Annotated in this window: 43 protein-coding genes and 2 tRNA genes (1 of these 45 cut by a window edge); 32 read left to right on the top strand and 13 right to left on the bottom strand. The window is 71.5% G+C overall.

The annotated features are described in order from the left end of the window. The 3 genes from OCT49_RS10300 to OCT49_RS10290 all read right to left on the bottom strand — a co-directional run. A protein-coding gene (locus tag OCT49_RS10300; RefSeq protein ID WP_283851580.1) for an FGGY-family carbohydrate kinase crosses the window boundary here: on the bottom strand, positions 1–1,012 show its 5' portion. Its footprint begins 407 nt before the window's first position; only the first 1,012 of its 1,419 coding nucleotides appear in the window; its start codon is at positions 1,010–1,012; the stop codon falls past the left edge of the window. A gap of 14 nt (positions 1,013–1,026) precedes the next feature. Then, complete coding sequence (locus OCT49_RS10295) at positions 1,027–2,079, bottom strand: 2-hydroxyacid dehydrogenase (protein ID WP_283851579.1); 1,053 nt, start codon at positions 2,077–2,079, stop codon at positions 1,027–1,029. Positions 2,080–2,340: 261 nt separating this feature from the next. Then, a complete protein-coding gene (locus OCT49_RS10290) occupies positions 2,341–3,114 on the bottom strand; it encodes a DeoR/GlpR family DNA-binding transcription regulator (protein ID WP_283855743.1) in 774 nt (257 codons plus the stop codon). A 372-nt stretch (positions 3,115–3,486) separates the two neighbouring features. Between OCT49_RS10290 and OCT49_RS10285 the strand changes: the two genes are divergently transcribed. Next, positions 3,487–4,914, top strand: coding sequence for an FGGY-family carbohydrate kinase (locus tag OCT49_RS10285; protein WP_283851578.1), 1,428 nt, complete (start codon positions 3,487–3,489; stop codon positions 4,912–4,914). After that, positions 4,911–5,546, top strand: a complete 636-nt coding sequence (locus OCT49_RS10280) for a histidine phosphatase family protein (protein WP_283851577.1) — start codon at positions 4,911–4,913, stop codon at positions 5,544–5,546. Before OCT49_RS10285 ends, OCT49_RS10280 begins: the two co-directional genes overlap by 4 nt. 31 nt (positions 5,547–5,577) lie before the next feature. On the opposite strand, the gene OCT49_RS10275 is transcribed toward OCT49_RS10280, so the two are convergent. Then, on the bottom strand, positions 5,578–7,083 hold the full coding sequence (locus tag OCT49_RS10275; protein ID WP_283851576.1) for an amino acid permease: 1,506 nt from the start codon (positions 7,081–7,083) through the stop codon (positions 5,578–5,580). A gap of 476 nt (positions 7,084–7,559) precedes the next feature. On the opposite strand from OCT49_RS10275, the gene OCT49_RS10270 reads away from it, so the two are divergent. Then, positions 7,560–8,153, top strand: coding sequence for a biotin transporter BioY (locus OCT49_RS10270; protein ID WP_283851575.1), 594 nt, complete (start codon positions 7,560–7,562; stop codon positions 8,151–8,153). Positions 8,154–8,284: 131 nt separating this feature from the next. Here the strand turns inward: OCT49_RS10270 and OCT49_RS10265 are convergent, their stop codons facing one another. After that, positions 8,285–9,802, bottom strand: a complete 1,518-nt coding sequence (locus OCT49_RS10265; protein WP_283851574.1) for an amino acid permease — start codon at positions 9,800–9,802, stop codon at positions 8,285–8,287. Between the two features lie 273 nt (positions 9,803–10,075). Between OCT49_RS10265 and OCT49_RS10260 the strand changes: the two genes are divergently transcribed. Together OCT49_RS10260 and OCT49_RS10255 are read left to right on the top strand one after the other, a co-directional pair. Continuing rightward, positions 10,076–10,564: a ribose-5-phosphate isomerase gene (locus tag OCT49_RS10260; RefSeq protein WP_148835186.1), complete on the top strand. Its 489-nt coding sequence runs from the start codon at positions 10,076–10,078 to the stop codon at positions 10,562–10,564. A gap of 199 nt (positions 10,565–10,763) precedes the next feature. Further along, on the top strand, positions 10,764–11,573 hold the full coding sequence (locus tag OCT49_RS10255; protein WP_283851573.1) for an Fpg/Nei family DNA glycosylase: 810 nt from the start codon (positions 10,764–10,766) through the stop codon (positions 11,571–11,573). 67 nt (positions 11,574–11,640) lie between these two features. Here the strand turns inward: OCT49_RS10255 and OCT49_RS10250 are convergent, their stop codons facing one another. Continuing rightward, positions 11,641–12,873 (bottom strand): GNAT family N-acetyltransferase, encoded by a 1,233-nt coding sequence (locus tag OCT49_RS10250; protein ID WP_283851572.1) that lies wholly within the window; start codon positions 12,871–12,873, stop codon positions 11,641–11,643. A 104-nt stretch (positions 12,874–12,977) separates the two neighbouring features. Here OCT49_RS10250 and OCT49_RS10245 point away from each other — a divergent pair, with 104 nt between their 5' ends. Then, a complete protein-coding gene (locus OCT49_RS10245; RefSeq protein ID WP_283851571.1) occupies positions 12,978–14,123 on the top strand; it encodes a PP2C family protein-serine/threonine phosphatase in 1,146 nt (381 codons plus the stop codon). Positions 14,124–14,428: 305 nt separating this feature from the next. Here OCT49_RS10245 and OCT49_RS10240 read toward each other — a convergent pair whose 3' ends face one another. Further along, the gene (locus OCT49_RS10240) at positions 14,429–15,631 is read right to left on the bottom strand and encodes a cation:proton antiporter (protein WP_283851570.1); all 1,203 of its coding nucleotides are present in this window, start codon (positions 15,629–15,631) and stop codon (positions 14,429–14,431) included. Positions 15,632–16,021: 390 nt separating this feature from the next. Here OCT49_RS10240 and OCT49_RS10235 point away from each other — a divergent pair, with 390 nt between their 5' ends. Genes OCT49_RS10235 through OCT49_RS10225 form a run of 3 tightly spaced genes read left to right on the top strand, consistent with a single transcriptional unit; the run spans position 16,022 to position 19,821 of the window. Next, positions 16,022–16,873, top strand: a complete 852-nt coding sequence (locus OCT49_RS10235) for an ABC transporter ATP-binding protein (protein ID WP_283851569.1) — start codon at positions 16,022–16,024, stop codon at positions 16,871–16,873. Next, the gene (locus OCT49_RS10230) at positions 16,873–19,347 is read left to right on the top strand and encodes an ABC transporter permease (protein ID WP_283851568.1); all 2,475 of its coding nucleotides are present in this window, start codon (positions 16,873–16,875) and stop codon (positions 19,345–19,347) included. The genes OCT49_RS10235 and OCT49_RS10230 overlap by 1 nt, the downstream gene beginning before the upstream one ends. Before the next feature lie 9 nt (positions 19,348–19,356). After that, entirely contained in the window at positions 19,357–19,821 is a 465-nt protein-coding gene (locus OCT49_RS10225) for an HD domain-containing protein (protein ID WP_283851567.1), read from the top strand. A gap of 111 nt (positions 19,822–19,932) precedes the next feature. On the opposite strand, the gene OCT49_RS10220 is transcribed toward OCT49_RS10225, so the two are convergent. After that, positions 19,933–21,084, bottom strand: coding sequence for an acyltransferase family protein (locus OCT49_RS10220; protein ID WP_283851566.1), 1,152 nt, complete (start codon positions 21,082–21,084; stop codon positions 19,933–19,935). A gap of 478 nt (positions 21,085–21,562) precedes the next feature. Between OCT49_RS10220 and OCT49_RS10215 the strand changes: the two genes are divergently transcribed. After that, on the top strand, positions 21,563–21,757 hold the full coding sequence (locus OCT49_RS10215) for a hypothetical protein (RefSeq protein WP_148835170.1): 195 nt from the start codon (positions 21,563–21,565) through the stop codon (positions 21,755–21,757). A gap of 299 nt (positions 21,758–22,056) precedes the next feature. On the opposite strand, the gene OCT49_RS10210 is transcribed toward OCT49_RS10215, so the two are convergent. Then, a tRNA-Gly gene (locus tag OCT49_RS10210) sits at positions 22,057–22,127 on the bottom strand. Positions 22,128–22,295: 168 nt separating this feature from the next. Here OCT49_RS10210 and OCT49_RS10205 point away from each other — a divergent pair. From OCT49_RS10205 to clpX, 5 genes are all read left to right on the top strand, one after another. Then, positions 22,296–22,372, top strand: a tRNA-Pro gene (locus OCT49_RS10205). 210 nt (positions 22,373–22,582) lie between these two features. After that, on the top strand, positions 22,583–23,974 hold the full coding sequence (tig, locus tag OCT49_RS10200) for a trigger factor (protein ID WP_283851565.1): 1,392 nt from the start codon (positions 22,583–22,585) through the stop codon (positions 23,972–23,974). Between the two features lie 265 nt (positions 23,975–24,239). Next, entirely contained in the window at positions 24,240–24,845 is a 606-nt protein-coding gene (locus OCT49_RS10195; RefSeq protein WP_187438547.1) for an ATP-dependent Clp protease proteolytic subunit, read from the top strand. A 79-nt stretch (positions 24,846–24,924) separates the two neighbouring features. After that, the gene (locus OCT49_RS10190) at positions 24,925–25,605 is read left to right on the top strand and encodes an ATP-dependent Clp protease proteolytic subunit (RefSeq protein ID WP_283851564.1); all 681 of its coding nucleotides are present in this window, start codon (positions 24,925–24,927) and stop codon (positions 25,603–25,605) included. Between the two features lie 157 nt (positions 25,606–25,762). Further along, entirely contained in the window at positions 25,763–27,061 is a 1,299-nt protein-coding gene (gene clpX, locus OCT49_RS10185; RefSeq protein WP_148835162.1) for an ATP-dependent Clp protease ATP-binding subunit ClpX, read from the top strand. 65 nt (positions 27,062–27,126) lie between these two features. Here the strand turns inward: clpX and OCT49_RS10180 are convergent, their stop codons facing one another. Then, positions 27,127–28,095: a hypothetical protein gene (locus OCT49_RS10180; protein WP_283851563.1), complete on the bottom strand. Its 969-nt coding sequence runs from the start codon at positions 28,093–28,095 to the stop codon at positions 27,127–27,129. 150 nt (positions 28,096–28,245) lie between these two features. On the opposite strand from OCT49_RS10180, the gene OCT49_RS10175 reads away from it, so the two are divergent. After that, positions 28,246–30,867: a valine--tRNA ligase gene (locus OCT49_RS10175; RefSeq protein WP_283851562.1), complete on the top strand. Its 2,622-nt coding sequence runs from the start codon at positions 28,246–28,248 to the stop codon at positions 30,865–30,867. 83 nt (positions 30,868–30,950) lie between these two features. Here the strand turns inward: OCT49_RS10175 and OCT49_RS10170 are convergent, their stop codons facing one another. The 3 genes from OCT49_RS10170 to OCT49_RS10160 form a co-directional block, all read right to left on the bottom strand. Beyond that, positions 30,951–32,321 (bottom strand): XrtP-associated glycosyltransferase, encoded by a 1,371-nt coding sequence (locus OCT49_RS10170; RefSeq protein ID WP_283851561.1) that lies wholly within the window; start codon positions 32,319–32,321, stop codon positions 30,951–30,953. 64 nt (positions 32,322–32,385) lie between these two features. Continuing rightward, on the bottom strand, positions 32,386–33,552 hold the full coding sequence (wecB, locus tag OCT49_RS10165) for a non-hydrolyzing UDP-N-acetylglucosamine 2-epimerase (protein WP_283851560.1): 1,167 nt from the start codon (positions 33,550–33,552) through the stop codon (positions 32,386–32,388). Positions 33,553–33,753: 201 nt separating this feature from the next. Further along, positions 33,754–34,488, bottom strand: coding sequence for a response regulator transcription factor (locus OCT49_RS10160; RefSeq protein WP_283851559.1), 735 nt, complete (start codon positions 34,486–34,488; stop codon positions 33,754–33,756). Between the two features lie 117 nt (positions 34,489–34,605). On the opposite strand from OCT49_RS10160, the gene folC reads away from it, so the two are divergent. The 16 genes from folC to OCT49_RS10080 all read left to right on the top strand — a co-directional run bounded on the left by folC (position 34,606) and on the right by OCT49_RS10080 (position 57,562). Beyond that, positions 34,606–36,129, top strand: a complete 1,524-nt coding sequence (gene folC / locus OCT49_RS10155) for a bifunctional tetrahydrofolate synthase/dihydrofolate synthase (RefSeq protein WP_283851558.1) — start codon at positions 34,606–34,608, stop codon at positions 36,127–36,129. Positions 36,130–36,132: 3 nt separating this feature from the next. Next, the gene (locus OCT49_RS10150; RefSeq protein WP_283851557.1) at positions 36,133–36,492 is read left to right on the top strand and encodes a DUF4233 domain-containing protein; all 360 of its coding nucleotides are present in this window, start codon (positions 36,133–36,135) and stop codon (positions 36,490–36,492) included. 96 nt (positions 36,493–36,588) lie between these two features. Then, a complete protein-coding gene (gene ndk / locus OCT49_RS10145) occupies positions 36,589–37,002 on the top strand; it encodes a nucleoside-diphosphate kinase (RefSeq protein ID WP_283851556.1) in 414 nt (137 codons plus the stop codon). Positions 37,003–37,291: 289 nt separating this feature from the next. Next, positions 37,292–38,311 carry a rod shape-determining protein gene (locus tag OCT49_RS10140; protein WP_283851555.1) on the top strand — a complete coding sequence of 340 codons (1,020 nt, stop codon included), beginning with the start codon at positions 37,292–37,294 and terminating at the stop codon, positions 38,309–38,311. 126 nt (positions 38,312–38,437) lie between these two features. Then, positions 38,438–39,490, top strand: a complete 1,053-nt coding sequence (gene mreC, locus OCT49_RS10135) for a rod shape-determining protein MreC (protein WP_283851554.1) — start codon at positions 38,438–38,440, stop codon at positions 39,488–39,490. A gap of 11 nt (positions 39,491–39,501) precedes the next feature. After that, positions 39,502–40,164 carry a rod shape-determining protein MreD gene (gene mreD, locus OCT49_RS10130; protein ID WP_283851553.1) on the top strand — a complete coding sequence of 221 codons (663 nt, stop codon included), beginning with the start codon at positions 39,502–39,504 and terminating at the stop codon, positions 40,162–40,164. A 61-nt stretch (positions 40,165–40,225) separates the two neighbouring features. After that, on the top strand, positions 40,226–42,391 hold the full coding sequence (gene mrdA / locus OCT49_RS10125; RefSeq protein ID WP_283851552.1) for a penicillin-binding protein 2: 2,166 nt from the start codon (positions 40,226–40,228) through the stop codon (positions 42,389–42,391). Further along, positions 42,391–43,581 carry a rod shape-determining protein RodA gene (gene rodA / locus OCT49_RS10120; RefSeq protein WP_283851551.1) on the top strand — a complete coding sequence of 397 codons (1,191 nt, stop codon included), beginning with the start codon at positions 42,391–42,393 and terminating at the stop codon, positions 43,579–43,581. Before mrdA ends, rodA begins: the two co-directional genes overlap by 1 nt. Before the next feature lie 51 nt (positions 43,582–43,632). Beyond that, the gene (locus OCT49_RS10115; protein ID WP_283851550.1) at positions 43,633–45,294 is read left to right on the top strand and encodes a CYTH and CHAD domain-containing protein; all 1,662 of its coding nucleotides are present in this window, start codon (positions 43,633–43,635) and stop codon (positions 45,292–45,294) included. A 50-nt stretch (positions 45,295–45,344) separates the two neighbouring features. Beyond that, the gene (locus tag OCT49_RS10110; protein ID WP_283851549.1) at positions 45,345–47,270 is read left to right on the top strand and encodes a TIGR03960 family B12-binding radical SAM protein; all 1,926 of its coding nucleotides are present in this window, start codon (positions 45,345–45,347) and stop codon (positions 47,268–47,270) included. 524 nt (positions 47,271–47,794) lie between these two features. Further along, positions 47,795–48,577, top strand: coding sequence for a TIGR03936 family radical SAM-associated protein (locus tag OCT49_RS10105; protein WP_283851548.1), 783 nt, complete (start codon positions 47,795–47,797; stop codon positions 48,575–48,577). Between the two features lie 233 nt (positions 48,578–48,810). Further along, a complete protein-coding gene (locus OCT49_RS10100; RefSeq protein ID WP_283851547.1) occupies positions 48,811–52,806 on the top strand; it encodes an Rne/Rng family ribonuclease in 3,996 nt (1,331 codons plus the stop codon). 740 nt (positions 52,807–53,546) lie between these two features. Beyond that, a complete protein-coding gene (gene rplU / locus OCT49_RS10095) occupies positions 53,547–53,867 on the top strand; it encodes a 50S ribosomal protein L21 (protein WP_042812502.1) in 321 nt (106 codons plus the stop codon). Between the two features lie 14 nt (positions 53,868–53,881). After that, positions 53,882–54,139: a 50S ribosomal protein L27 gene (gene rpmA, locus OCT49_RS10090; RefSeq protein WP_018103204.1), complete on the top strand. Its 258-nt coding sequence runs from the start codon at positions 53,882–53,884 to the stop codon at positions 54,137–54,139. A 162-nt stretch (positions 54,140–54,301) separates the two neighbouring features. Continuing rightward, positions 54,302–55,738, top strand: coding sequence for a GTPase ObgE (gene obgE, locus OCT49_RS10085; RefSeq protein WP_283851546.1), 1,437 nt, complete (start codon positions 54,302–54,304; stop codon positions 55,736–55,738). 324 nt (positions 55,739–56,062) lie between these two features. After that, the gene (locus OCT49_RS10080) at positions 56,063–57,562 is read left to right on the top strand and encodes a bifunctional cytidylyltransferase/SDR family oxidoreductase (RefSeq protein WP_283851545.1); all 1,500 of its coding nucleotides are present in this window, start codon (positions 56,063–56,065) and stop codon (positions 57,560–57,562) included. Positions 57,563–57,671: the final 109 nt, after the last annotated feature.

Here is a 57,671-nt window from a genome sequence, read left to right as displayed (position 1 = left end):
CGACGAACGGGGCGCGTTCGCCGGACGGCGCGAAGTAGGGGAGCACCCGGACCCCGTTCGCGCCGGGCGGGGTGGCGGCGAGCAGCGCGTCGACCTCGGTGTGGCGCACCCCGGTGGTGGTGGTCAGGACCCAGTCCAGGGCCGCGGTGCCGACCATCGCGGGCATGGCGCGCAGCCAGTGTCCGGGGCGGTCGGTGGAGATGTGCAGCCCGGCCGGTTCGCCCGCCAGGTCGAGCCGTTCGGTGGCCACCAGCGCGGCCAGACAGGTGCCGACGATCAGCAGCCCGTCGCCCGGCCGGGTGACGCCCGCGCCCAGGGCGCAGGCCGCCAGGTCGTACGGGCCGTTGGAGATCCGTAACCCGGAGGGGAGTTCGGCGGTCGCGACCGGGTCGCTGACCGGGGCGAGGAGCGGAGCCCGGTGGGTGAGGCCGAGCGCGGCCACGACCTCGGGGCAGTACGCCCGGGTCAGCGGGTCCAGGAACGGCATCGACGCGTCGGACACGTCCGTGGCCCGGACCCCCGTGAGCCGCTGGAACACCATGTCCTTGCAGTACAGGGCAGTCGTCGCCGCGTCGAGCGAGGCCGGGTCGTGCCGGTCCAGCCAGGCCAGCACCGGGCCCGGACAGCCCGGGAACATCGCGCTGCCGGTGCGCCGGTAGACGGTCTCGAAGACCCCGGACTCCAGCCAGGTGTCGACCAGTTCATGGGCCCGGCCGTCCATCCAGGAGATCGCCGTACGGACCGGCCGCCCGGTCTCGTCGACCAGCCAGACGCCGTCGCCCTGACCGGTGAGACCGGCGAACGCGACCCCGTCGGAGCCGAGAGCGGCCAGCACCTCGCGGACCGCCCCGTACAGCTCGTCCATGTCCTGTTCCACGAAACCGTCGTGGATCGCGAGGCCCACCGGGCGGGACTCGACCGCCAGGGTGCGGCCCCGCGGGTCGAAGGCCGCGGCCTTCACCACGGACGTGCCGACGTCGATGCCGATGTAGCGCGGCTCGGTTCCAGTCATGGTCACAGCTCCCCTCAGAGTGCGTGGGCGAGCGGTTCGCCCCGCACATGGCGGGCCACCTCGGCCGCCGCGATCCGGGCCGCCTTCTGCGCGACGGCCCGGCTGGCCCCCGCCACGTGCGGGGTCATCAGCAGGTGCGGGGTACGGAAGAGCCGCGACGTGGCGGGCGGCGGCTCCTGCTCGTACGTGTCGAGCGCCGCCGCCTGCAACTGCCCCGAGTCCAGCGCGTCGCACAGCGCCTCCGTGTCCAGCAGCCCGCCCCGGGCCGCGTTGACCAGCACCGCGCCGCGCGGCAGCAGCGCCAGTTCGCGGGCCCCGATCAGATGCCGGTTCTCCGGGGTGAGCCTGGCGTGCAGGGTCAGCACCTGGGAGCGGGCCAGCAACGCCTCCAGCGACGGGGCGCGCACGCCGTGCACGTCGCCGCGCACGTACGGGTCGTACACCTCGACCTCGGCGCCGAACGCGGCGAGCACCCGGGCCACCCGGCTGCCCACCGCGCCATAGCCGATCAGCCCGACCGGGGTGTCCTCCAGTTCCGGACCGCAGTGCTCGTACGTGTAGTGGGAGGCGTCCCAGAGGCCGTCGACGGCGAGGGAGTGGTGGGACTGGGGGATGCGGCGCAGGGCGGAGAGGATCAGCCCGACGGTGAACTCGGCGGTCGCCGCCGCGTTGCGCCCGGGGGCGAAGCACACCCGCACGCCCCGGGCCCGCGCGGCGGCGACGTTCACGTTGACCGGACCGCCCCGGCAGACCACGACCAGCCGCAGGTCCGGGGCGGCGGCCAGGACCCGCTCCGTGAAGGGGGCCATCTGGGTCACGCACACCTCGATCCCGTCCAGGGCCGCGATCAGCGCGTCCTCGACGTCGCTGGCCTCGTCGACCTCGGCGACCCTGCCGAAGGGCTCCAGCGGCCAGGGCAGGGTGAGTTCGGTCAGGCGCGTCCCGGTGTCCGGGGAATCGGTGCCGAGGGCCCGGTCCAGGGCCTCGGCGAGCAGGGAGTTGCGGACGAAGTGATCACCGGCGAGCAGGATCCTCGTCGGGGGGCGGACCGTCTCGGGGTGGGTCATCGCAGAGCGTCTCCTTGTCCGGGGGTCGAGGACACGGGCGGCCCGGGGGCCGGCGGTGATGCCTGGTGATGCCTACGGTGTCATCGGGGACGGGTCATGGCCCCGGACCGGCACGCGGGTCCGGCCCGGTCGCCCGCCATCTCCACCCCCGCGCCGGATCGGACGTCCGTCGGCTGCACCCCCGCGCCGGATCGGACGTCCGCCATCTCCACCCCCGCGCCGGGTCGACGATCCCTCGCTCCCGGGGCCGCGCCGGATCGGTCATCCGTCGTCGTCACCTCCCGTGCCGGGCCTCCGGCCGGTGGCGCAGACCTCGTAGGGCACCTTGTGCTCGTCGAGTTCGCGCAGCGCCCGGGGGGAGGCCCCGTCGTCGACCAGCAGCAGGTCGAAACGGGAGAGCGGGGCGAGCCGGTGCAGGGCGACCCGGCCCAGCTTGGAGTGGTCGAGCAGCAGCACGTTGCGGCTCGCCGAGTCGAGCATCGCCCGCTTCACGGAGACGATGTGCTGCTCCTGGTGGTAGGCGTAACCGCCGGACGCGGCGGAGGTGGAGGTGAAACAGACGTCCACCTGGAGCGACTGCACCGCCTCCACGCACGAGACGCCGAGGAACGAGGAGTGCAGCGGGTCGAAGTCACCGCCGAGCCCCATCAGACGTATACCGCGCTCCTGCGACAGCAGGTTGATCGCCTCCAGGAAGTTGGTGACGACGGTCAGCGGGGTGATGGAGCGCAGCCGCCGTGCGATCTCCAGGGTGGACGTCGAGTCGTCGAGCATCACCGCCATGCCCGGTTCTATGAGCTCCAGGGCCCGTTCGGCGATGGCGGCCTTCTCCGCGCGCATCGTCTTCAGCCGGTAGGAGACGTTCGACTCGAAGACCCCGGACGGCTGGGCGGTGACGCCGCCGCGGAACTTGCGGACGATGCCCTGCCGTTCCAGCTCGTCCAGGTCCCGGTGGATGGTCATCAGGCTGACGTCGAAGCGCTCCGCCAGTTCCGCGGCGCTCACCTCGCCCTGTGCGAGGACGTACTCGGCCATGGAAGCCTGCCGGGGGGCGGGTCCCCGCTGTGGAACGTTGCTCACGTGCTGATCCTTCGTCCTGGACGTCCGGCCGGTCGGCCCCGGTGCGTGCTCCCGTCCGGCGGGAGCACGGGTGGAACGGCTCCGGCACCCGGACCGGCCGTCGGCGCGCGGGCGGCCGGCGCCGGACGTGCGGAGGTGCGGGCGTACGGGGTGCGCGGGTCCGGCCGTGACCTCCACGGTCCGGCCGGGACGGGCAGGTGGGCGACGGCGGCGTTCACACATTGAGCCGACTGGTTAACAGAGCTTGGAACAACGGAAGTTGGCCGTCAATCCCTCGCGCAACGGAAATTCTCGGTGCAGAGTGAGAAGTTCACAGAGGGGACCGATATGTGGATGGGCATCGATCTCGGCACGCAGAGCGTCCGCGCGGTGGTGGCGGGGGACGACGGGGAGATCCTCGGCAGCGGCTCGGCGCCGCTCACCGGCAGACGCGACGGCGTACGGCACGAGCAGCGGCCCCTCGACTGGTGGACGGCCGTTTGTGCGGCGAGCCGCCGGGCCCTGCGCGACGGCCCCGCCCCGCGCGCGCTCGCGGTCTGCGCCACCTCCGGCACCGTACTGCTCGGCGACGCGGCGGGCCGGCCGCTGACCCCGGGCGTGATGTACGACGACGGCCGGGCCGCGGCGGAGGCGGCCCGGGCCGGGACCTCGCCGAGCTGGGGGCTGCCCAAGGCGATGTGGCTGCTGCGGGAGCACGGGGGAGCGGCGGGCGGCGCCGTACGGATCATGCACCAGGCCGACGTGGTCCTGGCCCGGCTCGCCGGGACGCCGCTGCCCACCGATTCCAGCCACGCCCTGAAGACCGGCTACGACCCGGAGCGGGACGCCTGGCCGTGGCGGCGGCTCGGGAAACTGGGGCTGCCCGACGGACTGTTCCCGGACGTGGTGCGGCCGGGGACCCGGATCGGCGAGGTGGGGCGGGCGGCGGCCGAGGAGACCGGGATCCCGGCGGGCACGGCCGTCGTCGCCGGGATGACGGACGGCTGCGCGGCGCAGATCGCCTCGGGCGCGCTCACCGTCGGCTCCTGGAACTCGGTGCTCGGCACGACGCTGGTGCTGAAAGGGGTCACTTCGTCACCGGTCGAGGACCCGGCCGGCGTCGTCTACAACCACCGCGCGCCGGACGGGAGCCGGCTGCCGGGCGGGGCCTCGGGAGTCGGCGGCGGGGCGCTGACCGCCGCGTTCCCGGCCGTGGACCCGATCCGCATGGATGTGTTGGCCCGCGACCACGAACCGGCGCGGGTGGTGGCGTATCCGCTGGTGGCGACGGGGGAGCGGTTCCCCTTCGTCGCGCCGGAGGCCACCGGCTTCCTGCTCGGCGAACCCGCGAGCGACGCCGAGCACTGGCTGGCCCTGCTCACCGGCGTGGGCCTGGTCGAACGGCTCTGCTTCGACTACCTCGACCTGCTCGGCGCCCCGGCGCACGGCGCGCTCACGTTCACCGGCGGCGCGGTCCGCAGCGGCTACTGGAGCCGGCTGCGCGCCGACATCCTGGGCCGCCCGGTGCGCATTCCGCGATACAGCGAGCCCGCCCTCGGCATGGCCGTCCTCGCCGCGTACGGGGCGGGGGCGACGGACACGCTGCACCGGGCCGCGGCCCGGATGGTGCGGCTGCGGCACGTGCTGCACCCCCACCCGACGCGCACGGCGTGGTACACCGAGCCGTACCTCACCCTGGTGGACGAACTGGAGCGCCGCGGCTGGCTCCCCGGCCCCGTCGCCGCCCACGCCCGTACCCGAACGGAGAACCCATGACCGGGAGCCCGGCCACCCTGCTGCTGGCCCGCCACGGACAGACCGTCTGGCACGCGGAGAACCGCTACGCCGGCGTCAGCGACATCGCCCTCACCGACGAGGGCCGCCGCCAGGCCCGGCAACTGGGCGAGTGGGCGGTCCGCAACCGGATCGACGCGATCTGGACGTCCACGGTCGGCCGCGCCATCGAGACGGCGGAGCCCGCCTGCCTGGCGCTCGGCCTGGTACCCCGGCGCGAGCACGATCTGCGCGAGTGCGACTTCGGCGAGGTGGAGGGGCGCACCCTGGCGGAGTTCGCGGCGGAGCACCCCGAGCGGGCCGCGGCGTACCGCGCCGACCCGGTGGTCCACCCCTTCCCCGGGGCCGAGGACCCCCGGACGGCCGCGGCCCGGGGGACGGCGGCGCTGCGCCGGATCTCGGCCGGGCACCCCGGGCAGCGGGTGCTGGTCGTCGCGCACAACACCCTGTTGCGGCTCGTGTTGTGCGAACTGCTGTCGATCCCGCTGGGCTCCTACCGCCGGGTCTTCCCGCAGCTGCGGAACACGGCGGTGAGCGAGGTGCGGATCGGGGAGTCGGGCGGGGCGCTGCTCTCCCTCAACGTGCCCTGCGTCCCGGACGCCCCTGCTCGCTGAGCACCGTGCCCCGCCCGCCGGATGCCGGAGGTCACTCGGCGGGCGCGGTCCGGCGCCCGCGCACGACGCCGACGGCGATCAGCGCGGCGGTCAGGGCCCCGGTCGCCAGCAACTGGTCGCGGGTGTCGGGCCGGCCCAGCATCAGGACGAAGATGCCGACCATCGCCAGCAGCGCCAGCACCGTCAGGACCGGGAAGAGCCACATCCGTACGACGAGCTTCTCCGGGGCCGAGCGCTCCAGCCGGCCGCGCAGGATCAGCTGGGAGACGGCGATGAAGATCCAGACGACCAGGATCACCGCGCCCGTCATGTTGAGCAGCCAGTGGAAGACGTCGTCGGGACGCCAGTAGCTGAGCAGCACGCACAGGAAGCCGAACCCGGACGAGACCAGGACGGCGGTGCGCGGGACCCCCGAGGAGACCCGGCCGAGCCGCTTCGGGCCCTGACCCCGGGCGACCAGCGAGCAGGCCATGCGCGAGGCGCCGTAGATGTTGGCGTTCATCGCGGAGAGCAGGGCGACCAGGACGACCACGTTCATGATCTGGGCCGCGCCGTGGATGCCGAGGTGGTCCAGGGTCGCGTAGAACGGGCCGATCTTCGCGACCTTCTCGTTGTCCCAGGGGACGAGCGTGACGACGACCGCCATCGAGCCGACGTAGAAGAGCGCGATCCGCCACATCGCCGTCCGCACCGCACCGGCCACGCCCCGCACCGGGTCCTCGGACTCGGCCGCGGCGATGGTGACGGTCTCCAGGCCGCCGTACGCGAAGATCGAGGCGAGCAGGCCGATGACCAGGCCCTCGGTGCCGTTCGGCAGGAAGCCGCCCTCGCCGGCGAGGTGGGCGGTGCCGGGCGCGTCCGTGCCGGGCAGCAGCCCGAGGATCGCCAGCAGGCCCAGCACCAGGAAGAGCGTGATCGCCACGACCTTGAGGGTGGCGAACCAGAACTCGAACTCGCCGAACTTCTTCACCGAGGCCAGGTTCGTGCCCAGGAACACCAGCATGAACAGCGCGACCCAGATCCACTCCGGGGTGCCGGGCAGCCAGCCGGTGACGATCTTCGCGGCGCCGATGCCCTCCAGGCCCACGGCCACGCAGAGCAGCACCCAGAACGCCCAGCCCACGGTGAATCCGGCCCACGGGCCGATCGCCCGCTCCGCGTGGACGGAGAAGGAACCGGAGGCCGGGTTCGCGGCCGACATCTCGCCGAGCATCCGCATCACGAGCATGACCAGCAGCCCGGAGACGGCGTACGCGACGATGATCGACGGGCCCGCGGCGGCGATGCCCTCGCCGGAACCGACGAAGAGCCCGGCGCCGATGACGCCGCCGAGGGCGATCATCGAGAGGTGGCGCTGCTTGAGCCCGTGGGTGAGCGCCGAATCGGCCCCGGTTCCCCCGGCGCCGGCGGGGTCGGGAGAGCCGGAAGAGCCGAGGGAGCCGGGGGAGCCGAGGGAGCCGGAGGTGTCGGGGGAGCCGGGGGAATCGGAGGTGTCGGTCGGGGCGCCGGTGGGGGGAGACGCGGAATTCCGGGGCATGGACGTGCTCTGTTCGATAGGCGAGACGTGGGGGGACATGCGCGGACAGTCTGGACATACACCCCTGCCGTGGGGAACCGTTGTCCGCCATCCGGGCGCGATGCGCACCCAGGGTACGCAGCCGGGCACGGTGGGACGGCGATCCGGCCGCGTGGCGCCCCGGCCCGTCCCGGGGGTACGGGGAACACCCGCCCCGGTCCTGCGGAGGGTCGGCCGCCTCATGGGCGCCCACCCGGCGGATTTAGCGGGAACCTACAGTTCCGCAAGGGCGTCCGAATCGGTGGAGCAGGAGGCATCCCGCCCCCACCTCAGTGACGAGCATCACGCCGCCGCACGATTGTGGACGGTCCTTTGTGTAGACCCCACCAACGCCCCGACCAACGCTTTGTGGGCCACTGATGGTGATCGATCGTTAACCCGTGGGCTAACGTCAGCCCCAGCCCGTCCCCACCTGCCCTCACCCCCGCGGAGTCCCGATGAGCACTGCTGCCGCCCCTGCCCGTACCGGAGTGGTCCTCGCCGACCTGTTGCCCGCCGCCCGGAACCGTTACGCCGTCGACACGGCGCTGGTCCTCGGCGGTGCCGCGCTCACCGGGATCGCCGCCCAGATCGCCGTGCCGATCCCCGGCTCGCCGGTCCCGGTCACCGGCCAGACCTTCGCCGCGCTCCTCGTCGGCACCGCGCTCGGCGCCCGCCGCGGCTTCCTCTCCCTCGGGGTGTACACCCTCGTCGGCATGGCGGGCATGCCGTGGTTCGCCGAGGCCCGGTCGGGGATGGGCTTCCCGTCGTTCGGCTACGTCCTCGGCATGCTGCTCGCCGCCGTCGTCGTCGGCGCCCTCGCCCGCCGCGGCGGCGACCGCTCGATGCCGCGCACCGCGGGCACGATGGTGCTGGGCTCCGCGATCATCTATTCGGTCGGCGTCCCGTACCTGGCGCTGTCCACCGGCATGTCGGCGAGCGCCGCGATCGCGGCGGGGCTGGTGCCGTTCCTGCTCGGCGACGCGCTGAAGGCGGCACTGGCCATGGGCGCGCTGCCCGCGGCCTGGAAGCTCGCCGGCCGCCGCGGCTGACCGCCGCCACCGCTCGCGCGGGGAGGCCCGCCGGATCGCGACACGCACGCGACCGGCGGGCCTCCGTCATGTCCGGGTGGATACCGACGTCGGCCGGACCCGGTGCCGACCGGGTCCGGTGCCGTCGGTCGTCAGGCGTCGGCGGGGGCCTTCGCCTCCGTGGCCTCCGTACCGTTGCGGCGGTTCCTGGCCTCCCGGACCAGTGAGATCGCCACCACCAGCGCCGCGACGAGCAGCGAGAGCAGCACCTGCTCGCGTCCGCCGTCGTCGGTCAGCATGTAGACCAGGACGAACGAGATCATCGCGATGGTCGCCCAGGTCAGGTACGGGAAGAGCCACATCCGCACGATCAGCTTCTCCGGCGACTCGCGCAGGATCATGCCGCGCATCCGCAGCTGGGTGAAGCAGATGACCAGCCAGACGAACAGGGCGACCGCACCGGAGGAGTTCAGCAGGAACTGGAAGACGGTGTCGGGCCACTGGTAGTTGAAGAACACGGCGACGAAGCCGAAGACCACCGAGGACAGGATGGCGGCCTGCGGCACGCCCCGCTTGTTCGTCCGGGCGAACGCCTTCGGCGCGTCCCCGCGGCCACCGAGCGAGAAGGCCATCCGCGAGGCCGTGTAGAGGCCGGAGTTCAGACACGACAGCACGGCGGTGAGCACGATGACGTTCATCACCTGGCCGGCGTGCGGGATGCCGATGGAGTTGAGGGCGGCGACGTAGCTGCCGTCCTTCACGATCGACGCGTCGTTCCACGGCAGCAGGGTGAGCACGACGAAGATCGAGCCCAGGTAGAAGACGGCGATCCGCCAGATCACGCTGTTGGTGGCCTTCTGGACGGCGCGCTGCGGGTTCTCCGACTCACCGGCGGCGAGGGTGACGATCTCGCTGCCCATGAAGGAGAAGACGACCATCAGCACGCCGGTGAGGATGGCGCCCGGCCCCTGGGGGAAGAACCCGCCGGTGTCGGTGAGGTGCGCGAGACCCGCGCCCGGGTTGTCCGAGCCGGGCAGCAGCCCGAAGACGGCGAGCAGTCCGACGACCACGAAGGCGCCGATCGCCACCACCTTGATCCCGGCGAACCAGAACTCGAACTCGCCGTACGACCCGACCGAGACCAGGTTCGTCGCGGTCAGCACCACCATCACGATCAGCGCCCACGCCCATTGCGGGACGCCCGGCACCCAGCCCTCCAGGATCTTGGCCCCCGCCGTGGCCTCCACGGCGAGCACCACGACCCAGAAGAACCAGTACAGCCAGCCGATCGAGAAACCGGCCCACCGGCCCAGCGCCTGGTCGGCGTAGGCGGAGAAGGAGCCCGAGCTGGGGCGGGCCGCCGCCATCTCGCCGAGCATCCGCATCACGAAGACGACCATCAGGCCGACCAGCGCGTAGGAGAGCAGGATGGCGGGTCCGGCGGCGGCGATACCGGTGCCGGAGCCCACGAAGAGGCCCGCTCCGATCACGCCACCGATGGCGATCATCGAGAGGTGGCGGTTCTTGAGGCCCGCCTGGAGGCCGTCCGAGGAGCCCGGGGAGTTCGGGGAGTTCGTGGAGCGGGGGGTGTCCGGGGTGTCCGGGCCGTTCGACCGGTCCGGATCGCCGGGGTGGGGGCCCGGCCCGACCAGAGTCGTCTGCGACGTCATGGATCGAATTCCTTACGTTCTCGGGTCACGCGATGCGCGCCCGGCCGCGGCAGTGGGGTGCGGCAGCGAGTGATGCATTGAAGCCCGAGGAACGGTAAAAGCGGAACCCAATCTTCCGTTTCATTGACCTAATCGTTACCAAAGTGTCCTTGCTCACATTTCGACCCGCGTGTTTCGGTCACCCGAGGTCCGCCGTGCATTCCGGGACGGCCGGCCGATGGCGCCCGACCCCGATGGCGCCCGGCGCGCGGAGCTCGTGCCACACTCGGATGCATGCGCGTGTACCTCGGCTCGGACCATGCCGGTTATGAACTGAAGAACCACCTCGTCGAATGGCTCACGGCCCAGGGCCACGAAGCCGTCGACTGTGGCCCCCACATCTATGACGCCCAGGACGACTACCCGCCGTTCTGCCTGCGCGCCGCCGAGCGGACGGCCGCGGACCCGGACAGCCTCGGCATCGTGATCGGCGGCTCCGGCAACGGCGAGCAGATCGCCGCGAACAAGGTCAAGGGCGTGCGTGCCGCGCTCGCCTGGAGCGAGCAGACCGCCGCCCTGGGCCGCGAGCACAACAACGCCAACGTGATCGCCATCGGTGGCCGGATGCACTCGGTGGAGGAGTCCACCAAGTTCGTCGAGGTCTTCCTCGCCACCCCGTACTCGAACGAGGAGCGTCACACCCGTCGCATCGAGATGCTGACGGCGTACGAGACGACCGGCGAGCTCCCCCCGATCCCGGCCCACCACCCGCAGCAGGGCTGACCGGCCTCCACCTCCTGTGCCGCCGGAACCCCCGGCGGCACAGCCGTTTCCGCGCAGCCGTTTCCGTGGTGCTGGTCCTGTGCCGCCGGTCCCGGGGTGTCGGATCCGTACCGCCGGTCCCGTACCGTCGATTCCGTACCGCTCCGTACCGCCGTTCTCGTACCACCGCGCCCGTACGTCACCGAGGAGAGTCGCCGCCGTGCCCGAGGGACACACGATCCACCGCCTCGCGGCGGACCACCGGGACAGGTTCGCCGGGCGTCCGGTGCGGGTGAGCAGCCCGCAGGGCAAGTTCTCGGACAGCGCCGAACTGCTCGACGGCCTGACCTTCACCGGTGTCGACGCCCACGGCAAGCACCTCTTCCTCGGCTTCGGGGACACCGGCTGGGTCCACATCCACCTGGGCCTGTTCGGCAAGCTCGGCTTCGGCACGGTCCCGGCCCCGCCGCCCACCGACACGGTGCGGCTGCGGCTGCTGAACGAGGAGCACCACGCGGACCTGCGCGGCCCCACGACGTGCGCGCTGATCACCGAACCCGAGAAGCGCGCGATACACGACCGCCTGGGCCCGGACCCGCTGCGGACCGACGAGGACGGCGAGCGGGCCTGGCGGCGGATCTCGCGCAGCCGGATCACCGTCGCGGCCCTGCTGATGGACCAGAAGGTCATCGCGGGCGTCGGCAACGTCTACCGCGCGGAGGTGCTGTTCCGGCACGGCATCGACCCGTACCGCCCCGGCCGGGAGCTCCGGCGCGCGGAGTGGGACGCGATCTGGGCGGACCTGGTGATGCTGATGCGCGAGGGCGTGCGGAACAACCGGATCGACACGGTCCGCCCCGAGCACACACCGGAGGCGATGGGCCGTCCGCCGCGGGTCGACGACCACGGCGGCGAGGTGTACGTGTACCGCAGGGCCCGGCAGGCCTGCCACATCTGTGGCGGCGAGATCCGCACCGCCGATCTCGCCGCCCGCAATCTCTTCTGGTGCCCGGGGTGCCAGCGGGCCTAGCGGGCCTGGGCCCGGGGCCCGGACCGAACCCGTGGCGTTCGGGGCCCGGCCCCGGCCCGCGACGTTCCTAGAACCCGTGGGGCAGCCACGGTGCCGTGTCCGACGAGAACGCCAGCGACGCCTCCGCCAGCGCACCCGCCCGCAGCTCCCGCACCCGCCCGGCCAGGGCGAGCGAGCTCAGCGACTCGCCGCCCAGGTACGCCGACCCCAACTCCCGCACCGAGAGCGCGAGATCGGCCGGATCGTCGGTGCGCCGGCAGGACGCGGTGCCCTTCGCGTCGCCCGTGAGCCGCCAACGCCCCGCGTTCCAGGGGCAGAACGCGTCCTCGACCTCGAACACCACGTCCACCGGCGCCCGGTACGCCCGCGCCTCCAGCGCCGCCCCCAGCTCCACCAGCCGTACGTGGAGCGAATCCCGGACCCGGATGTTGCACCGCCGCACGTCCGACACCAGATGCAGCACCGCGTCGTCGACCGGCCGGTTGTTCGCCTCGATGGTCGACATCAGGTCAATTTCGAAGAGGAACCGCCACAGCGCCGCGTACGCCGCCGGGTCCAGCGCCCCGAGGTCGTTCACCACCACCTTGCCCGCCGGGCCGGACGCCTCCCACTTGGGGTTGAGGCGATAGGTCACACACCCGACGAGCTCGCCGTCCCGCTCCGCCAGCACGTACTGCCGGGCCGAACCGCCCTGCCGCTCGTCCGCCGGGTCGACCACGGCCTTCCGGTCCCAGGCGGCGTTGTGCGCGGGCGTGCCGGGACGCCCCGCCACCAGCCGCTCGTACACGCTCGCGCACGCGGCCAGCGCCTCGTCCGGCTTCGCGTGGCGCAGCCGGATCTCGTCGGTGCCCTCCGGCACCGTCAGCTTCACCCGGGTCGTGTCGATGGTCAGGGACATCTGCCGCGAGGCCATGCCGTACCCGAACCGGCCGTAGATCACCGGCTCCGACGCCGTCAGCACGGCGATCGGCTCGCCCAGGGCCCGGACGTCGTCCAGCTGCCTGCGCATCATCGAGGTCAGCAGACCGCGCCTGCGGTGGGTGGAGGCGACGCTCACCATCGTGACCCCGGCGGCGGGCACCAGGGCCCCGCCCGGCACGGCCAGTTGGAAGCTGAACGCCCCCGCCGTGCCCACCACGTCGTCGCCGTCCCAGACGCCGAGCGACCGCTCGGGCTCGGTCAGCTGCTCCTCCAGCTCGCGCTGCTCGGGTGGCTCCGCGACACCGCCGAATGCGAGTTCCAGGCACTCGAACCACTGGTTCCACTCGGACGGACGCAACACGCGAAGCTCTGTAGTCATGGGCCATGCCTACCAGGGGCGCGGCCCCGGGGCGAACCGATTTCGAACGCATTGTCACAGGGGCCCCCTGCACTCGGGGCGTCCGGCTAGATAAGGTCCCCGCAATGGCTCGACGCGCGGCAACAGACTCCTACCCGGCCCGATGGCGGAAATCGGTGCACCGGGCACGCACCACCCTGCGCAGATCCGGGGTCGACTACTTCCGCGGCGACGGGTCGGACTGGATCGCCCTGGCCGGGCTGCTGCTGACGATCCCGGTCATCACCTGCGCCACACTGATCAACCCGCTGTGGTGCTCACCCGCCGCCCTCGCCCTGCCGATCGTCGCGGGCGGACTGCTGCTGCGCCCCGCGAGCCTGCTGGGCCTGTACGCGACCGCCGCCACGGCCCTGATCGTGGAGTCGCTCGGGCTGGGGCCGTACGACGACGGGCCGGGCCGGGTGACACCCGGCATCGTCCTGGTGGTCGCCGCCTGCGGCCTCTTCGGGCTGGTCCTCGCCCAGTTCCGGGCCCGGGTCGGGGTGCCGTGGCGACGTGGCGGCACCATGCTCTTCGACCTGCGCGAACGCATCCGGGTGCAGAGCGCCCTGCCCCGGCTGCCGCAGGGCTGGCACCGCGAGATGGCGCTGCGCCCGGCCGGCGGGCAGTCCTTCTCCGGCGACTTCGTCGTGGCCGCCCGCACCAACGGCGGCCGGACCCTGGAGGCCGTCCTCACCGACGTCTCCGGCAAGGGCATGGACGCGGGCTCCCGCGCCCTCCTGCTGTCCGGGGCCTTCGGCGGACTCCTCGGGTCGCTGCCCCCGCACGGCTTCCTGCCCGCGGCCAACGGCTACCTGCTGCGCCAGGACTGGGACGAGGGCTTCGCCACCTCGATCCACCTGGTCCTGGACCTCGAATCGGGCGACTACGAACTCTTCTCGGCCGGGCACCCGCCCGCCCTGCAACTCCACTCGGGCAGCGGCCAGTGGGAGGAGAAGGCGGCCGAGGGACCGCTGCTCGGGGTGTACGACGGCGCCCAGTTCGACGCCGTGAAGGGCTCGCTGGCCCCCGGTGACGTGCTGATGCTGTTCACGGACGGCCTGGTGGAGGCGTCCGACCGCGACATCGCGGAGGGCATCGACCGGCTGACCGGCGAGGCCGACCGCTACGTCACCACGGGGTTCGAGGGCGCCGCCTGGCATCTGATCGAGGCGTGCGCCAAGGACGTCAACGACGACCGGGCGTTGCTGCTGCTGTCCCGCAAAGCCTGAATCCGGAACCGTACGCGAACGGGCCGAAAGTGGACCGAATCGGGCGCGCGTCAACGGGAGTCGGCCCCTCACCGGATCGTGGGCGTGATGCGCCGGGGAGCGGTACGGGGGCCGGGGCGGACCAGGACGACGGGGTGGTGCGGCAGGGGCGCGAGCGGTTCCCTCCCGGGGCGGGCCGGGGGCGACGGACGGGGCGGTACGGGAACGGGGCGGGGCGGGGCCGCCGGGGTGTCGCCCCGCTGCCTCCGCGCCCGCCCCGTCGCCCCGGGCCGGGGATCCGTTCCACGGTCCCGGTCCGGGGCCGTTCAGGCCGGGACCGTAAGCCTTCCGGCGTCGGTGCCGTCACCGTTTCCGTCGTTCTCGCCCCCGTTCCGTCCGCCCGGCAGGATGCGGGCCAGCCAGTGCGACCGTCCGGCCGCCAGCGGGGAGAGGACCGCGAGGACGAGCACGTAACCGGCGATGAACGGCGGCAGCCGCTCGTCCAGCCCCGCGCCGGCGGCCATCGTGGCGAGGATCAGCGCGAACTCGCCGCGGGCCGTCAGGGTGGTGGAGATGTTCGCCGCGGCCTGCGGGCCGAAGCCGTAGACCCGTGCGGAGACCAGGCCGGAGGCGAGGTTCATCGCCGCGGTCAGCACGACGGCGGCCAGCACCGGCCACATCACGCCCGGCAGGTCACCGGGGTTGATGGAGAGTCCGAAGGCGAAGAAGAAGATCGCCCCGAAGGCGTCGCGCAGCGGATGGACCAGCTTGAGGATGCGCTCGCCCGACGTGGTGCTGCCGAGCATCAGGCCCACCATGAAGGCGCCGATCGCGTCCGCGACCCCGAACCACTCGGAGACCCCCGCCACGAACACGGCGGTGCCGAGGAAGGAGATGACGAGCAGTTCGTCGTCCGAGGTGTGGATCAGCTTGCTGATGAGCTTCGTGCCGAACCGGGCGGTGAGCGCGAGCAGCAGCAGGAAGCCGAACGCCTTGCCCCCGTCGATCACCGCGGCGCCTAGGCTGTCCGAGCGCGACAGGATCGGCTGCAGGGCGGCGAGGTAGAGGGCGAGGAAGACGTCGTCGACGACGATGATGCCGAGGATCGTCTTGGTCTCCGGGCTGGCCAGGCGCTTCGTGTCGACCAGGATCTTGGTCACGATGGCCGACGACGAGATGCCGATGACCCCGGCCAGGACGAGGGCCTCCGAGGTGCCCCAGCCCAGGGCGAAGCCGAAGGCGAGTCCGGCGCCGACGTTCAGCGCCAGGTAGACGGAGCCCGCGATGAGCATCTTCCGTCCGCCGGCCTTGAGGTCGTCGAGGTGGAATTCGAGGCCGAGGTAGAAGAGCAGCAGCACCAGGCCGAGCGCGGAGAGCATCTCCAGCTCGTGCGGATCGGCGACGAGGACGATCCCGGGCGTGTGCGGGCCGAGCAGGATCCCGGCCAGGATGAACAGGGGGATGGTCGGCAGTCCGATGCGGCTGCCGAAGCGGGCGAGGACGGCGGCGGCGAGGAAGGCGCCGCCCATGGCGATGAGCGTGTCTGCGTGTCCGATGGGCCTGATCCTTCACTTGGTCAAGGGAGGGTCAAGAAGTCGTCAGTAATTAGTTTACCGAACGATTGACGTCGAAACTATGCCCTTGGGCAACCCGGCGTCCGGCCCTTGCCGCCCCGGCCCTCGCCGCCGTCGCCGGGCCCGCCCGTTCCCTCTGCGCCCGACCTCCGGTGACCCGATCGCCCGACCCCTCGGTCCCGGGCCCGCCGGCTCCTCGGCCCCGGGCCTGCGCACCCCCGGTACCACCTGGGGTTTTCCCCACCCCCGATCCGCCAGCAGCCGCCATGTTCCGGGACCACCTCCGCTCCATAGGTTCGGAGCACGGCCGAAGAAGCGGCCGACGAGCAAGGAGAGGCGGAGATCATGGGGCTGCGAGGCACCCGACGCACGCAGGACGGGCAGCACCCGGCGGACCTCCACCGGGGGGCCGGGCTCCCGGACCTCGCGGTCGAACTGCGCGGTGTCCGCAGGCAGTACGGCCGGGGCGGCTCCGCCGTGCACGCGCTGCGGGGCATCGACCTGGCCCTCCCGCGCGCCTCCTTCACCGCCGTCATGGGCCCCTCCGGCTCCGGGAAGTCGACCTTCCTCCAGTGCGCGGCCGGGCTCGACCGCCCCACCGAGGGCTCCGTACGCCTCGGCGGCACCGAGATCACCGGCATGAGCGAGAACCGGCTCACCGAACTGCGCCGCACCCGCCTCGGCTTCGTCTTCCAGTCCTTCAACCTGCTCCCGTCCCTGACGGTCGAGCAGAACGTCATCCTCCCCATGCGCCTGGCCGGACAGAGCCCCCGCTCCGCCCGGGGCCGCCGCGAGGCGGCCGAGATGCTCGCCCGGGTCGGCCTCGGCGACAAAGGCGGGCGCCGCCCCGCCCAGCTCTCCGGCGGCCAGCAGCAGCGCGTCGCCGTCGCCCGCGCCCTGGTCACCCGCCCCGACGTGGTCTTCGCCGACGAGCCGACCGGCGCCCTCGACACCACCACGGCCGCCGAGATCCTCACCCTGCTCCGCGACGCGGTGGACGGCCTCGGCGCCACCGTCGTCATGGTCACCCACGACCCGGCCGCCGCCGCCTACGCCGACCAGGTGCTCTTCCTCGCCGACGGCGCCATCGCGGACAGCCTGCCGCGCGCCGACGCCGCGCGGATCGCCGCCCGGATGACCACCCTGACCGCCCGCACCGCCCGCACCACCTCCGTGCACGCAGGAGCAGCAGCCTGATGTCCCTCGCCCCCAACGGCCTCGCCCGCGCGGCCGTGCGTTTCAAACCCTCGGCGTTCGTCGGGACGTTCGTCGCGCTCCTGCTGGCCGCGGCCATCGTCTCCGCCTGCGGCATCCTCCTGGAGACCGGCGTGCGCGCCTCCGTCCCCGCGGACCGCTACGCGAAGGCCCCCGTGGTGGTCGCCGCCGACCAGCGGGTCCACATGACGGTCGGCACCGGCGAGGGCGAGTACGACGCCGACCACCCCGTACCGGACACCGCGCGGCTCCCCGAGTCCCTGGTGAACAGGGCTGCCTCGGCCCCCGGCGCGGCGGCGGCGATCGGGGACGTGAGCTACCCCGTGCGCCGGGGCGGCACCCCTCTCACCGCCCACGGCTGGAGCTCCACCGCCCTCACCGGTACGCGGCTGCTCACCGGCGAGGCGCCCGGCACCGGCGAAGTCGTCGTCCCCACCGGCACCGGGGTCCGGGCCGGCGAGCGGATCACCCTCGACACCCCCGCCGGAGCACGCGAGTTCCGCGTCGCGGGCACCACCGCCGCCGGGGCCACCGTCTGGTTCGCCGACCGGCAGGCCGTACAGCTCTCCGGCCACCCCGGCCGGATCGACGCCATCGCCGTGCTCGCCGCACCGGGCACCACCACCGACGCCCTCGCCGAGCAGGTGCGCCGGGCCGTCGGCCACACCGCCACGGCACAGGTCCACACCGGCGACGACCGGGGCGCCGTCGAGGACGCGGGACTCGCGGGCGCCGCGGAACTCCTCGTCGCCCTCGGCGGGTCCTTCGGCGGCGTCGCCACCATGGTCGCCGTCTTCACCGCCGCCGGCACGGTCGCCCTCTCCGTCGGCCAGCGCAGCCGCGAGTTCGCCCTGCTGCGCGCCATCGGCGCCACCCCGCGCCAGCTGCGCCGCTCCATCGCCACCGAATCCCTGCTCGTCGCCCCGCTCGCCGGAGCGCTCGGCTGCCTGCCCGGGATCGCCCTGGCCCACTGGTGGTTCGGCCAGCTCCAGGACCGGGGAGCCATCCCCGGCCCCGTCGAACTGCACGTGTCCTGGCTGCCGTTGACCATCGCCACGGCCACCACGATGCTCACCGCCCTGGGCGCCGGATACTTCGCCGCCCGCAAGCCGTCGAAGAGCAAGCCGGGGCAGGCCCTCGCGCAGTCCGCCGTGGAGAGCCCCCCGGTCGGCTGGATCCGCACCCCGCTCGGTGTCGCCGCCCTCGGCGGCGGCGCCGCCTTCGCGGGCGTCGCCGCGTCCACGAGCGGCGAGGACGCGGCGAACGCCGCCCTCGGCGTCGTCATGTTCTTCATGCTCGGGGTCGGCCTGCTCGGCCCGCTGATCGCCCGGATCTGCGCCGCCGTGATCGGCCTCCCGCTGCGCCTGGCGGGCGCCCCGGGCTCGCTGGCCGCCGCCAACTCCTGGACGAACTCGCGCCGCCTGGCCTCCGCGATCACCCCGATCGTGCTCGCCATGGCCTTCTCCTCCACGCTCGTCTTCATGCAGACCAGCGAGGAGCGGGTGATCGCCCACCAGCAGCGCGCCGCCGTCACCGCCGACCACGTCGTCTCCGCCCCGGGCGGACTCGTCTCCGACGCGACCGAACGGGCCGCCGCCACACCCGGTGTCTCCACCGCCGTCGGACTGCTCCGCACCTCCGTCCTGGTGGCCACCGGAACGGGCGGGGACCGCATACTCCAGAGCATCTCCGCCCAGGGGATCACCGGCTCCGGCGCCGGCCTCGCCCGGGTCCAGGACCTCGACGTCCGGACCGGATCGCTCACCGGCCTGCGGCCCGGCACCGTCGCCATCGACACCACCCTCGCCGGCTCCACGAAGACCGGGACCGGCGACCGGCTGGCCCTGCGCCTCCCGGACGGCACCAAGGCCTCGCCGAAGATCGTCGCCGTCTACGGACGCGGCCTCGGCACCAGCCTCGTCACCTTCCCCGCGGCCGACCTGAAGGCCCACATGACCGCGTCGTACGCCACCGACGTCCTGGTACGGGCCACCCCCGCCGCCGCACGGAAGCTCACCGCGCTCGGCACCGTCACCGACTCCTCCGGCTACGCCGCGGCGCAGGACGAGAACCGCGAGCTCAACGCCTGGGCCAACACCGTCATGGCGGCGGTGCTCGGCGGATTCGCCGCGGTCGCCGCCGTCAACACCCTCGTGATGACCGTCCTCGACCGGCGCCGCGAACTGACCATGCTCCGGCTGGTCGGCTCCACCCGCCGCCAGGTCATGGGCATGATCCGCTGGGAGGCGCTGCTGGTCACGGTCGCCGGGGCCGCGCTCGGCACCGGGATCGCCCTGGCCACGCTCTTCCCGATGTCGAGGGGCCTGACGGGCGAGGCACCGTACATCCCGCCGCTCGTGTACGGATCCTTCGTCGCCGCGGTCGTCGTACTCGGCCTCCTCGCCACCGCGATCCCGGCCAGGGCGGCCCTGCGCACGGCGGACGCCCGTCCGTAGAGTCGGTCCATGACCACTCCACGCGATGACCTGACCCTGGCCGAAGTCGAGGCGATCGCCCGCGCCGCCCACGCCGGACAGCGGGACAAGGCGGGACGCCCGTACACCGAACACCTCGCGGCCGTCGCCGAGGGCGTACGGGCCAGGGGCGGCAGCGACGAACAGATCGCCGCGGCCTGGCTGCACGACGCGGTCGAGGACGACGCGCTGTCGAGGGAATGGCTGGCCGGTGCCGCACTGCCGCAACGGGTCAAGGACATGGTCCTCGCCGTCACCAAACGGGACGGCGAGGACCTCGTCGCGTACACCCGGCGCATCCTCGACACGCCGGGCGCCCTGCTGGTCAAGGAGGCCGACCTGGCGCACAACGCCGACCCGGACCGCCTCGCCGTACTGGAACCGGCGACCCGTACCCGGCTGACCGAGAAATATGCCCGGGTACGGGAGCTGCTCGGGCTCACCCCGCCCCGCTGACCGGCAAACAACAGATTCAAGCCAACATGGCGCGGTCCTGACCCCGAGGGTAGCGCCCCGGGGCCAGAACCGGAGTCCGGACCGGTCCGGACCGGTACCGGCCCCGAGGAGTCAGCGCCCGGCCGGATTCCGCCGGAACGCCCACTTCATGTCCGGTTCCGTCACGGCGCGCAGCGCCCGCCGCACCGGCGGCGTGCACATCACCGTCACCGCGCCGGCCGCGACCACGGAGACGAGGATCAGGCCACCGGGCGCCGCGAGCCACGCGTGGAGGTCGAACACCCCGGCGTAACCGGCGCCCTTGATCAGGAAGCCGTGCAGCAGGTAGCCGCAGATCGTGCCGGCGCCGAGCACCGTGAACCACGTGGGGCGGCGCGGCACCCAGGACAGGAACCCGACGGTGAGCAGCAGCGCGCAGCCGAACATGGCCAGCGTCATCACGGCACCGGCCCACCACGGGGCGCCCATCTCCTGCGCGCTGTTGCTGCGGTAGAACCAGCCCAGCTGCATCCGCGGCGCCGCCCAGTACGCGAACAGCAGGGCCGCGGCGAACAGCGGGAGCGCGAACATCCGCACCTCGCGCCGACGCACCGCGTGGAAGTGCTCGGGCCGCAGCCGCAGGCCCAGCACGAAGAACGGCAGGAACTGCAGGACGCGCTGGAGGTCGAGGTCGTTGCCGATCGTCGGGGAGAAGGAGGCGAGCACCGCGATGAGGAGCGCGACCGGCAGCGGATGGCGCAGCGCCTGCCACAGGGGTGTGGTGATCCGCCAGACGAACAGCGCGATCAGGAACCAGGTGAGGTACCAGGGGTCGATCAGGCTGATCGGCTGGTCCGGCGAGTCGTCCGCGTACCGCTTGAACAGCGAGTACGCGGTCTCGAACACCACATAGGGGACGGCGACGCCGGTGATCAGGCGTCGCACCTTGGCGGCGGACATGTCGAAGGAGCGGGAGAAGTAGCCGGAGACGATGATGAACGCCGGCATGTGGAAGGTGTACGCCACCATGTACAGCGCGCGGGCGGTCCGGCTGCCCTCCATCACCGGTTCCCACGAGTGCGCCACCGCGACGAGCACGATGGCCAGATATTTGACGTTGTCGAAGTAGGCGTCGCGCTTCTTCGCCGACGGGGGCGCCGACGGCTTGTTCGCCACGGGTGCGGGGGGCGCGGTGGCAGTCGTCGTGTCTCGATGTCTGGGCTCCGACTCCCGGGTCGCCGATGGGAGCGGGGCCCTCTGAAATGCGTTCGGAGCGTGGAACATCTCACGCACCTTAGACGCCCCGATTGCAATTCGTAAAACCGCTCGTGGATATCTCGCGCTCCCGCCCAATCGAAAGTGAAACCGCCGTCAACCGACCGCTATGCACCGATTCATCCACCTTAAATGGTGCATATAGGCAGGCTGTTGTGGGTCGTTAATTTCATCGCACCCGCACCTTGGAATTGCGTGTGAATGAAGTGTGGGGATATGGAAACCATCACATTCGCAGCCTTGTCCGGGCGAGTTGTTCACAGTCCGCGCACAGGCGCGAGGAGTCCCGTGGAGGCCCCCGTGCGACCCGCGTGCAGCCGTGCGCCCCTGGCGTGCGCGGGGCGTGAGGATGGCGCGATCTCGTCAGTGCGATCCGTCACCCAGCAGCGGTCGCGGGGGAGTTGGTGGCACGATGGAGCGCGACGGAGGGTGCTCGGCCGCACATCTCCGGGCCGGCAAGGTGTACCGACCAAGGGTGTGATCAGTCGTGGCCATTTCACTGTCCGTGGTGCTCATGTTTGCGATCATCCTGGTGGTCATGATCCGGGGTGGTTCCATCAAGCCGGGGCCCGCGGTCGTCGCGGCGCTCTTCGGCTTCTTCCTGGCGTCGACCGGCATGGCGCCGTCGATCAACCGGTTCATGAACTCCATAGCCGAGACCATCAACCAGATCTCCTTCTGACCCCGCCGCCCCCGCCGGCGCCGCTGACCCTGCGACAGATTCCGTAGATTCCGTACGAGGCCCGGCGTGCGCGGACCCCTCCCGGTCCGGTGCGGGGCGTCTTCGTGCGAGGCCGCAGCCGCGGACTGCCGACCCCGCGCGGGCTGTCGGCGAGAAGCGCGGCCGCGAGGCGGGAGGCGCGGCCGGGAAGCACTGGAGGCGGAAGGGCGTCGTGGCGCCGGCGACGGAACAACGGAACGACGCGAAACGCAAAGGGCCCGGTCCGGCGAGTGATCTCGCCGGACCGGGCCCTTGCACGGAGCGGGCGACGGGAATCGAACCCGCGTAGCTAGTTTGGAAGACTAGGGCTCTACCATTGAGCTACGCCCGCGAGGCCGCACCGCAGGTCCGGTGACCCGGCGGCACGTGAAGCATCGTAGCGGGTCGCGGGCGCTGCCCGCACACCCGTTGTCACGGCGACCCGGCACGGCGTCCGGCGGCACCCGCCCGAAGGGGCCGACGCACTGTCCGACTGCATGTACCCTACGTGTCGCACCGACGGGGTGTGGCGCAGCTTGGTAGCGCGTCCGCTTTGGGAGCGGAAGGTCGTCGGTTCGAATCCGGCCACCCCGACCACCGGCAAGATCAGTGACCCTCGCAGGCGGCGTTCCGGGCCGTCCGCGGGATCGCGGAGCACGGGCAAGATCGCATTGTGGGAGTCCGACTCCTTGCCGTTACTATGCAAATTGCGTGCCCGTGTGTCTGATGTACCGGGCTCGGTCCGCGAAGCCGCCTCCCGTGCGGCGGAGCAGAACCCCAAGAAGTCAGCCACAAGGAGACCGAACCGTGAAGAGCGCCGTGGAGACCCTGAACCCGACCCGGGTTCGGCTCACTGTCGAGGTGCCCTTCGAGGAGCTCAAGGACAGCCTCGACGCGGCGTACAAGAAGATCAACCAGCAGGTCACGGTGAAGGGCTTCCGCAAGGGCAAGATCCCTGCCCGGGTCATCGACCAGCGGTTCGGTCGCGGTGCGGTGCTGGAGGAGGCCGTCAACGACGCGCTCCCGAAGTTCTACACCGAGGCCGTCAACGAGGGTGAGCTCAACGTCCTCGGTCAGCCCGAGGTCGACATCACCGAGCTGAAGGACGGCGAGCTGCTGGCCTTCACCGCCGAGGTTGACGTACGCCCCGAGATCGAGATCCCGGACTACTCCGGCATCGAGGTCACCGTCGACGCCGTCGAGGTCACCGACGAGGACGTCGAGAAGGCCGTGGAGCAGCTCCGCGGGCGCTTCGCCTCCACCAGCCCGGTCGAGCGCGCCGCCGCCGAGGGCGACGTCGTGACGATCGACCTGGAGGCCAAGGTCGACGGCGAGGTCCTGGAGGACGGCGTGGCCGAGGGTGTCTCGTACACCATCGGTTCCGGCGAGCTGCTCGACGGCATCGACGCCGCGGTCACCGGCCTGGAGGCGGGTGGCGAGGCCACCTTCACCTCCGAGCTGAAGGGCGGCTCGGCCGAGGGCAAGGAGGCCGAGGTCACCGTCAAGGTCTCCGAGGTCGCCGCCCGTGAGCTCCCCGAGCTGGACGACGAGTTCGCCCAGATGGCCAGCGAGTTCGACACCCTCGACGAGCTGAAGGCCGACAGCCGCAAGCGCCTGGAGAACACCAAGCAGTACGAGCAGGCCACCCAGGCCCAGGAGCGCGTCCTGGACGAGCTGCTCAAGCTCGCCGAGGTCCCGATCCCGGAGAAGCTGCTCGCGGACGAGGTGCAGACCCGCAAGCACAACCTGGAGCACCACCAGCTCGGCCAGATGGGCCTGACCCTCGAGAAGTACCTGGAGATCCAGGGCAAGACGGTCGAGGAGTTCGAGGCCGAGACCTCCGAGCAGGCGATCAAGGGCATCAAGACCCAGTTCATCCTGGACGAGATCGTCAACAAGGAGAAGCTGAACGTCAACCAGGAGGAGCTCACCGAGCACCTCATGCGGCGTGCCGCCTCCTCCGGCATGAGCCCCGACCAGTTCGCCCAGGCCGTCGTCGAGGGCGGCCAGGTGCCGATGCTCGTCGGCGAGGTCGCCCGCGGCAAGGCGCTGGCCGTGGTCGTCGAGGCCGTCAGGGTCGTCGACACCAACGGCGAGGTCATCGACCTGGAGGACGACGAGGAGGAGGCCGTCGAGGGCACCACCGAGGCCGTCGCCGACGCAGCCACCGAGGCCGCCGAGGAGAAGAACGAGGCCTGAGCCTCGCGCTGAACCCCTTCGACGGGCTCCGGACGCAGTCGCGTCCGGAGCCCGTCGCCATAGGGCGCGCGGTGCCCCACAACCCTTGTGCGGACTGCGGAGCTTGCGCTCCGAGCGAACAGTTGCGGAAGCGGGATGGCGTTGTCCCACCTGCGCGTTAGGGTCCATGAATAGGAAGGGCAGGGGAGTCCCCGCCCACCCGGTACGAAGACGCTGAGACGGCCGGAGCCGTCAGAGACGAGCAGGTGGATACGTGACGAATCTGATGCCCTACGCCGCCGGAGAGCCGTCCCTCGGTGGAGGCCTCGGTGACCAGGTCTACAGCCGGCTGCTCGGCGAGCGCATCATCTTCCTCGGTCAGCAGGTCGACGATGAGATCGCCAACAAGATCACCGCGCAGCTGCTTCTTCTCGCCGCGGAGCCCGAGAAGGACATCTACCTCTACATCAACAGCCCCGGTGGTTCGGTGACGGCCGGCATGGCGGTCTACGACACCATGCAGTACATCCCGAACGACGTGGTCACCATCGGCATGGGCATGGCGGCCTCGATGGGCCAGTTCCTGCTCACCGGCGGTACCGCGGGCAAGCGCTTCGCGCTCCCGAACACCGACATCCTCATGCACCAGGGTTCGGCCGGCATCGGCGGTACGGCCTCGGACATCAAGATCCAGGCCCAGTACCTGCTGCGCACCAAGCAGCGCATGGCGGAGATCACCGCCCGTCACTCCGGCCAGACCGTCGAGACGATCATCCGCGACGGCGACCGCGACCGCTGGTACACCGCGGAGGAGGCCAAGGAGTACGGCCTCATCGACGAGATCATCACGGCCGCATCGGGCGTTCCGGGCGGCGGCGGCACCGGCGCCTGATCCGGCACCCCCGGATCCGGCACCACCGCCCCGCGCACCTCTCGTACGCCGAGACACCCAGCCACAGAACGCCACCAGGATGGTGAACACCCACATGAACAACTTCCCCGGCGCCTCCGCGAGCGGCCTCTACACCGGCCCGCAGGTGGACAACCGCTACATCGTCCCGCGCTTCGTGGAGCGCACCTCGCAGGGCGTGCGCGAGTACGACCCGTACGCGAAGCTCTTCGAGGAGCGCGTGATCTTCCTCGGCGTGCAGATCGACGACGCCTCCGCCAACGACGTCATGGCGCAGCTGCTGTGCCTGGAGTCGATGGACCCGGACCGGGACATCTCCATCTACATCAACAGCCCCGGCGGCTCGTTCACCGCGCTCACCGCGATCTACGACACGATGCAGTTCGTGAAGCCGGACATCCAGACGGTCTGCATGGGCCAGGCGGCCTCCGCCGCGGCCGTGCTGCTCGCCGCCGGCACCCCCGGCAAGCGCATGGCACTGCCCAACGCCCGGGTGCTGATCCACCAGCCGTCCTCGCAGACCGGCCGTGAGCAGCTCTCCGACCTGGAGATCGCGGCCAACGAGATCCTGCGGATGCGCACCCAGCTGGAGGAGCTGCTGGCCAAGCACTCCACCACCCCGCTGGAGAAGATCCGCGACGACATCGAGCGCGACAAGATCCTGACCGCCGAGGACGCCCTCGCCTACGGTCTCATCGACCAGATCGTGTCGACCCGCAAGCAGGCGGCCGCGGCCGTCTGACGTCCGCCTTCGCCCCTTGGCACACGGGGTTCGCCCGGCCTTTGCCGTGTGAACCGTGCCAAGGGGGCCCCGAACGGGGGGCAAGGCAAGGTACCGTCTGATAGAGGCACCAGGAGCCGCTGAACCAAGCTGCTCCCAGGCGAAGGGGAAGCACCTCGTGGCACGCATCGGTGATGGCGGCGACCTGCTCAAGTGCTCGTTCTGCGGAAAGAGCCAGAAGCAGGTGAAGAAGCTCATCGCGGGTCCCGGTGTGTACATCTGCGACGAGTGCATCGATCTCTGCAACGAGATCATCGAGGAGGAGCTCGCCGAGACCTCCGAGGTGCGGTGGGAGGAGCTCCCGAAACCGCGCGAGATCTATGAGTTCCTCGAGGGGTACGTCGTCGGGCAGGAGCCTGCGAAGAAGGCCCTCTCGGTCGCTGTGTACAACCATTACAAGCGGGTCCAGGCGGGTGAGAACGGCGGCGCGCAGGGCCGGGACGACGCCATCGAGCTGGCCAAGTCCAACATCCTGCTGCTGGGCCCCACGGGCTCCGGCAAGACGCTGCTCGCGCAGACGCTGGCCCGTATGCTCAACGTCCCGTTCGCCATCGCCGACGCGACGGCGCTGACGGAGGCCGGCTACGTCGGCGAGGACGTCGAGAACATCCTGCTGAAGCTGATCCAGGCCGCGGACTACGACGTCAAGAAGGCCGAGACCGGGATCATCTACATCGACGAGATCGACAAGGTCGCCCGCAAGAGCGAGAACCCGTCGATCACCCGTGACGTCTCCGGCGAGGGTGTCCAGCAGGCCCTGCTGAAGATCCTGGAGGGCACCACCGCCTCCGTGCCGCCCCAGGGCGGCCGGAAGCACCCGCACCAGGAGTTCATCCAGATCGACACGACGAACGTGCTGTTCATCGTGGGCGGTGCCTTCTCCGGTCTGGAGCGGATCATCGAGTCCCGGGCGGGGGCCAAGGGCATCGGCTTCGGGGCGACCATCCGTTCCAAGCGGGAGATCGAGGCGAGCGACCAGTTCCAGGAGGTCATGCCGGAGGACCTGGTGAAGTTCGGGATGATCCCGGAGTTCATCGGCCGGCTCCCCGTCCTCACCTCGGTCCACAACCTGGACCGCGAGGCGCTGCTGCAGATCCTCGTCGAGCCGCGCAACGCCCTCGTGAAGCAGTACCAGCGACTGTTCGAACTCGACGGCGTGGAGCTGGACTTCGACCGCCCGGCCCTGGAGGCCATCGCCGACCAGGCGATCCTGCGCGGCACCGGCGCGCGCGGTCTGCGGGCCATCATGGAGGAGGTCCTCCAGTCCGTGATGTACGAGGTGCCGTCCCGCAAGGACGTCGCCCGGGTGGTCATCACGGCGGACGTCGTCCGCAACAACGTCAACCCGACCCTGGTCCCGCGCGAGCCGCGCACGATCGGCAACGGCGACGGCGGCCGGCACGAGAAGTCCGCGTAGCGGCAGGCACGCATACGGAAGAGGGGCGCCCGGCCGGGCGCCCTCTTCCGCGTACCGCGAGGTGATCAGGCCTTGACGCGGGACGTGTTGTAGAGCTTGGCGGTCAGGTCGGCCAGGGTCTCCTTGGGCATGCCCCCGCCGGAGAGGGCGAGCGCCACGTCGACACCGTTGACCACGCCGACCGTGCTGTAGTCGGCCCAGGAGCAGATCGGCATCGTGAACTCCTTCGGGCCCTTCTTCATGGTGCCGTCGCCCTCGGGGTTGGTGATCTTCATGTCCTGGCACTTCATCAGCGCACCGCTGAACCCGGACGGTTCGAAGAACTCGGGGCTGCCGACGAGCTGGAGGTTCATCTTCGACTCGCTCTTCTGCAGCGCAGCCTTGGCGATCTCGAAGGTCTGGTCGACGGCCTTGACCGGGTCGGCGACCTCGCCCGAGTAGCCCTGGAAGGTGAGCGACTTGGCGGTGATCTCGCTCTTCCCGGAACCGGACTCGTAGCCGGCGCCCGCCTGCTGGGGGTTCTCGATGCCCAGGGCCGCGGTCTCGGCCTTCTCCTCGTCGCTCGTGACCGGCCCGGAGCGGTCCCTCAGGGACTGCTTCTTGTACTCGTCCACGGAGGCGGCGGGCTTCAGCTTGTAGCCCCTGGTGGAGTCCGCCACGTCGCTGTTGTCGGGGCCGCCCGAGGTCAGGAAGTACACCCCGCCCCCGATGACCGCCAGCGCCACGACCACGGCGCCGATGATCAGGCCCGTCTTCTTCTTCGGCTCGGCCGGGGGGAACGGGGGCTGCCCGCCGTAGGCCGGCTGGCCGCCGTACGGGGGAGCGGGGGGCTGCTGGCCGTACGGGCCGGGCTGCTGGGCCGGCGGGTAGCCGTAACCCTGCGGGGGCTGCTGCTGGGGGTACCCGTACCCCGGCTGCCCCTGCGGGGGCTGCTGGCCGTAGGGTCCGGGCTGGCCCTGGGGCTGACCACCGTAGGGTCCGGGCTGGCCCTGGGGCGGCTGGCCGCCGTACGGGCCCGGCTGGTTGTAGCTCATCTGCGGTGTCCCCTGTTCGTCATGCCTATGCGTTCTTATGCGTTCCGAACATCCTGACGGAAGGTTCATCCGTGTGGAGCACCGGGAGGAACACCGTTACCGAACAATCCCGTTTCAGTGCACGACTGTGACGGCCCTAAACTGTCCCCCGTGACCGAGAACACTCAGCAGACGCCAGCCAGCAACCCCGAACTGCCGACCCAGTACGCACCGGCCGAGGTAGAGGGGAAGCTGTACGAGCGCTGGGTAGAGCGGGGTTACTTCGAGGCCGACGCGAAGAGCGAGAAGCCGCCGTACGCCATCGTCATCCCGCCGCCGAACGTCACGGGCAGCCTCCACCTGGGGCACGCCTTCGAGCACACGCTGATCGACGCCCTGGTCCGCCGCAAGCGCATGCAGGGCTACGAGGCGCTGTACCAGCCCGGCATGGACCACGCCGGCATCGCCACCCAGAACGTCGTCGAGCGCGAGCTCGGCAAGGAGGGCAAGTCCCGCCACGACCTGGGCCGCGAAGCCTTCGTCGAGCGCGTCTGGCAGTGGAAGGCCGAGTCCGGCGGCCAGATCGCCGGCCAGATGCGCCGCCTCGGCGAGGGCGTCGCCTGGTCCCGGGACCGCTTCACCATGGACGAGGGCCTGTCCCGCGCCGTCCAGACCGTCTTCAAGAAGATGTTCGACGACGGCCTGATCTACCGCGCCGAGCGCATCATCAACTGGTGCCCGCGCTGCCTGACGGCCATCTCCGACATCGAGGTCGACTACCAGGACGACGACGGCGAGCTCGTCTCCATGAAGTACGGCGAGGGGGACGACACCATCGTCGTCGCCACGACCCGCGCGGAGACGATGCTCGGTGACACCGCCGTCGCCGTCCACCCCGACGACGAGCGCTACGCCCACCTGATCGGCAAGCAGATCAAGCTGCCGCTGACCGACCGTACGATCCCGGTCGTCGCCGACACGCACGTCGACCCGGAGTTCGGCACCGGCGCCGTCAAGGTGACCCCGGCGCACGACCCGAACGACTTCGCCATCGGCCAGCGCCACGACCTCGAATCCATCGAGGTCCTCGACGAGCGCGGCGTGATCACCACCCACGGCCCCTTCCAGGGCCTCGACCGCTTCGAGGCACGCTCCGCGATCGTCGCCGCCCTGCGCGCCGAGGGCCGGATCGTCGCCGAGAAGCGCCCGTACGTCCACTCCGTGGGCCACTGCTCGCGCTGCAAGACGACGCTGGAACCGCGTCTGTCCCTGCAGTGGTGGGTCAAGGTCGAGACGCTGGCCAAGGCCGCCGGCGACGCGGTCCGCGACGGCCGGGTCGCCATCCACCCGGCCGACATGTCGCAGCGCTACTTCGACTGGGTCGACAACCTCAACGACTGGTGCATCTCGCGTCAGCTGTGGTGGGGCCACCGGATCCCCGTCTGGCACGGCCCGAACGGCGAGCTGGTCTGCGTCGGCCCCGACGACGAGGCACCCACCGGCGAGGGCTGGACCCAGGACACCGACGTCCTCGACACGTGGTTCTCGTCCGGCCTGTGGCCGTTCTCCACGCTCGGCTGGCCGGAGCGGACGCCGGACCTGGAGAAGTTCTATCCGAACTCCGTCCTGGTCACCGGCTACGACCTGATGTTCTTCTGGGTCGCCCGGATGATGATGTTCGGCCTGTACGTCAACGAGGGCGTCCCGCCCTTCGGGACCATCGTCCTGCACGGCATGGTCCGCGACGAGTTCGGCAAGAAGATGTCGAAGTCCTTCGGCAACGTCGTCAACCCGCTGGACTGGATGGACAAGTACGGCTCCGACGCGCTGCGCTTCACCCTGGCGCGCGGCGCCAACCCCGGCGTCGACGTCCCGATCGGCGAGGAGTGGGTCCAGGGCTCCGCCAAGTTCTCCAACAAGATCTGGAACGCCACCCGCTTCGCGCTGATGAACGGCGCGACGATCGAGGGCGAGCTGCCGTCCGCCGACGAGATGTCGGTGACCGACCGCTGGATCCTCTCCCGGCTCAACAAGACGGTCGCCGAGATCGACGCGTACTACGACGACTTCCAGTTCTCCAAGCTCAGCGAGGCGTTGCGGCACTTCGCCTGGGACGAGGTCTTCGACTGGTACGTCGAACTGTCCAAGACCACGTTCTTCGGCGGCGGCCGTCCGGCCGAGGTCTCCGGCCGGGTCCTCGGCGAGGTCCTCGACGTGATGCTGCGCCTGCTGCACCCCGTCGTCCCCTTCGTCACCGAGACCCTGTGGACCGCGCTCACCGGCCGCGAGTCCGTCGTCGTCGCCGACTGGCCGAAGGACTCCGGCTTCCGCGACGAGGCGGCCGAGCAGGAGATCGCGCTCGTCCAGCAGGTCGTCACCGAGGTCCGCCGGTTCCGCTCCGACCAGGGCCTCCAGCCCGGCCAGAAGGTCCCGGCCGAGCTGACCCTGGACGGGACGGCGCTCGCCCCGCACGAGGCGGCCATCCGTCAGCTGCTGCGTCTGCAGCCGGCCGGGGAGGGCTTCCACGCCACCGCCTCGCTGCCCGTCGCCGGGGCCACGGTGGCTCTCGACCTCTCCGGCACCATCGACGTCGAGGCCGAGCGCAAGCGCCTGACGAAGGACCTGGGCGCCGCCGAGAAGGAGAAGGCCCAGGCGCTCGGCAAGCTCTCCAACGAGGCGTTCCTCGGCAAGGCCCCGGACAACGTGGTCGACAAGATCCGCGGCCGGCTCGCCAAGGCCGAGGAGGACATCGAGCGCATCTCCGGCCAGCTGGCGAAGCTGCCGCAGGGCTGATGACCTGAGCACGGAGCCCCCGTCCCCCTGACCGACCAGGGGGACGGGGGCTCCGCCCTTTTCCGTACCCGTCCTCGTGTACTTCAGGACTCCAGTGCCACCGGGCCGGCGGTGGCCGGTTCCGCGTTGCGCCGGGTCTTCGCCCAGCCGTTGCGGCCGCGCAGCATCCGCCCGAAGGCCCGCGCCGAGACGACGAACAGGTGGTACGCGTACAGCCACAGCGCCAGGCCCCACAGCAGCGACCTGACGAACGAGGCGTCCGGGGCGTGGTCCCGGCGGTAGACCGGGCCCCACAGCACGAACGGCGCGACCGACACCGCGGCCAGCACCAGGAGCAGCGGCCACTGGGCCGACAGGGTCGCCGTCACGCCCGTGTCCTGCCCCCGGACCAGGCCGACGGCGAGCACGCCGAGGAGGAACACGCTCAGCGCCAGGGTCACCAGATGGGCCAACGGCTGGACGAAGGTGTACAGGGTCTCCAGCACCCCGCGGCCCGGGACGTGCCGGGACGCGACGATCCGGGGCGCGTAGCGCACGCACTGGAGGTTCCCCTGCGCCCAGCGGGTGCGCTGGGTCAGCAGCCGGCGGGCGCTGGGCAGCGCCTCCTGGGAGACCCAGGTGTCGGCGACATGCGTCGTGCGGTAGCCGGCCAGCAGCATGTGGAGGCCCAGCTCGTAGTCCTCCAGGAGCGCCCCCCGCCGCCACGGGCGGCGTTCGGCCGCGCCGATCCGGTCCAGCGCGCCGAGCCGGGTGAACTGGCCGTTGCCGCCGAGGCCGGTGGAGCCCGTGCGGTTGCGCAGCAGCTGCATGCCGGCGTTGGAGACCGCGAACTCCATGTCCTGCACCCGCACCAGGAGCCGGGCCGCGGCGTTCACCGGGCGCCCGCGCTCCGGGAAGGGCTGCGGGTCGCCCGCGTTGCGCATCCGTACGCCGATCTGCACTCCGCCGACGTCCGGGTCGCCGAACGCCGCGGGGCCCGACACCAGCTCCAGGGCGCCCGGGTCGAGCCGGCCGTCCGCGTCGACGACACAGACGACCACCTGCGAACGGTCGGTGCCCTCCGGCAGGAACGCCCCGAGCCGGTCGTACGCGGCGTTGAGCGCGGCGCCCTTCCCGGTCCTGGCGTCCGGACGGCGGCGCCGCACCAGATGCACCCGGGGGTCGTCGGCGGCGAGCGCCTCGACGACGGCGCCCGTGCCGTCGTCGCTGTCGTCGTCGATCACCCAGACGTCCGCCGTCGGGAAGTCGGCGCGCAGCCGGGTCACGGTGGTGCCGACGACCGCCTCCTCGTCCCGGCACGGCACGAAGAAGTGCCAGTCGAACAGGGCCGGGTCACCGGGCACGACCGGCGGACGGCGCAGGTACGACCGGCGGGCCCCCGCCCAGTAGAGCAGGAAGCCCAGCAGGAGGACGAGGGGGTGGACGACCAGGACGGCGGTGGACGGGGCGGGCATGCGGCTGCCTCCTTACGACGGGCGACGGGCGACGGGCGACGGGCGACGGGCGAGGGGCGGCAGGTCAGGCGGCGAGCGCCGTCTCGGACCCGGCGGACCCGGTGGACGCGGCAGGCGCGGCGGCGCCGGCGGCCGAGGCGACGAGCCGGGCGATCCGCTCGGCGGCGAGACCGTCGCCGTACGGGCTGGGCAGCGCGGCCAGCCGGCGCAGCCCCCGGTCGCCCTCCGCGAGACGCCGCCGCGCCAGCCGGCCGAGCTCGGGACCGGGGGCCACGAGATCGGCGAAATCGGCCATCGACTCGGGGCGCTCGGTGGAACGGCGGACCACGAGCAGCGGGCGGCCCAGCACCGTGCACTCCTCCTGGATGCCGCCCGAGTCGGAGACCAGCAGCGCGGCATGGCGGGCCAGCGCCAGGAAGTCCCCGTACCCGAGCGGCTCCAGCACCCGGATGCCGGTCAGCAGCCCGCCCAGCCGCTCCGCCTCGATCCGGGCGCGGGTGCGCGGGTGGAGGGGGAGCAGCACCGGGACCTCGTCGGTGGCCAGGGCGGCCAGCTCGGTGAGGACGGCGCGCAGCGCCGCCGGGCCGTCGGTGTTCTCCGGGCGGTGCACGGTGGCCAGTACGTAGCGGTCGTGGACCAGCCCGTGCCGGGCCAGCAGCGCGGTGCGCCGCCCGGCCGGGGGCAGGTGGCGCCGGACGGCCTCGACGACGGTGTTGCCGGTGACGGAGATCCGTTCGTCGGCCACGCCCTCGGCGAGCAGGTTCGCCCGGTTGTCCGGGGTCGCCGCGCAGAGCACGTCGGAGACCGCGTCGACGAGGACGCGGTTGTGCTCCTCCGGCATCGCCGGGTCGTGGCTGCGCAGCCCGGCCTCGACGTGGACGAGGGGGATCGCCCGCGCGTTGGCGGCCAGTGCGCCCGCCAGGGTGGCGTTGGTGTCGCCCTGGACGACGACCGCGGCGGGCCGGTCCCCGGCGAACAGCGCGTCCAGCTGCTCCAGCGCACGGCCGGTCTGCACGGCGCGCGAGGTGCCGCCGATGCCGTTGAGCACCTCGGGACGGGGCAGCCCCAGCTCCTGGAGGAACCGGCCCGACATGGCGTCGTCCCAGTGCTGGCCGGTGTGGATCAGCCGGGCGGCGTCGCCGAGGCGGTGGATGACGGGCGCCAGCTTCACCAGCTCGGGCCGGGTGCCCAGAACCACGGCGACGGAGCGGGCGGGCAGTGCGCTGTACATGGGTGTCCTGTCTTCTCTCGCCGTCTCCGGCCCGATGGGAAGGAACCAGGGTGGGCGGGAACGGTGGCAGGACCGGGGCACGCGGGTTGCAGCCGGGTTGCGGCGCGGCCGGTCCGCGCCGGCGAGGACCTGAGTCCGGGACCTCGGACCCGAGAGGGACACCGGTCGGCAGGTCCTTCTGCCCGGGGCCGGACCGGGACCTCAGTCCCGGTCAGCACCTCGGCTCCGGCCCCGCCGCCGCGGACCGGCGGCCGGGGAGTAGCGGTACCCCACGCCCCGTACCGTCTCGATGGGCGCGGGCGCACCGGTCGTCGCGGCGATCTTCCGGCGCAGCCGCAGCACCGCGTACTTCACCCGCGAGGCGTCGCTGTCCACCGGCGCGTCCCACACCGTCCGCAGCAGCCGTTCCGCGGAGAGCACCTGCCCCGGATGGCCGGCCAGCACGGTCAGCAGGGCGAACTCGGTCGGGGTGAGGTCGAGCCGGTGCCCCGAGAGGACGGCCTCGTGCGCGTCCGGGTCCAGGGTGAGCAGCCCGTCCCCGACGAGGGGGGCCGGCTCGGGCGGGTCCCCGACGGCGCGCCGCAGCCGGGCCCGCAGCAGCGGCGCGTGCAGCAGGTCCGACACCCCGGGCGTCAGGTAGTCGTCGGCCCCGGCCTCCAGGGCGCGGGCGGCGTCCGCCACCCGGTACGTCAGGTCCACCACCGCGATCGGCAGGTCGCTCATGTCCCGCACCCGGCCCAGCACCTCCCACGGGTCGAGGCCGGGCAGCCGGAGGCTGAGGATCAGGCAGTCGGGACGGTGCTCGTACAGGGCGCGCAGCACGTTCTCGCCGGTGTGGACGACCAGCGTCTCGTACCGCGGGTCGGCGGCCAGCCGGGCGAGTGCCGGATGCAGGCCGCCGGGCGCGGCGATCAGGATCAGCGGACGGGAGCGCACACCTCCCACCATGCTCCCGCCTGGTGCGACACGCAGGCAGCGGGCCCCCTCGCGCCCGGTCCGGTCCGCTTCCCGGGCGCTGCGCGTGTTGTCGGCGCCCATCCGTAGACTGGCCCCGTGAGTGAGCCCCGCCCTTCCGACCGGTACGACGACTCCGACCCCGACGAGACCTTCGCGGGGATCGTCGACGAAGAGACCCAGCGCGACCCCGACCTGGCGGTGATCGAGGCCGGGAGCCGCACGCTGCGCACCCGCTCCGGGCCGCCGCCGGGCGACGCGGTCCCCGCCCGCCCCGCCGACCCCGAGGTGGACAAGGCACTGCGCGCCGTGGAGCAGGAGCTCGCCGGGCGCTGGGGCGAGACCAAGCTGGAGCCCTCCGTCACGCGCATCGCCGCGCTGATGGACGTGCTCGGCGAGCCGCAGCGCGCCTACCCCTCGATCCACATCACCGGCACCAACGGCAAGACGAGCACGGCCCGCATGATCGAGGCGCTGCTCGGCGCCTTCGACCTGCGCACCGGCCGCTACACCTCGCCGCACGTGCAGTCGATCACCGAGCGGATCAGCCTGGACGGCGTCCCGATCGCCCCCGAGCGCTTCGTCGAGGCGTACCAGGAGATCAAGCCGTACGTGGAGATGGTCGACAACTCCCAGCCGTACCGGCTCTCCTTCTTCGAGGTGCTGACGGGCATGGCCTACGCGGCCTTCGCCGACGCACCGGTCGACGTCGCCGTCGTCGAGGTCGGCATGGGCGGCAGCTGGGACGCGACGAACGTCATCGACGGCTCGGTCGCCGTCGTCACCCCCATCTCGCTGGACCACACCGACCGGCTCGGCTCCACGCCCGCCGAGATCGCCGCGGAGAAGGCCGGGGTCGTCAAGCAGGGCGCCACGGTCATCCTGGCGCAGCAGCCCGTGGACGCCGCGCAGGTCATGCTGAAGAAGGCCGTCGAGGTCGACGCCACGGTCGCCCGCGAGGGCATGGAGTTCGGCGTCGTCTCCCGCGAGGTCGCCGTCGGCGGGCAGCTGCTGACGCTGCGCGGCCTGGGCGGCGAGTACGAGGAGGTCTTCCTCCCGCTGTACGGCGCCCACCAGGCGCACAACGCCGCGGTGGCGCTCGCCGCGGTGGAGGCGTTCTTCGGGATCGGTGCCGAGCAGCCCGGTTCGCTCGACATCGACACGGTCCGCCAGGCGTTCGCCTCGGTGATCTCGCCGGGCCGCCTCGAAGTGGTCCGCTCCAGCCCCACCGTCGTCCTGGACGCGGCGCACAACCCGGCGGGCGCCCGCGCCACCGCCGAAGGACTTTCCGAGGCGTTCGGCTTCTCCCGGCTGATCGGGGTCGTCGGCACCAGCGGCGACAAGGACGTCAAGGGGCTCCTCGAAGCCTTCGAGCCGATCTTCGCCGAGGTCGTCGTCACGCAGAACTCCACCGCCCGCGCGATGGACGTCGACGCCCTGGCCGCCGTCGCGGTCGAGGTCTTCGGCGACGAGCGGGTCCAGGTGGAGCCCCGCCTGGACGACGCCCTGGAGGCGGCGATCACCCTCGCCGAGGAGGAGGACGAGTACGCGGGCGCCGGCGTCCTGGTGACCGGCTCCGTGATCACGGTCGGTGAGGCCCGGCTGCTTCTGGGAAGGCGTTGACCCGTGCGTACGCTCTGTGCATCGACGTTGATCGGCGAGTTCTTCGTGATCGGCTTCGCCGGACTCGTCGCGATGAAGTCCGACGACCTGTCGGACGCCACGGTCTGGACGGTCTGCGGCATCGGCATGCTGCTGTCCGTGCTGCTCTGCGGCATGATCACCCGCCCCGGCGGGGTGCAGCTCGGCTGGGCGCTGCAGATCGCCCTGGTGCTGAGCGGCTTCGTCGTCCCGACGATGTTCTTCCTCGGCGCGGTCTTCGGCGGACTGTGGTGGGCCTCGGTGCACTACGGCCGCAAGGTCGACGAGGCGAAGGCCCGCTGGGCGGCCGCGCAGGAGACGGCCGAGGCTCCGGCGGGTGGCTGACGGGCCACCTGCCGACCGGGCCCGGCGACCGGACCACCCCCGTACACCTGTAGCCTCGGTGCACCGCACCCGCATGCCTGCAAGGAGCAGCACACCATGACCCAGCGCACCCTCGTTCTCCTCAAGCCCGACGCGATCCGGCGCGGACTGGTCGGCGAGATCGTCGGGCGGATCGAGCGCAAGGCCGGCTGGCGGATCACCGCGCTGGAGCTGCGCACCCTGGACCGGGCCACGCTGGAGCAGCACTACGCGGAGCACGTGGGCCGCCCGTTCTACGAGCCGCTCGTCGAGTTCATGCAGTCCGGCCCGGTCGTGGCGCTGGTCGCCGAGGGCGAGCGGGTCATCGAGGGCATCCGTACGCTGGCCGGCCCCACCGACCCGATCGCCGCCGCGCCCGGTTCCATCCGGGGCGACTTCGGCACGATCACCCGGGAGAACCTCATCCACGCCTCGGACTCCGAGGAGTCCGCCGAGCGGGAACTGAAGCTTTTCTTCCCCGGCCTCTCCTGACCCCCGATCAGCCGAACAGCGCTCATGACCTGGGGCGACCGAATTAATTCGGTCGCCCTTCGGCATAGGGTTCCGGATCGCGGGAACGCATGCCACAGACATGACGTCACCATGAGTGGAACGGCCACCCGTTCCGCCCACAATGGCGAAGGACCCTCGCGCAGTGTCCGCGCACGCGGCACTACGATGGACTCTTCCACGCCCACAGCGCTCACCTCGCCGTCCAGAACCAGCCACATCGCTTTTTTGGAAGGCCCGACGCATCCTCATGGGGAACAAGGGGAAAACAATGTCGTTCATCGGCCGTGACATGGCTATCGACCTCGGGACTGCCAACACGCTGGTGTACGTCAGGGGGCGCGGCATCGTCCTGAACGAGCCGTCCGTCGTGGCCATCAACACCAACACCGGCGGCATCCTGGCGGTCGGCTCCGAGGCGAAGAAGATGATCGGGCGCACGCCGGGCAACATCGTTGCCGTGCGCCCCCTGAAGGACGGCGTGATCGCCGACTTCGAGATCACCGAGCGGATGCTCCGCTACTTCATCCTGAAGATCCACAAGCGCCGTTACCTGGCCCGCCCGCGGGTGGTCGTCTGCGTGCCCTCCGGCATCACCGGCGTCGAGCGCCGCGCCGTGATCGAGGCGTCGACCCAGGCCGGAGCGCGCCAGGTGCACATCATCGAGGAGCCCATGGCGGCGGCCATCGGCTCCGGACTGCCGGTCCACGAGGCCACCGGCAACATGGTCGTCGACATCGGCGGCGGCACCACCGAGGTCGCCGTCATCTCGCTCGGCGGAATCGTCACCGCGCAGTCGATCCGGGTCGCGGGCGACGAACTGGACAACGCGATCATCCAGCACGTCAAGAAGGAGTACTCGCTCCTCCTCGGCGAGCGCACCGCCGAACAGATCAAGATCACGATCGGTTCCGCGCACGACCTGGAGAAGGACGAGCACACCGAGATCCGCGGCCGCGACCTGGTCTCCGGCCTCCCCAAGACCGTGGTCATCTCGGCCGCGGAGGTCCGCAAGGCCATCGAGGAACCGGTCAACGCGATCGTCGACGCCGTGAAGACCACGCTCGACAAGTGTCCGCCGGAGCTCTCCGGCGACGTCATGGACCGCGGCATCGTCCTCACCGGCGGCGGCGCGCTGCTGCGCGGACTGGACGAGCGGCTGCGCCGCGAGACCGGCATGCCGATCCACATCGCGGAGGACCCGCTGGACTCGGTGGCCCTCGGATCGGGCAAGTGCGTCGAGGAGTTCGAGGCGCTCCAGCAGGTGCTGGACGCCCAGCCCCGCAGGTGACCCACCGCGGGTAACCCATCAGAAGGACAACACAACGGTCCGCCGTACGGAACCCTGCCGACCCATACGGCCGATCGTTGATATACAGGCACGAACATTCCGACGAGGAAGGCACGGCCGCCGCACGTGAGGGACACACGAGAGAGCCGGCTGCTCCTGGTGCTGCTGATCGCCATCGCGTTCGCATTGATCACGGTGGACATCCGCGGGGGCGAGGAGTCACCGGTGGACGGCGCCCGGCGGGTCGCCGCAGCGGCCCTCGGGCCGGTCGAGAACGGCGTCGCGGCCGCCGTCGACCCGGTGGGCAACGCCATAGGGGCGGTGCGCGACTCCGGTGAGCGGCACAACCGGATCGCCCAGCTGGAGAAGCAGAACGCCGAGCTCAAGGCGAAGCTCGGCAGCGACGACCGCAACCGCAGCCGGGCCCGCGAGCTCGACCGGATGCTGAAGAAGTCGGCCGCCGGACAGTACGGGATCAAGGGCGCCGAGGTCATCGCCATAGGAGCGGCCCAGGGCTTCTCCTGGACGGTCACCATCGACGCGGGCTCCCGCGACGGGATCAAGCGCGACATGACCGTCATCAACGGCGACGGGCTCGTCGGCCGGGTCACCACCGTCGGCCCGGACACCGCCACGGTCCTCCTGGCCAACGACCCCGACTTCACCGTCGGCACCCGCATGGAGAAGACCGACGAGCTCGGCTTCGCCACCGGCCAGGGCACCCGGCCGCTGTCGGTCCAGTTCCTCAACGGCAAGGCCAAGGTGAAGAAGGGCGACCGGCTCGTCACCTTCGGCTCCAGCAAGGACAAGCCGTTCGTGCCCGGCGTCCCGGTCGGCGAGGTGGTCCGCGTCGACCCGTCCGGCGGCGACCTGACCCGTACCGTCTACGTCCGCCCGTACGTCGGGTTCAGCAGGCTCGACATCGTCGGCGTCGTGGTCCAGGCCCCGCGCGAGGACCCCCGCGACACGGTCCTGCCGAAGAAGCCCGCCAAGCCCGCCAAGCCGAAGCCCACCCCCACCGTCACCGTCACGATCTCGCCCAACGGCGACATCGTCGACACCGCGGGGAACGTCGTCGGCAACATCCACGAGAGCCCGGACCCCAGCGGAAACCCGGACCCCAGCGGCGGTCCGGACGCCACCTTGAACGCCGGCACCGCGGCAACCGAGCAGAGGTAGAGCTGATCTCCATGCATCTGAACCGGATCCTGCTCTCCACGGTCCTGGTCGTGGTCGCCCTCGTCGTCCAGGTCTCCGTGCTCGCCCGCCTCCAGCTCCCCGGCGCCGTGCCCGACCTGCTGCTCCTGGTCGTCCTCGGCCTCGCCTTCGTGTACGGACACGTCAGCGGCGCGCTCATCGGCTTCGGCGCGGGACTCCTCGCCGACCTGGCACCGCCCGCCGACCACGCCGCCGGCCGCTACGCGCTGGTCCTCTGCGTCATCGGCTACCTGGCCGGACTGCTGAAGCCGGAGAACGGGCAGCTGAAGTCGGCGATGGTCCCGATGGCCGGGGTCGTCGTCGCGGCCATCGGCTCGACCCTGCTGTACGCGCTCGTCGGCGCGCTCGTCGGGGACACGGCGGCCCGTCACGTGGGCCTGGGCGGCCTGCTGTTCACCGCCGCCCTCTACGACCTGCTCCTCGCCCCCTTCGTCGTACCGCTGATCATGGCCGTCGCCAGACGCACGGTGAACGACCCGCTCGCCGAGAGCTCCGGCGGCGGGGACGTGGCCGCGGGCTGGCTCGCCTCCGGCACCGGACTGCGGATCGGCAGCCAGCGCGGCGGACTGCGCGTCAGGGCCGCCCGTACCCGCGCCTCCCGCGCCGGACGGATCAAGGGAGTCAAACGACTGTGAGCCCGCACCACCGGGGCACCGCCCCCCGGACCCACGGACCGACCACCAGCAGGGGCCCCGCGTGAGCAACATCCCCGAGACCGGCCGGACCCAGCGGGTCCGGATCAGGCTCGCCGTCATCCAGGTCCTCGTCTTCTCCCTGCTGCTCACCCTCGGCGGACGCCTCTGGTACCTCCAGATCCGAAACGGCCAGGAGTACAGCGACGAGGCGAAGAACAACCACGTCCAACAGGTCGTCCAGCCCGCCGTCCGCGGCTCCATCCTCGACGCGCGCGGCGTGCCCCTCGCCGACAACGAGACCCGGCTGGTGGTCTCCGCGAGCCGCACCGAGCTGATGAAGATGAAGGACGACGGCAAGAGCGTGCTGACCCGGCTCGCCGGCGTCCTCGACATGAAGCCCAAGGAAGTCCTCGACAAGGTCCGGCTCTGCGACTCCAAGACGCCGCAGCCCTGCTGGAACGGCTCCCCGTACCAGCCGATCCCGGTCACCGACGAGGCCACCACCCAGCAGGCCCTGACGATCCGTGAACGGGCCGAGGACTTCCCCGGCATCACCGCCGAACCCACCGCCGTACGCCGCTACCCCGCCCCCGGCAAGGCCAACACCGCGCAGGTCCTCGGCTACCTCTCGCCGGTCACCGACGAGGAGATCACCAAGGCCCAGGACACCGACTCGCCCTACCTCCGCTCCGACCAGGTCGGCCGCTCCGGACTGGAGCGCACCTACGACAAGGAGCTGCGCGGCAAGGCGGGCGTCACCCGCTACGAGGTCGACAACCTCGGCCGGGTCATCGGCCAGGCGAAGAACGACAAGGCGAAGGCCGGCTCCACCGTCGTCACCTCCCTCGACGCCCGGGTCCAGGCCGTCGCCGAGTACGAGCTCGACCACGCCATGAAGGAAGCCCGCAAGTCCTTCGACAAGAACACCGGCGAGAACTACAAGGCCGACTCCGGCGCCGTCGTCGTCATGGAGGCGAAGACCGGCCGCGTCGTCGCCATGGCCTCCCTGCCCAACTACGACCCCAACGCCTGGGTCGGCGGCATCTCCGCCAAGGACTACGCCGCGCTCACCGGCAAGAAGTCCAACTACCCGCTGCTGAACCGGGCCATCCAGGGCCAGGCCGCCCCCGGCTCGATCTTCAAGGTCATCTCGTCGACCGCCGCGGTCAACGCCGGCTACCCCTTCGACGGCAACTACCCCTGCCCCAGCTCGTACAGCATCGGCGGACAGATCTTCAAGAACTTCGAGTCCCAGGGCCACGGCTCCATCACCATCGGCCGCGCCCTGGAGGTCTCCTGCGACACCGTCTACTACGCCCTCGCGCACAAGGAATGGGCCAAGGACGGCGGCAACAAGCCGAAGAAGCACCCCAAGGACTGGTTCTACAAGACCGCCCACCAGTTCGGCCTCGGCAAGGAGACCGGCATCGACCTCCCCAACGAGGTCAGCGGCCGGGTCCCCGACCGCAAGTGGAAGCAGGACTTCTACGACGCGAACAAGGACGCCTGGTGCAAGCAGGGCAAGAAGGACGGCACGTACGTCGAGCAGATCGCGTACGAGAACTGCCTCGAAGGCAACAAGATGCGCGCCGGTGACTCCGTCAACTACTCGATCGGTCAGGGCGACACCCTCGTCACCCCGATCCAGATGGCCACCATCTACGCCGCGATCTCCAACGGCGGCACGCTCTACGACCCCACCGTCGGCAAGGCGATCGTCAGCGGCGACGGCAAGACCGTCGAGACGATCGAGCCCAAGGCGCACGGGAAGCTGCCCTTCACCCGCAAGACCCGCAACGACATGGACGAAGCCCTCGCGGGAGTCGCGACCCGCGGTTCGGCCGCCTGGCGATTCGGCGGCTGGCCGCAGGACAAGATCCCGATGCACGCCAAGACGGGTACGGCCGAGGTCTACGGCAAGCAGACGACCTCCTGGTTCGCCACGTACACCAAGGACTACTCGATCGTCATGACGATCTCCCAGGGCGGCACCGGCTCCGGCGCGTCCGGGCCCGCCGTGCGCAACATCTACGACGCCCTCTACGGACTCGACGACTCCGGAAAGCAGGACCTGAAGAAGGCGCTGCTGCCCACCCCGCAGAAGTCCCTGCCCAAGATCCAGCCCGACGGCTCGATCGACGCCCCGCGGATCAAGCCCTACGACCCCGGCTCGCAGAAGACCACCGAGGACCAGACCCTCGCGGCGGTCCTGGGGAGGCGCGACTGATGGCAGGCTTCTCCGTCCAGCGGTACGCCCCCGAGCGCTCCGCCTGGGGCCGGCTCACCGCCCGCGACTCCGTGGTCCGCAAGCTCGACTGGCCGCTGCTCGGGTCCGCGATCGCGCTCTCCTTCATCGGCTCGCTGCTGGTCTACTCGGCGACCCGGGGCCGCGACTCGCTCAACCACGGCGACCCGTACTACTTCTTCCTCCGGCACGTGCTCAACACCGGCATCGGCTTCGCCCTGATGGTCGGCACGATCTGGCTCGGCCACCGGACCCTGCGCGGCGCCGTGCCGATCCTGTACGGCCTGTCGGTGGTCCTGGTGCTGGCGGTCCTCACCCCGCTCGGCGCCACCGTCAACGGCGCCCACGCCTGGATCATCATCGGCGGCGGCTTCTCGCTCCAGCCCTCCGAGTTCACCAAGATCACCATCATCCTGGTCATGGCGATGCTGCTCGCCGAGCGCGTCGATGCGGGCGACCAGCTCCACCCCGACCACCGGACCGTCGCCAAGGCCCTCGGCCTGGCCGCCATCCCGATGGCCATCGTCATGGGGATGCCGGACCTCGGCTCCGTGATGGTCATGGCCGTCATCGTGCTCGGGGTGCTCCTCGCCTCCGGCGCCTCGAACCGCTGGGTCTTCGGACTCCTCGGCGCGGGCGCGGCCGGAGCCGTCGCCGTCTGGCAGCTCGGCCTGCTCGACGACTACCAGATCGCCCGCTTCGCCGCCTTCGCCAACCCCGCGCTCGACCCGGCGGGCGTCGGCTACAACACCAACCAGGCCAGGATCGCGATCGGCTCCGGCGGCCTCTACGGCACGGGCCTCTTCCAGGGCACCCAGACCACCGGCCAGTTCGTCCCCGAGCAGCAGACCGACTTCGTCTTCACCGTCGCGGGCGAGGAGCTGGGCTTCCTCGGCGCCGGGCTGATCCTCGTCCTGCTCGGCGTCGTCCTGTGGCGTGCCTGCCGGATAGCGCGCGAGACGACCGAGCTGTACGGCACGATCGTCGCCGCCGGGATCATCGCCTGGTTCGCCTTCCAGTCGTTCGAGAACATCGGGATGACGCTCGGCATCATGCCGGTCGCCGGTCTTCCCCTGCCCTTCGTGTCGTACGGGGGATCCTCGATGTTCGCCGTCTGGGTGGCCGTCGGACTGCTCCAGTCGATCAAGGTGCAGCGACCGATAAGCGCCTGAGCCGGTACGGGAGCACCTCGCATTCCCGGACAACGCGGCTAGATTCGGGTCATGGCGGACTCGAAGCGTGAGATCGAGCGGAAGTACGAAGCCACGGCCGGGACCCGGCTGCCCGACCTGAGCCGGGTGGCCGGGGTCTCGGCCGTCGTCCACCGGGGCGTCACCGAGCTGGACGCCGTCTACCACGACACCGAGGACCACCGGCTCGCGGCGGACTCCCTCACCCTGCGCCGCCGCACCGGCGGGAGCGACGCCGGGTGGCACCTCAAGTTCCCGGTCGCCCCCGGCATCCGGGACGAGCTGCGCGAACCCCTCTCCGACACCCTGCCGCGCTCCCTGGCCGCCCTGGTCCGCTCCCGGGTCCGGGACGCCGAACTCGTCCCGGTCGTCCGGCTGAGCTCCGCCCGCGACGTCCACCACCTGCTCGGCGACCGGGGCGACCTGCTCGCCGAGGTCGCCGTCGACGAGGTGCGGGCCGTACGGCTGACGGGCGGCGAGGGTACGGCCGCCTGGACCGAGATCGAGGTCGAACTCGCCGACGCCGGCGACCCGGCGCTCCTGGACGCCGTGGAGGGCCGGCTGCGCAAGGCCGGCATCCGCCCGTCCACGTCGGCGTCGAAGTTGGCCAGGGCCCTCGCCGGGACCGGACCCGGTGCGGAGCCGGGGAAGGGGAAACCGGGGAAGGCGGCGAAGACGGAGCCGGGGAAGGGGAAACCGGGCGGGAAGGCCCGCGAGAAGAAGCCCGCGTCCAAACCGGGCGGGAAGATCCGCGAGAAGAAGCCCGCGTCCAAACCGGACGGGAAGGCCCGCGAGAAGAAGCCCGCGCCCGCCACCGCGGGCGACCACGTCCTCGCGTACGTACGCCGCCAGGCCGAGGCGATCGTCGCCCTCGACCCCGCCGTGCGCCGGGATCTCCCTGACTCCGTGCACCAGCTGCGGGTCGCCACCCGCAGACTGCGCAGCGCCCTGCGGACGTACCGCAGGATCCTGGACCGCGACGTCACCGACCCGCTCGGCCGCGAGCTGAAGTGGCTGGCCGCCGAGCTGGGCATCGACCGCGACCAGGAGGTGCTCGACGCCCGGCTGGGCGCCCGCCTCGACGAACTGCCCCGCACCCTGCTCCTCGGCCCGGTCCGCGGGCGGCTCCGGATCAGGTCGGCGGCCCGCCGGGCGGACTCCCGCCGCCGCACCGTGGCCGTGCTCGACGGGAAGCGGTACCTGGCGCTCCTGGAGAGCCTCGACGCCCTGCTCGCGAACCCGCCGCTGCTGCCCGCCGCGTCGAGTGCTCCCGGCCGGGCGCTGCCCCGCGCCCTGCTGAAGGAGTACGGGCGCCTCGCGAAACGCGTCGGCCGTGCCCTGGACCTGCCGCCCGGCCACGACCGGGACCTCGCCCTGCACGAGGCCCGCAAGGCCGCCAAACGCACCCGTTACGCGGCGGAGGCGGCCCGCCCCGCACTCGGCAAACCCGCGAAGCGGTTCGCCAAACGGATGAAGGCGGTGCAGAGCCTCCTCGGCGACCACCAGGACAGCGTGGTGGCCCGCGAGGCCCTGCGGACCCTGGCCGCCCAGGCCCACGCGGCGGGGGAGTCGGCCTTCACCTGGGGACTGCTGTACGGGCGGGAGGAGGCGGCCGCCGCCGCGGGCGAGCGGGAGCTGCCCGGCGTCTGGGCGCGGGCGTCGCGGCCGGGGCTCCGGTCGGCGCTGGGAGACTGAGCATCGGGGTACGCTGGATGGTCACCCCTGCCGGCTCTCGAAAGTTCGCGATGTCAGTCGATTCGGTCTTCCCACAGCTCGAAGCTCTGCTCCCGCATGTGCAGAAGCCCATCCAGTACGTCGGCGGTGAGCTGAACTCCACCGTCAAGCCGTGGGACGAATGCGACGTCCGCTGGGCGTTGATGTACCCCGACGCGTACGAGGTCGGGCTCCCCAACCAGGGCGTCATGATCCTGTACGAGGTGCTCAACGAGCGCCAGGGCGTCCTCGCCGAGCGCACCTACAGCGTGTGGCCGGACCTCGAGGAGCTGATGCGCGAGCACAAGGTTCCGCAGTTCACCGTGGACAGCCACCGCCCGGTCAAGGCGTTCGACGTCTTCGGGCTGAGCTTCTCCACCGAGCTCGGCTACACCAACATGCTCGCCGCCCTGGACCTCGCGGGCATCCCGCTGAACGCCGCGGACCGCACCCTCGACGACCCGCTCGTGCTGGCCGGCGGCCACGCCGCGTTCAACCCCGAGCCGATCGCCGAGTTCATCGACTGCGCGGTCATCGGCGACGGCGAGCAGGCCGTCCTGGAGATCACCGAGATCATCCGCGCCTGGAAGGCCGAGGGCCGCCCCGGCGGACGCGAGGAGGTGCTGTTCCGCCTCGCGAGGACCGGCAACGTCTACGTGCCGGGCTTCTACGACGTCGAGTACCTCCCCGACGGCCGCATCGGCCGCGTCGTGCCGAACAGGTCGGGCGTGCCGTGGCGGGTGTCCAAGCACACCGTCATGGACCTCGACGAGTGGCCGTACCCGAAGCAGCCCCTCGTCCCCCTCGCCGAGACCGTCCACGAGCGGATGTCCGTCGAGATCTTCCGCGGCTGCACCCGCGGCTGCCGTTTCTGCCAGGCCGGCATGATCACGCGCCCCGTGCGGGAGCGAAGCATCACCGGCATCGGCGAGATGGTCGACAAGGGTCTCAAGGCGACCGGCTTCGAGGAGGTCGGCCTGCTCTCGCTCTCCTCCGCGGACCACACCGAGATCGGCGAGATCGCCAAGGGCCTCGCCGACCGGTACACCGAGGACAAGATCGGCCTCTCGCTGCCCTCCACCCGCGTCGACGCGTTCAACGTGGACCTGGCCAACGAGCTGACCCGCAACGGCCGCCGCTCCGGCCTCACCTTCGCCCCCGAGGGCGGCTCCGAGCGGATGCGCAAGGTCATCAACAAGATGGTCTCGGAAGAGGACCTCATCCGTACCGTCGCCACCGCGTACGGCAACGGCTGGCGCCAGGTGAAGCTGTACTTCATGTGCGGCCTGCCCACCGAGACCGACGAGGACGTCCTCCAGATCGGTGACATGGCGGTCAACGTGATCGCCAAGGGCCGCGAGGTCTCCGGCCAGAACGACATCCGCTGCACCGTCTCCATCGGCGGCTTCGTGCCCAAGCCGCACACGCCGTTCCAGTGGGCCCCGCAGCTGAGCGCCGAGGAGACCGACGAGCGCCTGGCGAAGCTCCGCGACAAGATCCGCGGCGACAAGAAGTACGGCCGCTCCATCGGCTTCCGCTACCACGACGGCAAGCCCGGCATCGTCGAGGGCCTGCTCTCGCGCGGCGACCGCCGGGTCGGCTCCGTCATCCGCGCCGTGTACGAGTCCGGCGGCCGTTTCGACGGCTGGCGCGAGCACTTCAGCTACGACCGCTGGATGACCGCCGCGGACAAGACGCTGCCCGAGTACGGCGTGGACGTCGACTGGTACACCACCCGCGAGCGGACCTACGAGGAGGTCCTGCCCTGGGACCACCTGGACTCCGGCCTCGACAAGGACTGGCTCTGGGAGGACTGGCAGGACGCGCTCGACGAGACCGAGGTCGAGGACTGCCGCTGGACCCCGTGCTTCGACTGTGGCGTCTGTCCTCAGATGGACACCAGTATCCAGATCGGCCCGACCGGCAAGAAGCTGCTGCCGCTCACGGTCGTGAAGTAACCGCCGACGGGGGTTCGTGAGGCTTCTCGCCCCTCGGCCACCGGCGGATGTGATCGACGAGAGGTGCCCGGACGGAATTCCGTCCGGGCACCTCTCGGTGTTTCCCGGGCCGTCTTTCCCGGGCCTCGCCGAAACGCTGGGACGCGGGCCGCGCTCCCCCCTGGGCGCCGGACGGCTGCACCGGCGGCTTCCCGACCCCGCGGGCGGGCGGATCGCCGCCGCGCCCGGGGTGGTCCGGCACGTCGGGAAGGGGGCGGGGCCGGCCGGTGCCCCGACGACGGCCGAGCCCCGGGAACCGGGAGGCCCCCTTGCGCGTACTCTGGGTAGTGCAACGACTGTGCCCAGCGCGGCGCCCGAACCAGAGATCTCCCCGCCCGGAGCGAAGTACGCCGAGCGGGGGTGAGCCGGACCGGGCCCCCGGGCCACCCGTATTTCGAGGGCGGCGTGCCACCGCGTCCGCCCCGCACCGAGGAGAAGAACCACTGGGCAAGCGACAGCCCGAAGGCCCGCCACCCGCACCGGCGGTGCAGCGCATCCGACTGCGCTACACCAAGCGCGGCCGCCTCCGGTTCACCAGTCACCGTGACTTCCAGCGTGCCTTCGAGCGGGCACTGCGCCGCTCCGAGGTGCCCATGGCCTACTCGGCCGGCTTCACCCCGCACCCGAAGGTGTCGTACGCCAACGCCGCCCCCACCGGTACGGGCAGCGAGGCCGAGTTCCTGGAGATCGCACTCACCGAGCACCGCGATCCGGCCGTGCTGCGCGAGCAGCTCGACGCCTCGCTGCCGGACGGTCTCGACATCGTCGATGCCGTGGAGGCCCGCACCTCGGGCCTCGCCGACCGGCTGACCGCCTCCGTCTGGGAACTGCGCCTGGACGGCGTGGACCCGGCGGACGCGGCCGGGGCCGTGGCCGCCTTCAACGGGGCCGGGACCGTCGAGGTCCAGCGCCGTGCGAAGAACGGCGTGCGCACCTTCGACGCCCGCGCCGCCGTGGTCGACCTGCAGGCCCTCGATTCTCGACCTGATAGGTCCGGGGACGGGCCCTGTGCGATACTGCGGCTGGTTGTTCGGCACGTGACACCTGCCGTGCGACCTGACGACGTCCTGTCCGGTCTCCGCGTTGTGGCCGACCTGGCGCCGCCGGTCCCCGCAGCGGTGACCAGGCTGGCGCAGGGGCTCTTCGACGAGGAGTCCGGCACGGTGACCGACCCGCTCGCGCCCGACCGCGAGGCAGCTCCGGCCGCTCCACCCACGGCCGCCGGGACCGCCGTCGCGACGGCGCCGGAAGGTGCAGGTTCCGCGTAAGGCGGTCGTTGCAGCGCGGCCCCACGACTCGGGAGCCATCCGGTTCGGGCCGCGCGATGACCCAATAAGACTTTCGCCAGGCCGTACGCCCAGCGCGTACGGAACCGGCGAGCCAGACATTGAGCTCCCGTGCGGCGCCCGCGCCCCGGACGGCGGCCCCGCGTACATCGCGCGGACCGCACCGGACCGGACACAGACGCGGCGCCCGGGAGCCTGACGGGAGAACCGCCCGCATGCCCCAGTCCAATGAGCCCGGCATCACCGGGAACGACGAAGAGAACAACGCCCCCGGCGACAAGCTGCCCCCGCGCCGCAGGCGCCGCGCAGCGTCCCGCCCCGCCGGACCGCCGATGGCGGAGGCGACGGCCACGGGGACGCCGGCCATACCTGCCGCTGACACCGCGGTGCCCGAGGGCGACGCCATGACCGGCACCGAGAGCGCTCCGCAGGCGGAAGCCGCGGCGCCTGCGCGTCCGCGTCGTCGTGCGGTGCGCAAGGCGACTGCTCCGGCGGGTGCGCCGAAGGCCGCCGAGGTCGTGGAGGAAGCGCCTGCACCTGAGGCCGAGGTGGAGGTCGTGGAGGAGGCGGCGCCTGCGCGTCCGCGTCGTCGTGCGGTCCGTAAGGCGACCGCTCCGGCGGGTGCGCCGAAGGCCGCCGAGGCGGTGGAGATCGTCGAGGAGACGCCCGCCGCCGAGCCCGAGCCCGTCGTGGAGCCGGTGGTGGAGCCGGAGCCCGCCGCGCCGCGTGGCCGTACCCGGCGCAGGGCGTCGGCCCCGGCCGGTGCGCCGCAGCACACCGAGGCGCCCGCGGCCGTGGAGGTCGTGGAGGAGACGCCTGCGCCCGAGGCCGAGGTGGAGGCCGAGGTGGAGGCGGCGCCTGCGCGTCCGCGTCGTCGTGCGGTCCGTAAGGCGACCGCTCCGGCGGGTGCGCCGAAGGCCGCCGAGGCGGTGGAGATCGTCGAGGAGACGCCCGCCGCCGAGCCCGAGCCCGTCGTGGCGGAAGCGCCTGCGGCCGAGGCCGAGGCCGAGGAGGCCGCCCCGCGCGGCCGTCAGCGTCGCCGGGCCACCGCCGCCGCAGGCCGTCCCGAGTTCACCGGCAAGCCGGAGTTCACCGGGAAGGAGGAGGAGCCGGTGCGCAGGGGCCGCCGCGCCGCGCGTCCCGCCGTGGCCGTGTTCCAGGCGCCGGTCTTCGCCGAGCCGATGTTCCAGACCCCGGAGACGGCTGCCGCCGCCGCTGCCGCCTCGCGCCACGAGGAGGTCGAGGTCGAGGAGGAGACCGGGACCGTCGAGGAGCCGACGGCCGTCACCGAGACCCCCGCCGCCGAGGCCGCGCCGCAGGGCGGTTCGCGCCGCCGGCGCCGGCGCCGCGGTGAGACCGTCGAGGCCGCCGAGCCCGAGCAGGCCGTCGCTCCCGCGGAGGAGCCGGTAGAGGAGGAGCCCGAGGCCGAGGTCGACGCCGAGCACGAGGGCGACGAGACGGACGAGTACGAGGAGCGCCCCTCGCGCCGCCGCCGTCGCGGAGGCCGTCGCCGCCGCCGCGGCGAGGCCAACGAGAACGACGAGGCCGTGGAGCAGCACGGCGAGGAGGCCGCCGCCGACCACTCCGAGGACGAGCCGGAGCAGGCTCAGGAGCCCGAGGAGGAGGACGAGGAGCACGAGGCGGTCGCCGCGGGTTCCAGCAGCAGCCGTCGCCGTCGCCGTCGCCGGCGCCGCAGCGGTGATGTCGCGGCCGACACCGACAGCGGTGCGGACGACCCGGAGCGTACGGTCGTCAAGGTCCGTGAGCCCCGCAGGAAGGACTCCGAGCGCGAGGCCGGCACCGGCTTCGACGAGGTCCAGTCCATCAAGGGCTCGACCCGCATGGAGGCGAAGAAGCAGCGCCGCCGCGAGGGCCGTGAGCAGGGCCGTCGCCGGGTCCCGATCATCACCGAGGCCGAGTTCCTGGCCCGCCGCGAGGCCGTGGAGCGGGTCATGGTCGTCCGCCAGAACGGCGAGCGCACCCAGATCGGCGTCCTCGAGGACAACGTGCTCGTCGAGCACTACGTCAACAAGGAGCAGGCCACCAGCTACGTCGGCAACGTCTACCTGGGCAAGGTGCAGAACGTCCTGCCGTCCATGGAGGCCGCCTTCGTCGACATCGGCAAGGGCCGCAACGCCGTGCTCTACGCCGGTGAGGTGAACTTCGAGGCGCTCGGCATGGCCCACGGGCCGCGCCGCATCGAGACCGCCCTCAAGTCGGGCCAGTCCGTCCTGGTCCAGGTCACCAAGGACCCGATCGGCCACAAGGGCGCCCGCCTGACCAGCCAGGTCTCGCTGCCCGGCCGCTACCTGGTCTACGTGCCCGAGGGCTCGATGACCGGCATCAGCCGCAAGCTGCCCGACACCGAGCGGGCCCGGCTGAAGACCATCCTCAAGAAGATCGTCCCCGAGGACGCGGGCGTCATCGTCCGTACCGCCGCGGAGGGCGCGAGCGAGGACGAGCTGCGCCGTGACGTCGAGCGGCTGCAGCAGCAGTGGGAGGACATCCAGAAGAAGGCGAAGAGCACCGGCAGCTCCAACGCGCCGACCCTGCTCTACGGCGAGCCGGACATGACCGTCCGGGTCGTCCGCGACATCTTCAACGAGGACTTCTCCAAGGTCATCGTCAGCGGCGACGACGCGTGGGAGACCATCCACGGCTACGTCTCGCAGGTGGCGCCGGACCTCACGGACCGCCTGTCGCGGTGGACCTCCGAGGTCGACATCTTCGCGACGTACCGGATCGACGAGCAGCTGATGAAGGCGCTGGACCGGAAGGTCTACCTGCCGAGCGGCGGTTCGCTGGTGATCGACAAGACCGAGGCGATGGTCGTCGTCGACGTCAACACCGGCAAGTTCACCGGTCAGGGCGGCAACCTCGAGGAGACCGTCACCAAGAACAACCTGGAGGCGGCCGAGGAGATCGTGCGCCAGCTGCGGCTGCGCGACCTCGGGGGCATCGTCGTCGTCGACTTCATCGACATGGTGCTGGAGTCCAACCGGGACCTGGTGCTGCGGCGCCTGCTGGAGTGCCTGGGACGCGACCGCACCAAGCACCAGGTCGCCGAGGTCACCTCGCTGGGCCTGGTCCAGATGACCCGCAAGCGGGTGGGCCAGGGCCTGCTGGAGTCCTTCTCCGAGACCTGCGTCCACTGCAACGGGCGCGGCGTCATCGTCCACATGGAGCAGCCCTCCTCGGTCGGTGGTGGCGGCGGCAAGCGCTCCAAGAAGCGCGGCCGGGGCGGCGCGGCGCACGAGCACGTCGTCGAGCAGGGCCACGAGCCCACCGCCGTGACCGAGGCCGTGACCGAGGCCGAGACCGAGGCCGAGGTGGCCGCCGAGGTCGCCGCCCCGGTGGCGCTGCCCGAGCCGGAGTTCGTCCCGGACGAGGAGCTGTACAGCAGCCCGGCCGAGGCCGAGGCCGCCGTGCGCGGCCGTGGCCGCCGCCGCGCGACCCGCAAGGTGTCGGCCCCGGCCGGTGCCCCGAAGGCCGTGGCCGAGCCGGTCGTCGAGCCGGAGCCGGTGGCTGCGAAGCCGGAACCGGTCGCCGTCGAGCCGGAGCCGGTCGTGGCGGCCGAGCCGGTCGACGCGACGCCGGTCGCCGTCGAGCCGCAGGCGGCCGAGGAGACCCCCGTGGCGGAGGCCCCGCAGGGCCGTACCCGCCGCAGGGCGACCCGGAAGGCGACCGCCCCGGCGGGCGCCCCGAAGGCCGCGGCCGAGTCGGTCGTCGTCGAGGAGGCCGCAGGGCCCGCCGTCCCGGAGCAGGCCGCCGAGCCGGCTCCGCAGGCCGAGGAGGCGCCCGTCGCCGAGGCCCCGAAGGTCGAGGCCGCGCCCGAGGAGGTGGCCCCCGAGGCCGCCCCGCCGAGGGCCCGTCGTCGGGTGACCCGCAAGGTCACCGCCCCCGCGGGCTCGCCCGCCGGTGCGGACGGGGCGGAGGTCGTCGTGGTGACCGCCCCGAAGACCGAGCCGAAGCCGGACGCCGAGCCGAAGGCCGACGACACCGAGCCGGCCGAGACCGCCGAAGCGGCGGCCCCGGCCAAGAAGACGGCCCGGAAGACCGCCAAGAAGGCCACGACCAAGAAGGCGGCGACGAAGAAGACGGCCGCGAAGAAGACGGCCGCCAAGAAGACCGCCGCGAAGAAGACGACGGCCAAGAAGACGACGGCCAAGAAGGCGGCGAAGGCCGCCGTCCCGGCCGACGCCGAGAGCTGACCGACGGCCGGAGCACGACGGAAGGGGTGTGGGTCCCGAGGGACCCGCACCCCCTTCCATAAAGCGCCGTGGACGGGCATGTCGTCACGCGGCGGACCCCGCAGGAAGCGTCGGCGGAAACGCCCGGAAGGGAAAGCGCGCGGCACAGTGGTGCACCTCGTCGGGGATTGTCCCGCGCGAGGTCCCCGGCCCGCGCAGGTGCGGTTTCCCTGATGTCGGCCAAGGTCTCGGCCGACCTGAACGGCGCCGAGCCCAGGGCGAAAGCCGTGAAATCGACTCCTTTTCATTGCCCTGGGCGGGGAATCGGCCCGACCTCGTTCCCATGGCAATCCGGGGGTTTTTCGACTGATTCTCGGCCAGATTCTCGGACGTTGCGCGGAAGCGGCGGTCGAGGCCCTTCTGGGCACGCCGTGGTGTCACGCACCAGGGAATTCGGTCCGTGGAATGCGGAAATGTTTTTCCGGGGCTCGGCGGGGCGCGTCCACCGCAGGTGCAGGGGTCTTGCGTGCGGTCCGCCGTCCACCCCGGACCGGCTCCTGGGGGCCCGGTTTGACCGGCCGAAGACAGCCCCGTAACCTTGTCCATCGGCGTGTTTCCCATGCACGCCTTCCCCTGAGCACATTCCTTCCGGCGGATTCGTCCACCGGGAGAGGCCGCTCATCCTTCCGGATCGTCGCGGGCCCCGGCCTGCGCGGGCGGCTGGCATCAGGGGCTCCGTTCCGAGCGAGAGAGAGATCCGCGTGTACGCCATCGTGCGCAGCGGTGGCCGCCAGCACAAGGTTGCTGTCGGTGACATCGTTGAGGTTGACAAGATTTCCACTGCCAAGGTTGGCGACACGGTCGAGCTCTCGACCCTGCTCGTGGTCGACGGCGACGCCGTGACCAGCGACCCGTGGGTTCTGGCCGGCATCAAGGTCCAGGCCGAGGTCGTGGACCACCACAAGGGCGCGAAGATCGACATCCTTCGCTACAAGAACAAGACCGGCTACCGCCGTCGCCAGGGTCACCGTCAGCAGTACACGGCGATCAAGGTCACCGGCATCCCCGCGGCTGCGAAGTAAGGGACTGAGGAGACATGGCACACAAGAAGGGCGCATCGTCCACCCGGAACGGGCGCGATTCCAACGCTCAGCGGCTCGGCGTGAAGCGCTTCGGCGGTCAGGCCGTCAACGCCGGTGAGATCCTGGTCCGCCAGCGCGGCACCCACTTCCACCCGGGCACGGGCGTCGGCCGTGGCGGCGACGACACGCTGTTCGCGCTCGCCGCCGGTGCGGTCGAGTTCGGCACGCACCGTGGCCGCAAGGTCGTGAACATCGTTCCGATCGCCGGCTGATTTTCGGCGCTCGTCGAGCGGTTTCTGCGGAGGCGGACCTCACTTCCCGTACGGGAAGCGGGTCCGCCTTTCGCGTGTTTCTCCCATGAGAGACGGCTTTCTCCGCCATGGGGACAGCGCGAGTGAGACATTTCTGCATGCATGTAACTGGAGGTTTCAACCATGACCACCTTCGTGGACCGCGTCGAGCTGCACGTCGCCGCGGGTAACGGAGGCCACGGCTGCGCCTCCGTACACCGTGAGAAGTTCAAACCGCTCGGCGGTCCGGACGGCGGCAACGGCGGCCGCGGCGGCGATGTGACCCTGGTCGTCGACCAGTCCGTCACCACGCTCCTCGACTACCACCACCACCCCCACCGCAAGGCCACCAACGGCCAGCCCGGCGCCGGTGACAACCGCTCCGGCAAGGACGGCCAGGACCTGGTCCTGCCGGTGCCCGACGGCACGGTCGTGCTCGACCGCAACGGCGAGGTGCTCGCCGACCTGGTCGGCCAGGGCACCACGTTCGTCGCCGGTCAGGGCGGTCGTGGTGGCCTCGGCAACGCCGCGCTGGCCTCCGCCCGGCGCAAGGCCCCCGGCTTCGCGCTGCTCGGCGAGCCCGGCGAGTCCCGGGACATCGTCCTGGAGCTCAAGACCGTCGCCGACGTCGCGCTGGTCGGCTACCCGAGCGCCGGCAAGTCCTCGCTGATCTCCGTCCTGTCCGCGGCCAAGCCGAAGATCGCCGACTACCCCTTCACGACCCTCGTCCCGAACCTCGGCGTGGTCACCGCGGGCAGCACCGTGTACACCGTCGCCGACGTGCCGGGCCTGATCCCCGGCGCCAGCCAGGGGCGCGGCCTCGGCCTGGAGTTCCTGCGGCACGTGGAGCGCTGCTCGGTGCTCGTGCACGTACTGGACACGGCGACGCTGGAGTCGGACCGCGACCCGGTCTCCGACCTCGACACGATCGAGGAGGAGCTGAAGCAGTACGGCGGCCTGGAGGACCGGCCCCGCATCGTCGTCCTCAACAAGATCGACATCCCGGACGGCCAGGACCTCGCCGACATGATCCGCCCGGACCTGGAGGAGCGCGGCTACCGCGTCTTCGAGGTGTCCGCCGTGGCCCGTACCGGCCTGAAGGAACTCTCCTACGCCCTCGCGGGCATCATCGCCGAGGCGCGCGCGGCCAAGCCCGTGGAGGTGGCGACCCGCATCGTCATCCGCCCGAAGGCCGTCGACGACGCGGGCTTCACCGTCACCAGGGAGGCGGACGACCTCTACCGGGTGCGCGGCGAGAAGCCGGAACGCTGGGTGCGCCAGACCGACTTCAACAACGACGAGGCCGTCGGCTACCTCGCGGACCGGCTCAACCGCCTCGGCGTCGAGGACGCGCTGATGAAGGCCGGTGCCCGGGCGGGCGACGGCGTGGCCATCGGCGCCGAGGACAACGCCGTCGTCTTCGACTGGGAGCCGACCATGGCCGCGGGCGCGGAGATGCTCGGCCGCCGGGGCGAGGACCACCGGCTCGAGGCGCCGCGCCCGGCGGCGCAGCGCCGCCGCGACCGCGAGGCGGAACGCGACGAGGCACAGCGCGAGTTCGACGACTTCAACCCGTTCTGAGCCGGTCGGCCGGGCCCGTCCGCGCGGGTCCGGCCGGTCGTACGGGGCCGTCCGACCGGCCGCCGAAGGCTCTTCATGTCACACGGCACGTCGCGCGGCATGTCACACGACCGAGGGAACCGAATCCGCTCATGAGTGATTCATGCCGCTCATACTTGTGGCGTCGGTCACCTGGTCAGGAAGCGTCAGTTCCGGTATTTGCCCTGATCGCAAGGCAACACGAGGTTTCGCCACGGCGTGCAGTGGCCGACGTCCACCTTGCGAGACGGTAACGGAGAGTGCAACCATCGCTGTATCTCCCAGCCCTCGCAAGGTAGGTCGTCTGTGTCTGCTCAGCACATAGCCAAAGCCCGAACCACAGCAGTCGTGCTCGCCGGTGGTACCGGTCAGCGCGTGGGTCTGTCCATCCCCAAGCAGCTGCTGAAGATCGCAGGCAAGGCCGTCATCGAGCACACGCTGTCGATCTTCCAGCAGGCCGACTCCATCGACGACGTCATCGTGCTGATGGCGCCGGGCTACGTGTCCGACGTGGAGAAGATCGTCGAGAAGGCCGGACTGACCAAGGTCACCAAGGTGATCGAGGGCGGCGCCACGCGCAACGAGACCACCGAGCGCGCCATCGCGGCCCTCGGCGAGGGCCTGGCCGAGGGCGAGGACCGCAACGTCCTCTTCCACGACGCCGTGCGCCCGCTGCTCTCGCAGCGCGTCATCAAGGACTGCGTCGACGCCCTCGACCGCTACGAGGCGGTCGACGTCGCCATCCCGTCCGCGGACACGATCATCGTGACCCGCACCCACGGCGGCGACGGCGAGTTCATCACCGACGTGCCCGACCGCTCCCGGCTGCGCCGCGGCCAGACGCCGCAGGCCTTCAAGCTCTCCACGATCCGCCGGGCCTACGAGATCGCCGCCGGCGACCCGAACTTCCAGGCCACCGACGACTGCTCGGTCGTGCTGAAGTACCTGCCCGACGTGCCGATCTACGTCGTGGCGGGCGACGAGTACAACATGAAGGTCACCCAGCCGGTCGACGTCTTCATCGCGGACAAGCTGTTCCAGCTGGCCTCCACTGCCGTTCCGCAGCCGACCGACGACGCCGCCTACCGTGAGCTGCTCACCGGCAAGACCCTTGTCGTCTTCGGCGGTTCGTACGGCATCGGTGCGGACATCGCGTCGCTCGCCGAGTCCTACGGCGCCACCGTCTACGCCCTGGGCCGTTCCACCACGGGTACGCACGTGGAGAACCCGGAGCACATCGACGACGCGCTCTCCAAGGCGTACGCCGACACCGGCCGCGTCGACTACGTGATCAACACCGCGGGCGTGCTCCGCATCGGCAAGCTCGCCGAGACGGACAACACGACCATCCAGGAAGCGCTCAACGTCAACTACCTGGCACCCGTTCAGATCGCCCGGGCCTCGTACAAGTACCTCGCCGAGACCAAGGGCCAGCTGCTGCTCTACACCTCCAGCAGCTACACCCGGGGCCGCGCGGAGTACAGCCTCTACTCGTCGACCAAGGCCGCCATGGTCAACCTCACCCAGGCGCTCGCGGACGAGTGGGCGGCCGACGGGGTGCGGGTGAACTGCGTGAACCCCGAGCGCACCGCCACCCCGATGCGCACCAAGGCCTTCGGCGAGGAGCCCGCGGGCACGCTGCTCTCCTCCGAGGCGGTCGCCAGGACCTCGCTCGACGTGCTGCTCTCCGAGATGACCGGTCACGTCATCGACGTGCGCCAGCAGGACCCGACCCGGGGTGCCTCCGAGGCGTCCGGTTTCGAGCAGGCCCTTGCCGCCGTCCTGGACCGGCAGGCCGATGTGTAATACTGCTTGACAATCGATCATTCGGACCCCTGCAGTCGCCAAAAGCGATCGCAGGGGTCCGAATTCGTGAAGCTCTGCCTTCACATTCCCCTCGTAAGGTAAGCAAGTC

This window comes from Streptomyces sp. ML-6 (genome assembly GCF_030116705.1).
Lineage (GTDB): Bacteria > Actinomycetota > Actinomycetes > Streptomycetales > Streptomycetaceae > Streptomyces.
The sequence above is the reverse complement of the archived record's forward strand: the minus strand, read 5'-3'. Positions and strand labels throughout refer to the sequence as shown.

Excerpts from the sequence above, each read along its gene's own strand:
- OCT49_RS10280 (WP_283851577.1), top strand. The coding sequence starts at position 4,911 with ATGACCGGGAGCCCGGCCACCCTGCTGCTGGCCCGCCACGGACAGACC.
- OCT49_RS10290 (WP_283855743.1), bottom strand. The coding sequence starts at position 3,114 with ATGGCCGAGTACGTCCTCGCACAGGGCGAGGTGAGCGCCGCGGAACTG.
- OCT49_RS10190 (WP_283851564.1), top strand. The coding sequence starts at position 24,925 with ATGGTGAACACCCACATGAACAACTTCCCCGGCGCCTCCGCGAGCGGC.
- OCT49_RS10140 (WP_283851555.1), top strand. The coding sequence starts at position 37,292 with ATGTCGTTCATCGGCCGTGACATGGCTATCGACCTCGGGACTGCCAAC.
- OCT49_RS10270 (WP_283851575.1), top strand. The coding sequence starts at position 7,560 with ATGAGCACTGCTGCCGCCCCTGCCCGTACCGGAGTGGTCCTCGCCGAC.
- OCT49_RS10170 (WP_283851561.1), bottom strand. The coding sequence starts at position 32,321 with ATGCCCGCCCCGTCCACCGCCGTCCTGGTCGTCCACCCCCTCGTCCTC.
- OCT49_RS10110 (WP_283851549.1), top strand. The coding sequence starts at position 45,345 with ATGTCAGTCGATTCGGTCTTCCCACAGCTCGAAGCTCTGCTCCCGCAT.
- OCT49_RS10230 (WP_283851568.1), top strand. The coding sequence starts at position 16,873 with ATGTCCCTCGCCCCCAACGGCCTCGCCCGCGCGGCCGTGCGTTTCAAA.
- rodA (WP_283851551.1), top strand. The coding sequence starts at position 42,391 with ATGGCAGGCTTCTCCGTCCAGCGGTACGCCCCCGAGCGCTCCGCCTGG.
- OCT49_RS10260 (WP_148835186.1), top strand. The coding sequence starts at position 10,076 with ATGCGCGTGTACCTCGGCTCGGACCATGCCGGTTATGAACTGAAGAAC.
- obgE (WP_283851546.1), top strand. The coding sequence starts at position 54,302 with ATGACCACCTTCGTGGACCGCGTCGAGCTGCACGTCGCCGCGGGTAAC.
- rpmA (WP_018103204.1), top strand. The coding sequence starts at position 53,882 with ATGGCACACAAGAAGGGCGCATCGTCCACCCGGAACGGGCGCGATTCC.
- OCT49_RS10115 (WP_283851550.1), top strand. The coding sequence starts at position 43,633 with ATGGCGGACTCGAAGCGTGAGATCGAGCGGAAGTACGAAGCCACGGCC.
- OCT49_RS10285 (WP_283851578.1), top strand. The coding sequence starts at position 3,487 with ATGTGGATGGGCATCGATCTCGGCACGCAGAGCGTCCGCGCGGTGGTG.
- wecB (WP_283851560.1), bottom strand. The coding sequence starts at position 33,552 with ATGTACAGCGCACTGCCCGCCCGCTCCGTCGCCGTGGTTCTGGGCACC.
- ndk (WP_283851556.1), top strand. The coding sequence starts at position 36,589 with ATGACCCAGCGCACCCTCGTTCTCCTCAAGCCCGACGCGATCCGGCGC.
- OCT49_RS10245 (WP_283851571.1), top strand. The coding sequence starts at position 12,978 with ATGGCTCGACGCGCGGCAACAGACTCCTACCCGGCCCGATGGCGGAAA.
- OCT49_RS10295 (WP_283851579.1), bottom strand. The coding sequence starts at position 2,079 with ATGACCCACCCCGAGACGGTCCGCCCCCCGACGAGGATCCTGCTCGCC.
- OCT49_RS10100 (WP_283851547.1), top strand. The coding sequence starts at position 48,811 with ATGCCCCAGTCCAATGAGCCCGGCATCACCGGGAACGACGAAGAGAAC.
- OCT49_RS10180 (WP_283851563.1), bottom strand. The coding sequence starts at position 28,095 with ATGAGCTACAACCAGCCGGGCCCGTACGGCGGCCAGCCGCCCCAGGGC.
- OCT49_RS10225 (WP_283851567.1), top strand. The coding sequence starts at position 19,357 with ATGACCACTCCACGCGATGACCTGACCCTGGCCGAAGTCGAGGCGATC.
- OCT49_RS10240 (WP_283851570.1), bottom strand. The coding sequence starts at position 15,631 with ATGGGCGGCGCCTTCCTCGCCGCCGCCGTCCTCGCCCGCTTCGGCAGC.
- OCT49_RS10220 (WP_283851566.1), bottom strand. The coding sequence starts at position 21,084 with ATGTTCCACGCTCCGAACGCATTTCAGAGGGCCCCGCTCCCATCGGCG.
- OCT49_RS10265 (WP_283851574.1), bottom strand. The coding sequence starts at position 9,802 with ATGACGTCGCAGACGACTCTGGTCGGGCCGGGCCCCCACCCCGGCGAT.
- OCT49_RS10195 (WP_187438547.1), top strand. The coding sequence starts at position 24,240 with ATGCCCTACGCCGCCGGAGAGCCGTCCCTCGGTGGAGGCCTCGGTGAC.
- OCT49_RS10275 (WP_283851576.1), bottom strand. The coding sequence starts at position 7,083 with ATGCCCCGGAATTCCGCGTCTCCCCCCACCGGCGCCCCGACCGACACC.
- mreD (WP_283851553.1), top strand. The coding sequence starts at position 39,502 with ATGCATCTGAACCGGATCCTGCTCTCCACGGTCCTGGTCGTGGTCGCC.
- OCT49_RS10235 (WP_283851569.1), top strand. The coding sequence starts at position 16,022 with ATGGGGCTGCGAGGCACCCGACGCACGCAGGACGGGCAGCACCCGGCG.
- OCT49_RS10250 (WP_283851572.1), bottom strand. The coding sequence starts at position 12,873 with ATGACTACAGAGCTTCGCGTGTTGCGTCCGTCCGAGTGGAACCAGTGG.